This is a genomic window from Levilactobacillus tujiorum (genome assembly GCF_012641185.1).
Classification (GTDB): Bacteria; Bacillota; Bacilli; order Lactobacillales; family Lactobacillaceae; genus Levilactobacillus; species Levilactobacillus tujiorum.
This window is the reverse complement of the sequence record NZ_JAAXLK010000009.1, coordinates 57672-109455: the sequence shown is the minus strand read 5'-3', so window position 1 is coordinate 109455 and position 51784 is coordinate 57672. Positions and strand designations below refer to the sequence as shown.

41 protein-coding genes and 3 pseudogenes (1 of these 44 running past the window's edge) are annotated in these 51784 nt (G+C 49.5%); 31 read left to right on the top strand and 13 right to left on the bottom strand.

The features are described 5' to 3' along the window. Window positions 1-111: 111 nt before the first annotated feature. Together HF569_RS06140 and HF569_RS06135 are read left to right on the top strand one after the other, a co-directional pair. Window positions 112-888, top strand: a pseudogene (locus tag HF569_RS06140) (glycine betaine ABC transporter substrate-binding protein); the annotation flags it as partial. Window positions 889-1251: 363 nt separating this feature from the next. Continuing rightward, window positions 1252-2376 carry a vitamin B12 independent methionine synthase gene (locus HF569_RS06135; RefSeq protein ID WP_168901722.1) on the top strand — a complete coding sequence of 375 codons (1125 nt, stop codon included), beginning with the start codon at window positions 1252-1254 and terminating at the stop codon, window positions 2374-2376. Window positions 2377-3073: 697 nt separating this feature from the next. Here the strand turns inward: HF569_RS06135 and HF569_RS06130 are convergent. Then, window positions 3074-3628, bottom strand: coding sequence for an NADPH-dependent FMN reductase (locus tag HF569_RS06130; RefSeq protein ID WP_168849935.1), 555 nt, complete (start codon window positions 3626-3628; stop codon window positions 3074-3076). A gap of 75 nt (window positions 3629-3703) precedes the next feature. Between HF569_RS06130 and HF569_RS06125 the strand changes: the two genes are divergently transcribed. The 12 genes from HF569_RS06125 (at window position 3704) to HF569_RS06070 (ending at window position 20061) form a co-directional block, all read left to right on the top strand. After that, the gene (locus HF569_RS06125) at window positions 3704-4150 is read left to right on the top strand and encodes a MarR family winged helix-turn-helix transcriptional regulator (RefSeq protein ID WP_168901721.1); all 447 of its coding nucleotides are present in this window, start codon (window positions 3704-3706) and stop codon (window positions 4148-4150) included. Window positions 4151-4272: 122 nt separating this feature from the next. Continuing rightward, window positions 4273-4872, top strand: a complete 600-nt coding sequence (locus HF569_RS06120) for a PepSY domain-containing protein (RefSeq protein WP_168901720.1) — start codon at window positions 4273-4275, stop codon at window positions 4870-4872. A gap of 404 nt (window positions 4873-5276) precedes the next feature. Then, window positions 5277-6125: an aldo/keto reductase gene (locus HF569_RS06115; RefSeq protein WP_168901719.1), complete on the top strand. Its 849-nt coding sequence runs from the start codon at window positions 5277-5279 to the stop codon at window positions 6123-6125. Window positions 6126-6420: 295 nt separating this feature from the next. Then, on the top strand, window positions 6421-7368 hold the full coding sequence (locus HF569_RS06110; protein ID WP_232842579.1) for a phosphate/phosphite/phosphonate ABC transporter substrate-binding protein: 948 nt from the start codon (window positions 6421-6423) through the stop codon (window positions 7366-7368). Between the two features lie 80 nt (window positions 7369-7448). Further along, window positions 7449-8204 (top strand): phosphonate ABC transporter ATP-binding protein, encoded by a 756-nt coding sequence (phnC, locus tag HF569_RS06105; protein ID WP_168901718.1) that lies wholly within the window; start codon window positions 7449-7451, stop codon window positions 8202-8204. Window positions 8205-8219: 15 nt separating this feature from the next. Beyond that, complete coding sequence (gene phnE / locus HF569_RS06100) at window positions 8220-9011, top strand: phosphonate ABC transporter, permease protein PhnE (RefSeq protein WP_168901717.1); 792 nt, start codon at window positions 8220-8222, stop codon at window positions 9009-9011. Window positions 9012-9013: 2 nt separating this feature from the next. Continuing rightward, entirely contained in the window at window positions 9014-9826 is an 813-nt protein-coding gene (gene phnE, locus HF569_RS06095) for a phosphonate ABC transporter, permease protein PhnE (protein WP_168901725.1), read from the top strand. Beyond that, entirely contained in the window at window positions 9826-11385 is a 1560-nt protein-coding gene (locus tag HF569_RS06090) for a bifunctional metallophosphatase/5'-nucleotidase (protein WP_168901716.1), read from the top strand. The genes phnE (HF569_RS06095) and HF569_RS06090 overlap by 1 nt, the downstream gene beginning before the upstream one ends. 288 nt (window positions 11386-11673) lie before the next feature. Then, entirely contained in the window at window positions 11674-14427 is a 2754-nt protein-coding gene (locus tag HF569_RS06085) for an HAD-IC family P-type ATPase (protein ID WP_168901715.1), read from the top strand. A 532-nt stretch (window positions 14428-14959) separates the two neighbouring features. Then, window positions 14960-17146: a lectin-like domain-containing protein gene (locus tag HF569_RS06080; RefSeq protein WP_168901714.1), complete on the top strand. Its 2187-nt coding sequence runs from the start codon at window positions 14960-14962 to the stop codon at window positions 17144-17146. Window positions 17147-17566: 420 nt separating this feature from the next. Further along, complete coding sequence (locus HF569_RS06075) at window positions 17567-18985, top strand: C69 family dipeptidase (protein WP_168901713.1); 1419 nt, start codon at window positions 17567-17569, stop codon at window positions 18983-18985. Window positions 18986-19062: 77 nt separating this feature from the next. After that, window positions 19063-20061, top strand: a complete 999-nt coding sequence (locus HF569_RS06070) for a GW dipeptide domain-containing protein (RefSeq protein WP_168901712.1) — start codon at window positions 19063-19065, stop codon at window positions 20059-20061. Window positions 20062-20131: 70 nt separating this feature from the next. On the opposite strand, the gene HF569_RS06065 is transcribed toward HF569_RS06070, so the two are convergent. Next, a complete protein-coding gene (locus HF569_RS06065; protein WP_168901711.1) occupies window positions 20132-20701 on the bottom strand; it encodes a sugar O-acetyltransferase in 570 nt (189 codons plus the stop codon). A 529-nt stretch (window positions 20702-21230) separates the two neighbouring features. Here HF569_RS06065 and HF569_RS06060 point away from each other — a divergent pair. Both HF569_RS06060 and HF569_RS06055 read left to right on the top strand, forming a co-directional pair. After that, on the top strand, window positions 21231-22166 hold the full coding sequence (locus HF569_RS06060) for a DMT family transporter (protein ID WP_168901710.1): 936 nt from the start codon (window positions 21231-21233) through the stop codon (window positions 22164-22166). 245 nt (window positions 22167-22411) lie between these two features. Beyond that, the gene (locus HF569_RS06055; RefSeq protein ID WP_168901709.1) at window positions 22412-23059 is read left to right on the top strand and encodes a FusB/FusC family EF-G-binding protein; all 648 of its coding nucleotides are present in this window, start codon (window positions 22412-22414) and stop codon (window positions 23057-23059) included. Window positions 23060-23481: 422 nt separating this feature from the next. Here the strand turns inward: HF569_RS06055 and HF569_RS06050 are convergent, their stop codons facing one another. After that, entirely contained in the window at window positions 23482-25521 is a 2040-nt protein-coding gene (locus tag HF569_RS06050) for a heavy metal translocating P-type ATPase (RefSeq protein ID WP_408610787.1), read from the bottom strand. Between the two features lie 101 nt (window positions 25522-25622). Beyond that, the gene (locus HF569_RS06045) at window positions 25623-26063 is read right to left on the bottom strand and encodes a CopY/TcrY family copper transport repressor (protein ID WP_168901708.1); all 441 of its coding nucleotides are present in this window, start codon (window positions 26061-26063) and stop codon (window positions 25623-25625) included. A gap of 230 nt (window positions 26064-26293) precedes the next feature. On the opposite strand from HF569_RS06045, the gene HF569_RS06040 reads away from it, so the two are divergent. Continuing rightward, on the top strand, window positions 26294-27553 hold the full coding sequence (locus HF569_RS06040) for a D-alanyl-D-alanine carboxypeptidase family protein (RefSeq protein WP_168901707.1): 1260 nt from the start codon (window positions 26294-26296) through the stop codon (window positions 27551-27553). A gap of 46 nt (window positions 27554-27599) precedes the next feature. After that, a pseudogene (locus HF569_RS06035) lies at window positions 27600-27884 on the top strand (MFS transporter); the annotation flags it as partial. 428 nt (window positions 27885-28312) lie between these two features. Here HF569_RS06035 and HF569_RS06030 read toward each other — a convergent pair. Beyond that, window positions 28313-30889 carry an ABC transporter permease gene (locus HF569_RS06030; protein WP_232842578.1) on the bottom strand — a complete coding sequence of 859 codons (2577 nt, stop codon included), beginning with the start codon at window positions 30887-30889 and terminating at the stop codon, window positions 28313-28315. An 8-nt stretch (window positions 30890-30897) separates the two neighbouring features. Continuing rightward, window positions 30898-31599: an ABC transporter ATP-binding protein gene (locus HF569_RS06025; RefSeq protein ID WP_168901705.1), complete on the bottom strand. Its 702-nt coding sequence runs from the start codon at window positions 31597-31599 to the stop codon at window positions 30898-30900. 258 nt (window positions 31600-31857) lie between these two features. Between HF569_RS06025 and HF569_RS06020 the strand changes: the two are divergent. The 3 genes and pseudogenes from HF569_RS06020 to HF569_RS06010 all read left to right on the top strand — a co-directional run bounded on the left by HF569_RS06020 (window position 31858) and on the right by HF569_RS06010 (window position 34896). Then, window positions 31858-33505: pseudogene (locus tag HF569_RS06020) on the top strand (FAD-dependent oxidoreductase). Between the two features lie 85 nt (window positions 33506-33590). Then, complete coding sequence (locus HF569_RS06015; protein ID WP_168901704.1) at window positions 33591-33842, top strand: hypothetical protein; 252 nt, start codon at window positions 33591-33593, stop codon at window positions 33840-33842. A gap of 208 nt (window positions 33843-34050) precedes the next feature. After that, window positions 34051-34896 (top strand): aldo/keto reductase family protein, encoded by an 846-nt coding sequence (locus HF569_RS06010; protein ID WP_168901703.1) that lies wholly within the window; start codon window positions 34051-34053, stop codon window positions 34894-34896. A gap of 256 nt (window positions 34897-35152) precedes the next feature. Here HF569_RS06010 and HF569_RS06005 read toward each other — a convergent pair whose 3' ends face one another. Beyond that, the gene (locus tag HF569_RS06005; RefSeq protein WP_168901702.1) at window positions 35153-36034 is read right to left on the bottom strand and encodes a LysR family transcriptional regulator; all 882 of its coding nucleotides are present in this window, start codon (window positions 36032-36034) and stop codon (window positions 35153-35155) included. A 116-nt stretch (window positions 36035-36150) separates the two neighbouring features. On the opposite strand from HF569_RS06005, the gene HF569_RS06000 reads away from it, so the two are divergent. The 3 genes from HF569_RS06000 to HF569_RS05990 all read left to right on the top strand — a co-directional run bounded on the left by HF569_RS06000 (window position 36151) and on the right by HF569_RS05990 (window position 37711). Continuing rightward, window positions 36151-36528, top strand: coding sequence for a DUF2255 family protein (locus tag HF569_RS06000; RefSeq protein WP_168901701.1), 378 nt, complete (start codon window positions 36151-36153; stop codon window positions 36526-36528). Window positions 36529-36583: 55 nt separating this feature from the next. After that, window positions 36584-36955: a MerR family transcriptional regulator gene (locus HF569_RS05995; RefSeq protein ID WP_168901700.1), complete on the top strand. Its 372-nt coding sequence runs from the start codon at window positions 36584-36586 to the stop codon at window positions 36953-36955. A gap of 114 nt (window positions 36956-37069) precedes the next feature. After that, a complete protein-coding gene (locus HF569_RS05990; RefSeq protein ID WP_168901699.1) occupies window positions 37070-37711 on the top strand; it encodes an NAD(P)H-binding protein in 642 nt (213 codons plus the stop codon). A 116-nt stretch (window positions 37712-37827) separates the two neighbouring features. Here the strand turns inward: HF569_RS05990 and HF569_RS05985 are convergent, their stop codons facing one another. From HF569_RS05985 to HF569_RS05975, 3 genes are all read right to left on the bottom strand, one after another. Continuing rightward, the gene (locus HF569_RS05985) at window positions 37828-38010 is read right to left on the bottom strand and encodes a type II toxin-antitoxin system RelB/DinJ family antitoxin (protein WP_168901698.1); all 183 of its coding nucleotides are present in this window, start codon (window positions 38008-38010) and stop codon (window positions 37828-37830) included. A 123-nt stretch (window positions 38011-38133) separates the two neighbouring features. Further along, on the bottom strand, window positions 38134-38697 hold the full coding sequence (locus tag HF569_RS05980; protein ID WP_168901697.1) for a L,D-transpeptidase: 564 nt from the start codon (window positions 38695-38697) through the stop codon (window positions 38134-38136). Window positions 38698-39484: 787 nt separating this feature from the next. Continuing rightward, a complete protein-coding gene (locus HF569_RS05975) occupies window positions 39485-41209 on the bottom strand; it encodes a hypothetical protein (protein ID WP_168901696.1) in 1725 nt (574 codons plus the stop codon). 900 nt (window positions 41210-42109) lie between these two features. Between HF569_RS05975 and HF569_RS12405 the strand changes: the two genes are divergently transcribed. Both HF569_RS12405 and HF569_RS05965 read left to right on the top strand, forming a co-directional pair. Next, window positions 42110-42757 carry a helix-turn-helix transcriptional regulator gene (locus HF569_RS12405; protein WP_232842577.1) on the top strand — a complete coding sequence of 216 codons (648 nt, stop codon included), beginning with the start codon at window positions 42110-42112 and terminating at the stop codon, window positions 42755-42757. Window positions 42758-42847: 90 nt separating this feature from the next. After that, a complete protein-coding gene (locus tag HF569_RS05965) occupies window positions 42848-43450 on the top strand; it encodes a helix-turn-helix domain-containing protein (RefSeq protein ID WP_168901695.1) in 603 nt (200 codons plus the stop codon). A gap of 319 nt (window positions 43451-43769) precedes the next feature. On the opposite strand, the gene HF569_RS05960 is transcribed toward HF569_RS05965, so the two are convergent. The 3 genes from HF569_RS05960 to add form a co-directional block, all read right to left on the bottom strand. After that, window positions 43770-44624, bottom strand: coding sequence for a polysaccharide deacetylase family protein (locus tag HF569_RS05960; protein ID WP_168901694.1), 855 nt, complete (start codon window positions 44622-44624; stop codon window positions 43770-43772). Window positions 44625-44690: 66 nt separating this feature from the next. Further along, window positions 44691-45515 (bottom strand): site-specific integrase, encoded by an 825-nt coding sequence (locus HF569_RS05955; protein ID WP_168901693.1) that lies wholly within the window; start codon window positions 45513-45515, stop codon window positions 44691-44693. Window positions 45516-45593: 78 nt separating this feature from the next. After that, on the bottom strand, window positions 45594-46634 hold the full coding sequence (add, locus tag HF569_RS05950; protein WP_168901692.1) for an adenosine deaminase: 1041 nt from the start codon (window positions 46632-46634) through the stop codon (window positions 45594-45596). A gap of 459 nt (window positions 46635-47093) precedes the next feature. On the opposite strand from add, the gene HF569_RS05945 reads away from it, so the two are divergent. The 5 genes from HF569_RS05945 to HF569_RS05925 form a co-directional block, all read left to right on the top strand. Continuing rightward, window positions 47094-49031 carry an acyltransferase family protein gene (locus HF569_RS05945; RefSeq protein ID WP_168901691.1) on the top strand — a complete coding sequence of 646 codons (1938 nt, stop codon included), beginning with the start codon at window positions 47094-47096 and terminating at the stop codon, window positions 49029-49031. 293 nt (window positions 49032-49324) lie between these two features. Continuing rightward, complete coding sequence (locus tag HF569_RS05940) at window positions 49325-50083, top strand: hypothetical protein (RefSeq protein ID WP_168901690.1); 759 nt, start codon at window positions 49325-49327, stop codon at window positions 50081-50083. Window positions 50084-50240: 157 nt separating this feature from the next. Continuing rightward, a complete protein-coding gene (locus tag HF569_RS05935; RefSeq protein ID WP_168901689.1) occupies window positions 50241-50927 on the top strand; it encodes a hypothetical protein in 687 nt (228 codons plus the stop codon). A 102-nt stretch (window positions 50928-51029) separates the two neighbouring features. Beyond that, a complete protein-coding gene (locus tag HF569_RS05930) occupies window positions 51030-51338 on the top strand; it encodes a helix-turn-helix transcriptional regulator (RefSeq protein ID WP_332870964.1) in 309 nt (102 codons plus the stop codon). 186 nt (window positions 51339-51524) lie between these two features. Continuing rightward, window positions 51525-51784, top strand: partial view of an oleate hydratase gene (locus HF569_RS05925; RefSeq protein ID WP_168850002.1) — the start only. It continues 1435 nt past the right edge of the window; only the first 260 of its 1695 coding nucleotides appear in the window; the start codon lies at window positions 51525-51527; the stop codon falls past the right edge of the window.

The window sequence follows — 51784 nt, the reverse complement described above, 5'->3', positions numbered from 1 at the left end:
TGATACCATCAAAATTTAGAGTCTCAATACATAGTAAGCAAGATCAAAAGCCGTCAGTTTTTGAAAAACATGAAAACTGACGACTTTTTTGAAAGGTATGAATAATTCAGGCTGATTAACATGTATAAAGATCTGATTGAACACGATCATCCTAATATTAAGGTGACGACTAAGCCCAACTTTGGGGCCACGTCGTTTCTGTTTAAGGCGTTACAGTCTGGCTCGATTGATATTTATCCTGAGTTTACCGGGACGGTCTTGGAATCGTTGGTCACGGGCGAAAAGTCGGCGAGCCATAACCCGGCTAAGACGTATCAAGTGGCTAAAGATGCGCTCAAAAGCCAGCATCAGATGGCTTATTTGAAGCCCATGAAGTATCAAAATGGGTATGACTTGGCGGTCACGCAGAAGTTTGCCAAGCAGTATCACTTGAAGACCGTTTCGGACTTAGTTGCGGTTGAGGACAAGATCCATGCGGGATTCGATCCGGATTTCCACCAATTGAAAGATGGATATCCCGGATTGAAGCAGGCATACGGTTTTAAATTTGCCAGTGTCAAGACGATGGAACCCTCGATTCGTTACAAGGCGATTGCGAACGGCAAAGTTAACCTGGTTGACGGGTATACCACCGATGCGGAGGTGCAGGAATACCATCTCGTCGCGTTGAAGGACGATAAGCAGTTCTTCCCACCGTATCAGGGGGCGCCGTTGATGACGGAAAAGCTGTTGAAAGCTCATCCGGAACTCCGGACGACGCTGAACAAGTTGGCCGGGAAAGTCACGACGACTGACATGCAGAAGATGAACTACCAGGTGTCCGTTAAGCACGAAAAGGCCGCTACGGTGGCGCGGGATTATTTGAAGAGTCATGGCTTATTAGATTAGAGTTGCCCCTTGACAGGTTTTCTGGGGAGGATTACACTGGCTTTAATTTCTAATCGATTTGTCATAAAGCTAGGAGAAGAGTAATGGCCTAACCGTTGTGCAGTGAGCCCGGATAGTGAAAACGGGTCGAGGGTTAGCTGTGAAGATGAGCTCCTAATAGCTACTGAGTGGTTGACGCTGCTCGGTCGGTAGGAACCGTTAACTTTCCGGGTATCAACAGGTACCGTTGAGGCATGGCCCGTGAGGACTGTGTGAACTAGGGTGGTAAAACGAGCGATCGTCCCTTGAACTAAGCAATTGGTTCGAGGGATGATCGCTTTTAATTTACGATGACAGATCACTAAAATCTAGGAGGAATTTAACATGACCACAACGACTTTGAAGGCTTTTCCGTATCGTTACGATGTTGTCGGCAGTCTCTTGCGACCAGTAAACTTGAAGGATGCGCGGGCAAAATTTGCGGCCGGCGAAATTACGGCTGATGAGTTAAAGACGGTTCAACGTACTGAGACCAAGCGGGTCGTGCAGAAGCAAGTTGACCTGGGCTTAAAGGCGGTAACGGATGGTGAATTTAACCGTAGCTGGTGGCACTTGGACTTTCTGTGGGGACTGACGGGGGTCGGGCACTATGATTATCAGCAAAGTTATAAATTCCATGGCAGTAAGACGCGAACGGATAACGCTGATTTAATCGGCAAAGTGGCCTTTAACCCAGACCATCCCTTCTTTGAAAGCTTCCAATACTTACAGAGCTTAGTGCCCGCCGGTGTGGTGGTGAAGCAGACTATCCCGTCACCGACGATGTTGTTCCGGGACAATCGGAGTGATAACTGGCATCAATTCTATGACAGCTGGGATGCTTACTTAGACGATCTAGCCACGGCGTACCATGAAACGATTCAACATTTTTATGATCTAGGATGCCGCTACTTACAATTGGACGATACGACGTGGGCCTTCCTGATCAGCAAGCTGAACGCCACCGCTGATGATCAGGCCGCACATCAAAAATACGTGGGACTGGCTAACGATGCGGTACGGGTGATCAATCAGTTGCTGGAAGGGCTACCTGATGATTTAACGGTTACCACGCACATCTGCCGGGGAAACTTCAAGTCGACTTACCTCTTCTCCGGGAGTTACGACGATGTTGCGGATTACTTAGGTGAACTGCACTATGATGGCCTCTTCTTGGAATATGACAGTGATCGTGCCGGGAGCTTTGCGCCGTTGAAACGAATTTGGAATGGCGATACTGGCAAACGATTGGTGCTGGGATTAGTGACGTCGAAATTCCCAGAGCTAGAAGACGAGTCCGTGGTCAAGGCGCGGATTGCTGAAGCGGCCAAGCAGGTACCCCTGGCCAATCTAGCCTTGTCCACCCAGTGTGGGTTTGCCTCTACTGAGGAAGGCAATCAGCTGACTGAGGAGCAACAGTGGGCGAAGTTACAGCTGGTTAAGCGCATCGCGGATAGTGTTTGGGGCTAATGCCCGTCAGAAGTGAACAAGTACAACAAAAGCCCGATGAGTCGGGCTTTTGTTGTGCAGATAATCACTGCTTTATTAAAGGGTGAAAAGCAACATAGATCAGACTGCCGCCTTGCCGTTCGTCAAGCTTTGAGCTGGAACGCTGTGGTGAGGATGTACTAATCCCCCATAGGGCGGTCTCGAACCTCGCTTTGAGCCGAAAAAGCCGCGTCTCAAAGGCGCCATTTACCAAGAGAACTACGTGGTAAATCCCACGGCTGAGCTCAAATTTGACTCACTCACGGCTACGTGAAGGTCGCCAATCACGATTGTTTAATTGATAATCCGCCAGTTGTATTCAACGACGGCCGTAACCGGAGGAGGGTAGAGGTGGAGCCAGCTGTGTCGACGGTGTTAGCCGATTTTCGGCTTACAGCGTGGGACGCGTTTGGAAACTGACGGTTTTGGTCAGGTTTCAAACCGAGCCGGAGGACCGCTTCTCAGGCCGCAGGCAGTCTCCACAGCAGGCGGAACCTTTGCCAGCCGCAGGTGACTGGTTTAGGCTACTTTTCTTAGCTTGTAGACTCGGGCCTTTCGAGGCTTCAAGTTGTGTTCGCACCGATCCAGCCCATATCTGCCGGCCGGTAAGGCGCAGGGACCACTAGGTTGCCCAGCTTTAGGCCAAATGTGATTATTGCATTGCCTTATCTATCAAGCGTTATTTTGTTAGAACGTGACTGAACTCGGCTCCTAGCTGTTGCGCGTTGAAGGCGTAAGGTGCCAGCGCTGTGTCTGGATCGATGAATTGGCCGCGATCATCCAGGTCATCTTTGCGGAGGCTGATTTGAAGATTGTTGGTCAGTAACTGCATCTTTAATCCGCGAATGACAAGTGCCATTCCCTGAGCGGCTTGGAAGCCACCGTGACCACCGTAAGAGACCATGCTAACGGGCTTGTGGGCCCATTCCTTGTAGAGGTAGTCGAGGGCATTCTTTAAGGGTGCCGGGTAGCCCCAGTTGTATTGGGGGAAGAGGAGCACAAAGCCATCGTATTCTTGAACGAGTTGGCTCCAAACCTGGGTGTGCGCTTGATGGTAGATGCCAGTTGAGGGCTGTTCACTCTCGTCTAGGAAAGGCAAATCAATGGTGGCTAGGTCGATGAAGTCGATTTGCAGGTCAGGTTGCGCCATATTTTTTTGCAGCCATTCGGCGATGCTAGGGCTGATGCGTGAAGGCCGAGTTGACCCTAAAATAATCCCAATGTTTTTAGTCATGGAAAAGACTCCTTAATAATAATTTATTCGTGCATGATGCACACATCTTAGCATTAATCTGGTATACTGACAAGTATGGATAATGAAATTTTTGAAGCACTATTTGAAATTGTCACGTTTTTTAATCAGCCGCAACAGGACCGGCATTTACTCCAACAGGCCGATGTCCCGCTGGAACCAGCCGCTCTGCCGATTGTGGTCCGGGTAGGCCGTCAACCGGAAATTAGCATCGGTCAATTGGCTGATCAGATTGGGCGCAACCATTCGTCAATCAGTCGTCAGGTGGACAAGCTGATCACAGCGGGATGGCTCCAAGAAGCTGAACGCCGTGATCAACGCATCCGCCTGCTAACGTTGACCCCGCAAGGCCAACGTGGATTGATGCAGATTAAGCTCGCACGGGAGGCAGCATTTCGCGAAAAGTTGACGAGCTATTCCAATACGGATCGCGCTGAATTGGCAAGGGTTTTGCAGCAGTTGGCGGATACACTGACGGGTGACAAGAAGCCCTATCATGAATAACATTATGATGGGTGGGCAGGACCCAGCGTTGCGCGCCTAATTAAGTGGTCGCTGACTGAAGTTTATTAGCGTGAAAATAATGAGCGGAACTAACTGGACAACCGATAATGGAGGATCGAGGAATGAAAAGACTAGGAATTCTGTTTGTGAGTGTGTTCATTTTAGCTGGGTGTCAGGCTAGTAAGCCGAAACAGCAAGTTCACCAGTCAAATCAGACTGAGCAGCAGACGTCGCGCCCAACCGCCGCGTCACCTAAAACCATTAAGGTATCGGTAAAAACAGCCATCAGCCGGTTGCATCAGCAGTTTAATGATCAGATCTCACTCAGTGAATTGTCGTTGGAACGCGAGAATGGTCAGTACCGTTACGAGGTCGCGGGCTTAGACAACACGTATGACTATGAAGTCGTGGTGGATGCCCGTTCCGGTAAGGTGTTGCACCACGAAAAAGAGCGGTTGGATCACGACGAAACGGCTGACGTGGCACGTAAACACAAGGCAATTGATGTGCATCGACTCAAGGATTTGAAGCAAATTTCCGCGACGGCCACGCAAAAGGTGGGCGGTGGCTCCGCGGTGAAGTGGTCGTTAGAACGGGAGCATGATCAGGTTCAGTGGGAAGTCAAAGTCCGCGATGGCCAGCAAACCCAGGAAGTTGCCGTTAATGCTTATACGGGGAAAGTGATGACCGTTCAACCGGACGATGACGAAGATGATGACTAATAATTAGCGGCAGTAAATAGGAAAAAGATGAGAATTTAGTAAAAATTGCACAAAAAAATTAACCTCATTGAATCGAACTGGGATTTAGTCTGATTCAATGAGGTTAATATTTAATTTGGACAATTAATTGTTAAGGCATTTTCCGGGTACCTTAACCATAATTACCAAAAAAGCTTTAGTTTGTCGTCTGGTTGTTAAGCAATTGTTTTACGACTTCTTTATAATAACAGAGAAATCAAGGGTTTTGGGCGATTCTCTTGATTTGTAATATTACAAATTCATGGAACCGCAATTTTAACGACATCTGTTTGAAATACCGAACGTTTGCTAAAGCAAATTTGACCATGCCTATCGCGAGAAAGCGTATACTTATTCTAATGGCTGAATAAATTGGAGGGTCAAATATGTCAGTTTTAACGGATACGTTTGGTTTAGCAAATGGGACCCAGATTCCGCAAGTTGGTTTCGGAACTTGGCAAATCCCTGGTGGTGACACGGCTTACAATGCGGTCGCTCATGCGTTAAAGATGGGTTACCGCCACATTGATACGGCGAAAGCCTATGCTAACGAGTCTAGCGTGGGTAAGGCAATTCGCGATTCCGGGATTCCCCGCGAAGATATTTTTGTGACGACCAAGTTGCCAGCAGAAGTTAAAACCTACCAAGGGGCACTCGACGCGTTTGAGACGACCCTGAAGAATCTGGACGTGGGCTACGTGGACTTGTACTTAATTCATGCGCCGTGGCCATGGTCTGACATTGGTAAGGATTGTGATGCGGGTAACCTGGACGTTTGGCGAGCCATGGAAAAGATTTACGCCAGTGGTAAGGCCAAAGCCATTGGCGTTTCTAACTTCAATACCCATGACTTACAAAATATTCTGAATCATGCGCAAGTCGCACCGATGGTTGATCAAATTCAGTACTACGTGGGCTACACGGAACCGAAGATCACCAAATTTGCGCAAGACCACGGGATGTTAGTCGAAGCGTACTCGCCGTTAGCGACAGGCGATATGCTGGATAATCCGGATATTAAAGAAATGGCGAATAAATATCACGTTTCACCCGCCCAATTGGCACTACGGTTCGTTCTTGAAAATGGCGTACTACCGCTGCCTAAAGCAACTGGTCAGGCCCACATTGAAGCTAATGCGCAACTTGATTTCTCCATTGCCGCGGCGGACATGATGAAATTAAATGCAATGAGTGATACTGCCAAAAATCACGAACATAATGGGACACAAGGTTAATTAAATTTAAGCACTTAAGGCGCGACCGGTCACTAACGACTGGTCGCTTTTTTGTGGTTTTGGTTTGGTTAGTAATTGGTATGCGCATTAATTAGATTCGCTTGCAAGATACTTTTAACGAATAATAAATATATCGTTCAGGTTTTGCGGTTTACTTATTGAAAATAGGGATGAAAACCGATATAAAAATATTGATATACGACTGATTTTTCAGAAAATGATTGTAAAAGTTCACGTCTTTGCTAGAATGATAAGTGATCCAGAGGGATTATGACATCATTAAGGAGTGAGCTAGATGCACCTGAGCAAAAAGGTAAAGTGGCTTTTAGTTTTCACAGCACTATTGGTTTTACCAGCGACGTTAGCTGGTTGTGGGAAGACGACAGCGTCTACATCGGGATCTAAGGGCTATGCCCCCAAGAAGTTGACGGTGGAGTTTGTTCCATCGTCTAATGCGGGTACGATTGAGGCAAAGGCTAAACCGCTGGAGGGCTTGCTGAAGAAGCAATTAGGCATCCCCGTCAAGGTTAGTGTGTCGACCGACTACAATACCATTGTTGAGGCAATGGGGTCGAAGAAAGTCGATGTGGGCTTCCTGCCACCTGATGCCTATGTTCTGGCGCACAAGCAGTATCACGACAAAGTCTTACTCCAAGCCCAACGCTTTGGTGTTATTGAACCGGGAGACAAGGCGAGTGACAAACTGGTCAACTTCTATCGGTCCCAAATCTTGGTACGTAAGGATAGCGGCATCAAGTCGATTAAGGACCTGAAGGGTAAGAAGATTGCCGTTCAAGATACGACCTCGACTGCCGGCTGGATTTATCCTGCAGTGGAGATGTTAGATCACGGGGTCAACATCAATAAATCGGGGATTCAGACGGTCACGGTCAAGGGGCACGACCAAGGGGTACTTTCGGTTTACAACAAGAACACCGACGCCGCGTTTGTCTTCCAAGGCGCTCGTAACCTGGTGAAGAAGGACCAAAAGGATATCATGAGTCAGGTCGTCCCAATCTACACGACAGGCAAGATCCCTAACGATACCATTACCGTTCGTGGTGACATGACGGGTAAGTGGCAGAAGAAGATTGCCACGGCGTTTAAGCAGATTGCGAAGACCAAGGAAGGCCATGCGATCATTTCAAGTGTTTATTCACATGAAGGATACACGGATTCCCAAGACAGCAACTTTAACATTATTCGTCAATATGACAAGAAGGCCAAGGGTCTCGATAAATAAATGATTTGATGCAATGAGCTGAGCAGCAGGGGAGCGATGGACGTGACGCCCTTGCTGCTCTTTTTACTAGGGGGATCGACATGGTACAAGAGACACCAATTATTTCATTTAAGAATGTGAATAAGGTCTACGATAACGGGACGGTGGGCCTGAAAGATATCAATTTTGACATTCCGCGCGGTCAGTTTCTCGTGGTCGTTGGCCTGTCCGGGGCAGGAAAAAGTACGTTGCTGCGGACGATCAACCGCATGCATGAGATTACGTCCGGTGAGATTCGAGTTGAAGATGAAGCGATTGATCGGTATAAGGGCCGGTCGTTGCGGTTCCTACGCCGAAAGATTGGCATGATTTTCCAAAATTTCAACTTGGTGAATCGGTCAAGCGTGGAACGCAACGTCCTATCGGGTCGGGTGAGCTATTACCCAACTTGGAAGAGTCTCTTGGGCCTCTTTAGTGCCACGGATAAGCAAAATGCGGTTCAAGCGTTACAACGGGTCAGTCTAGCGGAGAAATTATACACGCGGGCAGATGAATTGTCGGGTGGTCAGCAGCAGCGGGTAGCCATTGCGCGGACACTCATGCAGAACCCCAAAATTATTTTGGCGGATGAACCCATCGCGTCTCTCGATCCATTGACGACCAAGACGGTCATGGATATTTTGAAACGCTTGAATCAAGAGGATGGCATTACGGTGATTGTGAACCTGCATTCCGTCGCCTTAGCTCGTGAATATGCCGACCGCATTGTGGGCTTACGGGCGGGTGAGGTGGTGTATGATGAGCCGATTGCGGCGGTGACGGCGACCGATCTTAACCGCGTCTATCAGGAAGTTTAAGGGGGGGAGATGAGGATGACAAGTCAAGCGCCACACCAACCTTGGCTGCAACGATGGCATGTGAAGCCGATTGGTTGGACAATCTTGTTGGTCGTATTGCTGGTGGCGTCGTCACGGATGACCGGCGTCGACGTGGGGATGTTTTTGAGCAATCTAGATCAATTTACAGCGTTACTAACGCGACTGTCGCAACCGGCTTGGGACTATTTGCCGGTGATTATGCGGCCACTCTACGAGACCATCCAAATGGCAATTTTAGGGACCACCATTGGCGCGGCCCTGGCCCTTCCCTTTGCGCTATTGGCAGCGGGAAACCTCGTCCACAATCGCTGGTTGCGGAGCGGTATTCGTTTTTGGTTAGACCTGGTCCGAACGTTACCTGACTTACTGTTAGCGGCCATCTTCGTCGCCATTTTTGGGATTGGATCGACTGCTGGGGTGGTGACCCTCGCCATCTTCTCATTCGGGATGGTCTCTAAGCTGTTTTACGAAGTGATTGAGACCATTGATATGGGGCCGCTGGAAGCCTTGGAGTCGGTCGGGGCCGGTAAACTAACCGTGATTTGGTATGCGGTCTTGCCACAGATCCTGAATCAATTCGTCAGTTACTTTCTCTATACTTTAGAGATTAACGTCCGCGCTTCAACGGTGCTAGGGTACTTGGGTGCGGGCGGAATCGGCGTCTTCTTACAACGATCTCTCAACGAATTTAATTATAGTCAAACCGCCGTGATTATTTTGGCCACGCTCGTCGTCGTAATGGTGATTGACGGGATTAGTAATCATTTAAGGAGGGTATTACTTTAATGATGCAAACGACAATTTCTAAGCAATCGCTACCGCTGGTGATTTGGCGGCGGTGGCACTGGCTGCTGTGGGTGGTAGCCGTTGCCGTGATTTATACGTGGGCGGTTACGGGCCTGCATTTCACCGGCCTACAGGAATCCGCTGCGTCGGTGTCGCAATCAATTGTGCACGGTTTGGTGCAGCCGGATTGGGCGTACGTGTATAACGGTAGTGGCGAAGACCTGGTATCGTTAGTCTTACAGACGTTAGCGATCGCCTTTCTGGGGACCTTTATTTCTGCATTAATCAGTGTGCCCTTTGCATTCTGGGCCGCACGGGGTGGTCGTGAATGGCTACACCTGCGCTCCGGCAGTGGCAAGATTATCCTCACGTTAATTCGGACATTTCCAGAGATTGTGTTAGCTATTATGTTTATCAAAGCGGTAGGCCCTGGGTCATATGCGGGGGTGCTGGCCGTGAGCATCCACTCGATTGGGATGCTCGGCAAGCTCTTTAGTGAAGCAATTGAAAATATGGATCGCGGTGCTGACGAGGCCATTATGAGTGCTGGTGGGAATAGCGGTCAGATCTTCGTGTTAGCGACGCTCCCCACAATTTTACCGGAGTTTATCTCGTATACCCTGTACCGCTTTGAAATTGCGGTTCGTTCAGCCTCGATTCTGGGGATGGTAGGTGCCGGCGGAATTGGGACGCCCATGATCTTTGCCATTCAAACGCGCAACTGGCCGCGAGTGGGTATCATTCTCTTAGGTATCGTTCTGATGGTGTTAGTTATTGATACGTTGTCAGAACAATTACGAAAGAGGTTAGTCTAATGGTAAAAATTAAAATCCTGTCGACTAGTGATATCCATGGCTACATTTATCCCACCAAATATCTAAGTACCGCTGACCAGCAACCTTTGGGACTCTTGAAGGCGGCGACGATCATTGATGATATTCAGCGTAGTTCGCTGCCGGATGAAGTCGTCGTGACGATTGAGAATGGGGACTGGATTCAGGGATCGCCATTTGCGACGTATTTGGCGAAACACCCTGCTGAGCCCAGTGAATACTTGACGCAGTTGACGACAACCTTACACTATGATGCCGGTGTATTGGGCAACCATGAGTTTAACTATGGCTTAGACTACTTGCGGATGGCGGAAAGCGATCGGGATTATCCGTTGCTGGGGGCCAACATTAATGGTGGGGAGACGCAAGGTATCATTGACGCCCCGTACACCATTCTGGAGCGACAAGGAATTCGAATTGCAATTTTAGGCCTCACGACGGCATATGTGCCGACGTGGGAAACGGCGGACCATTTGACCGGCCTAACCTTTGATTCGGCGGTAACCGCAGCTAAGAAATGGGTGCCGCGGTTACGACAGCAGGCTGACGTGGTGGTCGTGGCCTATCACGGGGGCTTCGAGGCCGACCCAGCCAGCGGCGTTTCGACTGAGCGTGCGACGGGGGAAAATGAAGGCTATCAATTACTAACAGCTGTTCCGGGGATTGATGCGCTGATTACGGGCCATCAACATCGGCAATTAGCGGACGTCTATCAGGGAATTCCGACCACGCAGCCCGGCGAAAAAGGCGTTGCTGTGGGGCTGATTGAACTCACGTTAGATAAGGACAAACGGGTGATTAATCGAGATGCCCGGTTGCTTTCTACGGCAGCGGCGCAACCGGCAAAGTGGTTGGCGTCGTTGACTGATACGACGGAAGCCCGGGTCCAGCAATGGCTCGATCAACCGATTGGACAATTGACCGGAGCGAGCCTGACCGTCACGGACCCCATGGTCGCCCGGCTTCAGGGCCATCCCTACCTGCAATTGGTCAATGACGTTGAGATGGCGGTGGGGCAGACTGACGTGGCAGTCACAAGTCTCTTCAATGATGGGGTGCGTGGCTTGAGCCAGCAGCCAACGGTGCGACAATTGTTGAATAGCTACGGTTATCCCAATACCCTAGTGGTTGAGCGCTTGTCTGGACAGAACATTCGCTTGGCCTTGGAGCGCTGTGCCAGCTTCTTTGATCGCCAGGCCGATGGCACAGTCACGGTCAATCCGGCATTTATGCAACCCAAGCAGCAGCTGTATAACTATGACCTATACAGTGGATTGGACTATACGTTTGATTTGCGACAGCCGGTGGGCCAACGGGTGGTGCGGCTCAATTATCATGGGATGCCAGTCCAACCCGATCAGCTGCTGGAAGTGGCAGTTAACCAGTACCGTGGCAATGGTGGCGGGGAGTATCCAATGTTTAACGCCAGTAAGATTGTCCGTGAAATCAACATTGATCTTCCGGAACTGATTATGGCGTATCTGGAAGCCCACCCGGCCATTGAGGGCCACCAGCCGACTAATTTTAAAGTGCTCGTCTAACTTAAAGAAACGCACCGCTGCTTCGGCTTGAAGTTCAGCGGTGCGTTTTGTGCTGTCGTCCCCAACTGATAGATAACATGTCGAGTGGTTGCTACCTTTAAAGAACAATGCCATATATTAAATTTACATTGCAATCGACTGAAAGAGATGCAATTTTCATGAAAACTTGGTAAAATAAATTAACCAAAAATTAGACTTGGAGGTGGACGCCTTGCACTACCGGAATATTGCATTGCCAATTCCTGACCGTTAAAATTTTGCACATCTAGAAAGGATGACTATTAATATATGGCACAAGATCCAGAAGCAACTGTCACACCAACAACTGAAGTAACAGAGAATCCAGAACCTGGGCCCAGTCAGCAGCCACCAATTTGGCAGCAAACGACTGAGTCCTTACTTGTCGATTACGCCACGGATAGAGATGAAGGGCTAAGTACCGGGGAGGCGCAACAACGCCTACGGACTAATGGCCCCAATGAACTGACGGCTAAGAAACAGTCGAACCTGATTCGCTTTTTGAAGCAATTCAACAACAGTATCATCTATATTCTGGCGGGCGCCGCCTTGCTCACCTTTTTCATGCACCATTACTCCGACTCGATCGTTATTGGGTTAGTGATCATCGCGAACGCTTTTATCGGTTACTTTCAGGAAAAATCCGCAGATAATGCCTTGGATCGAATCAAAGCATTGTTGGTTAATGAGGCCGTGGTCATTCGTGATGGCCAAAAGGTTACCCTCCCAGCACGTGAGCTGGTGACGGGGGATATTGTGCAACTAGAGGCTGGTGATACAGTGCCGGCGGACTTGCGGTTGATCGACGCGGATAATTTAAAGATTCAAGAATCGGCGTTAACCGGTGAGACCGATTCCGTCTTAAAGGGAGAAGATCCCTTACCAGAAGCGGAGTTACCGTTGGCTGAACGGGCCAACCAGGCCTTTGCCTCAACGGCGGTCACGAATGGTTCCGGGCGGGGAATTGTTACCGTAACGGGGACCGATACTGAGATTGGGCATATTCAACAGAACGTGGCGGAAGTGAAACAACAACGGACGCCATTGATGAAGAACCTGAATAGTCTTGGTTTGGGACTGTCGATCGCCATTCTAGTGGTGGCAGTGCTGTTATTTATCCTTGGGATGATCACGCACGTCTACAGTTTGCCAACCTTGCTGATTGCGGTCATTACGATGGTGGTCGGGTCCATGCCAGAAGGGCTGCCGGCTAGTACGTCAGTGGTCTTAGCCATGGGGACGCAAGCGATGACTAAGCAAAATGTGATCGTGAAGACGTTGCCCGCCGTGGAAACACTGGGTGCCGTGGATATCGTGAACACCGATAAGACCGGTACGCTGACGAAGAATGAAATGACGGTCACGGACGTTTTGACGGCGGCGGATACCTATACCGTTTCTGGTATCGGGTACGATGCGGCTGGTCAGATTGAAAACGACGACGGTCAAACGATTCCTTGGCAGCAGGATCGCGATCTAGAATGGTTGGTTCAAATTGCGGGGCAAACCTCTGATGCTGAATTCCACCAGGAGGATGGTCAGTGGGTCTTGACCGGTGAGCCAACCGATGGGGCGCTGACCGCGCTTTACCATAAGTTGGTCGGTCAAGATCCAGCGCCGCAAGAGATTGATTCACTACCGTTTGATTCTGCGATTCGTTACTCTGCGCGACTCGTCGACTTTGAAGGACAACGGGTGCTGCTAGTAAAGGGGGCACCGCAAACGCTGATGAAGCTGATGGCTGATCAAGGCCAGGCAGTTGATCAAGCGGCTTGGCAAAGTCGGTTGTCCCAGCTGACGCAGCAAGGAAAACGGGTGGTGGCTTTGGGTTATCAACCGGTCGCCGCTGATGTCACGGATGTTGCTGACGTTGTGATTGGTCAAGCGTTCCATTTGGCCGGGATGGCCGGAATCATTGACCCACCGCGTCCTGGTGTTGCGGATGCCGTTAAGCAGTTACGTTATGCCGGAATTAAAGTCAAGATGATCACCGGGGATGACCCGGAGACCGCGGCGGCGATCGCCCAACAGTTAAACTTATCTGAAAAGGCGCGGGCGATTACGGGCCCTGAACTGGCGCAATTGAGCGACGAAGAACTTGCCGCTAAGATTGACCAGTACACGGTATTTGCCCGGACCACGCCAGCGGACAAGTTACGAATTGTGAAGGCGCAACAGCAACGTGGTCACGTGGTTTCGATGACGGGTGATGGGGTCAATGATGCTCCAGCCTTGAAGCAAGCCGACATTGGGGTGGCCATGGGAATTCGGGGAACCGATGTTGCCAAGGATTCCGCCGATATGGTGTTGGCCGATGATGATTTCACGTCAATCTTGCGGGCGGTAAGAGAAGGCCGTCACGTCTTTGACAATATTCGTAAAACGATTCGTTTCCTGTTACCTACGAGTTTTGCCGAAGGGTTGATCGTGGTACTCAGTATCCTGATGGATCAGCCGTTACCCCTGTTCCCAACGCAGTTATTGTGGATCAACATGGTGTCGGCCTTGACCATCCAGTTCGCGTTCATCTTTGAACCGGCTGAGAGTGGTATCATGAAAAGAGGACCACGAGACGTCACGCGGGGTATTCTTTCTAAGCTAGATATCTTTGAAGTGACTTACGTGTCGTTACTGATTTCTGGATTGGGAATGTTTGCGTACGACTTATTGACCAATCAAGGACTGAACGCCGTGATTGGCAGTACGATGACGCTAAACGTGATTATATTCGGGAAGGTCTTCTACCTGTTCAACCTGCAAAATGACCATCCGGTGTTGTCAAAGTACTTCTTTAGAAATAAGATGAGCTTTGTCATTGTGGCAATCCTGTTGGTTCTACAAGCCGGAATTATTTACTGGCCGGCGATGCAAAGTGTGTTCCACACAACCTCCGTAAACTTCTACTACGGTTGGTGGATTCCAATTGTGGCTGGGTTTGTGGTCCTTGTGGTGACTGAAATTGCGAAGGCCATTCGGCACCGCATTGATAATCAAACGGTGGCTCGCGAACAGCGAAACTTCTAAAATTTCATATTCTTAACAATAGCCTCTTCAGGATTAGTCCTGGGGAGGTTATTTTAATTAGGAGCCATTTCAATGTGGGGAGGTATTCACGGCGCTAAATCCGGCTAAATTGGTCGTACTCTGACTGGGGAATTTTACTACGATAATAGCTGAGAGGTGTGGACACTCAGCGTTTTTAACCCAACTGATAACAGCTGCTGAAGAACACCATGTTAGCCGTGAGTGAATCAAATTTGAGCTCAGCCGTGGGATTTACCAAATGGTTCTTTTGGTAAATGGCGACTTTGAGACGTGATCTTTCGGCTCAAAGCGAGGTTCGAGACCGCGCTGTGGCTCGAGCCGTCCTCCCCACAGCGATCCAGCTCAAATTTGACGAACGGTAAGGCGAAAAAACGTCCATGAGAAACCGCTTTTATAATAGTTGTTGTATATAACTATTTATATGTAAAATTTCCATTGACTAGTAATAGTTTACATCTGTATAATTCTAGCTGTAAGGTTGCTATTGGACAAGTTTTGGGAGGGACAGTGGATGAAATGGTGGATTGCTGGGATTATTTGTGGCCTGAGTTTGCTGATGATGGGGGCTCAGGCCCAAACCGCAGCTGCAATGACGCTTGATGCGGATGGCGTTAATGCGGTGAATACGGCACCTCCAGGGGTGTCGCTAGATGGTATGTTTACTATGGGCGATGGTGATAATTTTACGAAGATTATTGATTCCAAGACGGTACCGAAGTCGATTGCGTTGATTACGCGTGATAGCACTGATTCTCGCGATGTCCAATCTGGTGCGGTATGGTCGACGGCAACGTGGTCTCCCCAAAACAAGAACCCGCTTGAAACGCCCCGCATGGATAACCGGTTCAACCTCATGCAGGATGAAAACATCTCATTATGGTTGTATTTTGGCAATAAACATGCGGCCGCGGCAGAAGGGATGGCCTTCGTGTTCCAAAATGAGGGTTCGGACGTGGTCGGTTCAGGATATCAATCGCTTGGTGTCTGGGGTAATGATCGAAATGCACTGAACGGAACGATCGCATTTTCGGCAGTTCAGAAGAGTTGGGCGTTAGAGTTCGATACCCATCCCAATATTTCAACAATTCCTGGCGCAGGGGATGGCTTTGATACCGATGGGGTGGTTAGAGACGGTATGCATATCGCCAGTGGCTATCCTGCTGACAAGTCCAGCTATACGAATCATGGGGAATACAGTTCGGTTAACCACGTTCAACCTAAGCGGGTTGCGGATATGGCAGATGGACAGTGGCACCATTTGGGACTTCATTGGAACGTTGAGCATAAAACCATGAGCTACGTTTTTAATGACCGGGATCCCAAGACGAATGAACCTCGGACTAGCATGGATATTGTGGCGGACACGATTCCCATTGATTTAGACGAGTTAGGGGTAAGTGCGGCGCAAAAATATGCCTACTGGGGTGTTACCGGGTCGACAGGGAACGGAAAGGTTAGTGAAAATGGTTTAGTGGTAGTTGATGGTGCCGACAGTTTAGGACGGATCGATGCCCACGCCAAACTATTAGACAGTCATAACCGTGAAATTTCAGCGGGTACGACGATCAGCCCCGGTGAAAAGGTAACGTATCAATATACGTTCGATTACGATACTAAGAACAGTCGCTCCGAGGTCAAACCGTTGAATATGACGATTCCGCTTCCGGCCCAGCTCCAGTGGTTGAGTGGTGGGGTCAGTTATAACGGTGACTCGATCAGTGAACCCTTTACGCAAGCAGAACTCGCTCAACCGGAGATCAAGAAGACTTGGCAGAAGAATATGAATCAAGATAATTCGAAAGTCACGGTATCCGTCACGGGGGTCGCGCCTAAGGTTAGTCACAAGACCTTGGTCAGCGATACCGATAGCTTCTTCTACGGGACCAGTTTCCAGACGAAGTTGCCATTACCGAGCTACTATATTCGTGGGGATGTTGCGCTGAAGCTGGCTAACTTGGGCGCCTCAACCTATCAGCTGGCGCATAACGACACGGCGACGATTAAAGGGCGCCTAACGAATAACGGTGAGGCATTTACTAGTGACGAATTGGCTGATTACAAACTGGTCGCCAAGATTGACGGTAAGCCAGTTTCGATGGCGGAGTTGGCGGGAACCCAGGTCGCTGGTGAACCGAGTGGGACCTTTCAGCTGACGGTAAAACCCAGTCAATTGGTCGAAGGAGAAAATACGTTGACCTTACAGGCCACGGATCAAGCTGGTCAGTTGACCTCGAATAAGGTCACGATCCAGTTAGTGCGGGCACCGGGATCGGTTTATTTTACGCAGTTACCTAAGGATGCAACATTTAGGAAAACGCGGTTGACCGGAGGCGTCCTGCAAATTAAGCGCAATAATGGCTGGCAGTTGGGCGTCAGAGACGATCGGGCGGTTGGTCAAAGCTGGCGGGTAGATGTGGCCCTTGAGCAACCATTTATCAATAGTAAGAGTGGCGCACAGCTACGCGGTAATTTACTCTTTTCACAGAAAAGCACGCGTGCCAGTAACCGTAGTCGTGCGATTGTTGACGCCAATGGAGTGCCAGTGGTTCCTAAACATGTGACGCAAGTACCGGACGAGGAAACGGATATTGCGGGGCAGTGGGACGATCAATCGGGACCATCACTCGAAGTGGCGGGGGATGCAGTCGCGGGAGACTATGCTGGTCAACTGGTTTGGAAGCTGATTGATGCGCCTTAGAGGGCCTGAGACGAGGTAATTGCACTAAAGTTGTCAGAGAATCACACGTTTTACAGATTTAAAGTAAGCAGCACGACTAGGGCTTTGAATCTTAACGGAGCGATCGACAAAAGCGTTGCGGGTGCCGAGCCTAGTAGTAGGCTCATCCGGATCGACATAACAGTGGAGCCTGAGACAGGTTTGTTTCAGGCTCTTTGACGTGGACCGCACCTACCATTCAGCGGGCTGGGAAAAATTAGCGAGGGTTTTTGATCGTAATTACCCAGGGAAGTGCGTATAATAACCGATAATTCAAGGTATAACACTTAAATCATATAATGGTGTTGATCATAATTTGATGGCAGTGATAATTATTTTGCAAAAAGCCTAGCCCTTAGCACCTGATAATTCTATACTGGTAAGCAAAGGAGGCGGAACACTGTGAAGAAAAGTTCCGATTGTACCGAGATTTTAGTGGGTAAAGCCGCCAGTATGGATGGTTCCACGATTGTTGCGCGTAACGAGGATGGCTATGGGCCAATTAACCCCATCAAGTTTGTGGTGCATCCCGCCACGGACCAAAAACAGGCTGAATTTACGTCAGTTGTGACTGGCGTTAACGTCTCCCTGCCGGACCACGCTTACCGCTACACGGGCACTCCGCAGGCTGATCAAAGTGACGGCCAATACGAAGAAGCTGGGATTAATGAATTTAACGTGGGGATGAGTGCGACTGAGACCACGGCGACCAATGCGCGCGTGCTCGGCTACGACCCACTGGTTAATGATGGGATCAATGAAGAGGCCATGATCACGCTGGTCTTACCTTACGTCAAGACTGCCAAGGAAGGGGCCCAACGGTTGGGTGCCTTGTTGGAAAAGTATGGGACGGGCGAAAGCAACAGTATTGCCTTTAATGACCGTGATGAAATCTGGTATTTGGAAACGGCCGGTGGACACCACTGGGCAGCTATGCGCTTGCCAGAAGATAGTTACGCGATTGCCCCTAACCAGACGTTAATGCAAGAGATTAACTTGAACGATCATGATAACTTCTTAGTGGCGACGGACCTGGTTGACTTTGTGGCTAAGTATCACTTGAATCCGACGCCCGGCACCTTTAACTTCCGTGAGATCTTTGGGACTCACGGTGAAGATGACGCGTACTACAACACGCCACGGACTTGGTACGGGCAGAAACTCTTTAACCCAGAAATTACGGATCAGCAGCCGACCGATCAGGACATGCCATTTACCCGGCAACCTAGCAAGAAGATTGCCATTGAAGATGTAGAATTCTTCTTGTCTTCTCACTACAACGGGACGCCGTACGATCCATTTGGCACGTTTGCGTCGGGATCGGCCGATGATCAGAAGAAGTACCGGCCAATCGCAATGGACCGCAACCAGTGTTCCTCAATTCTACAGATTAGAAATGATGTTGATCCTGATCATGCGGCTATTCAGTGGATTGCCATGGGCTTCTTCGCCTATGCACCTTACGTGCCGTTCTTCACCAACATCAAGGACACGCCGGAAGACTATAAGAACACGACTACCGAGGTTTCCGTGGACAACGTTTACTGGTTAAACAAGACCTTGTCCGTGTTGATTGAACCTCACTTCCATGAGTTTGTGGAAACGGTGAATGCCTTTCGTGAGGGGTGTCAATCCTATGGCCGCGCACGTGTAGCCGCCACGGATGCTGCTATCAAGGGTGATGCGCCGGACTTCCTCACGACGAGCAATGCCGAAACCGCGGGGGAAGTTTCCCGGCGGACGCACGCTTTGTTCAATGATTTGGTCAAACAGGGCTTGTTGTTATCCAAGACGGCTTGGGAAAAGGGTCAGAATTTGTAAGACAGACGGTTCGTCCAGACCGCGGTTAATTTGAAGAAAGAGTAAGTTGAGGACAGAAAAAACGAGGAGGGTCAATCATGAAATGGATCAAGCTTGCCGTAGCTGGTGGCCTGGGCTTGGCTTTGTGGGGTGGCGTTACGACCGCCCACGCAGCTAAGCGGGTGACACTGCCAGCGTATCCGCAACAACGGATTTTTACGTTTAAGGCTAAGGGAACGAAGGTTTACAGTTATCCCCGGGCTGCTTATGCTCATAGCAAGGTTTTGGGGACCGCACAGAGCAAGCAGAAATTGTGGACGGTCGACAAGGTGGTTAAGATTAAGGGTCGGCGTTACGTGCGGCTGAATCTGACCACCCGGACGCCGTTGCAGCACGGGACGGTGATTGCTTCGCGTAAGGCGGTCAATACCAAATTGGTTGGCGGCTACGTGGCCCTTAGCCAGTTAAAGGCGCATCCGCAAATTAGTCGACTAAAGACGCTAAAGAAGACGGCCTATTGGACCACTACTACGACTCACGATTTTTGGAATATGCCTGCGGGAACGCTAGGAACGACGGCAGCGGTGCATTACGGCACCACGTATGGTTACAGGACCCTGTACGCGATCCAGTCGCTGACGACTAAAACTAAGAAGCAGTATCTGTACTTGGAAACGGCGACGGGTAAAGCGATTGGTTGGTTGCCGGCCAATGCTGTGGTGAAGGGAACTTACCCTAACATCGTCAAGCGCGAGCTCACACGCGGTGGGCTGACGGCAAACAAGACGGTAGCCACCCTAGATTCTGGCGCGCACATCAAGATTGGGATTGCGATGCGTGGCGGTCAGATTCAGCGTGTGGTCCTGCTAAAACAAAATGCACAAACGCTGATTTACGATTATCAGGATGGTCAAGCGGTGCGCAAGACCACGCGCAGCGCTACGGGTAAACAACTAAGTAGCCAGTCCATCACACCAGTTAAAACGTTGAAATTTAAGCTAGTCGCAGAATTCGATATTCACGGGGCAACTTATGCCGGTACGATCACGCCGGCGGGGAAGATTGAGATCCCCGTTCACTCGGCTTGGATTGCCTAAGCCTGGCTAAAATAAAGGATCAGTTGGAAATTTCCGACTGATCCTTTTGTTTTTTCAGATGATTTTTCAGTTAGTCGGTGACAGGAACATTCTTGCGGATAACGCGTGCTGGATTTCCGGCAAGCACCACGTTATCACCGAAGGACTTGGTAACCGTGGAATTAGCGCCGACTACGACGTTGTTTCCTAGGGTCACCCCGGGCAGGATGACGGCGCCACCGCCGATCCAAACGTGATCGCCAATGGTCACGGGCTTACCCAGACCGGTAAACGCGTCACGGGCTGCCGGATCAAGTGGATGGTAGGCCGAGTAGATCTGAACGTGGGGTGCCATCATGCAGTGGTCACCAATGGTTACTGGTGCCACGTCTAAGATGACATTGTCATAGTTACAGATGAAGTAGTCGCCAACATGGATGTTGTAGCCAAAGTCACAACGAAAGTTAGGCTGTACCCAGGGGCTCTTGCCGACTGAGCCAAAGAGCTGGCGGATGACGTGTTCTTTTTCAGTTGAAGCGGTGTCGTCCAGTTCGTTCATGATCTTGCAGAGCCGTCGCGCCTTGGTCTCTTCTGCCGCAAGTTCTGGGTCCATGATATTGTAAGGTTCACCAGCGAGAAATTTTTCTTTTTCCGTTTTCATGATGATGGGTCCCTCCGAGTCTTTTTGCCCATTGTAGCACAGAAAAACGGATTTGTACGGACTAATTGTAAGCGCAAACATTTATCTGTAACGAAATCGCATCACGGTGCGATCACTATGGGGCGTAAAAGTTCGTGCGTAAATCAATGTTGGGTTTTAATTTACTCGCTAAGCTAACCGAATGATGTGGCGAGGTTTCCGGAAGGCAATGGCCTAAAATAACTACCAAAGCTACGGGAAGACGATTCCCGAGGTTTGTTCTCAGCTTAAAATTAAGGACGGATAATGTCAGGCGACTACCATCATTTTCGCTAGTGACTGTTCGTTGCTGGGCGTAATGGGCTTTCGTGTAAGCGGAAGCCTATTTGCGTGGCTTAAATTAAAGCGATTACAAAAATTAATCCTATCAATAATGGATAAAATTGAAAAGTAACTTTGCTATAATAATCAGTGCTGAGTAATTTTAAGTGATAAGAGGGACTGAGAAAATGAAGAGTTTAAGTTTGGCAATTCAAGGGGAGGGACTACGATGACGCAACAGCACCGTTTACGCGGTATCTTTTTGGCTAGTGTGGCCGCTATGCTGTGGGGAATCTCGGGTGTAGCCGCCAGTTCACTATTTACCCTTAATTCGCGGGTCACTGCGCTGTGGTTATCGGAGATCAGAATGATTAGTGCCGGGTTAATTCTTCTCATCATCGCGCGCATTGTGGGAGCCCAGCCGTTAAAGATTTGGCGCCAAAAACCAACGGCTATCCGGATTGTCAGCTATGGTTTGTTGGGAATGATTCCGGTTCAACTGTGCTATTTTGAAGCGGTAAAATACGGCAATGCACCGATTGCTACTATTATTCAATTTTTAGGACCGTTCATCATTAGCTTGTATTTCCTGTTCTTTAAACGGATCACCCCGACACGTCCCGAGGCCGTGGGGATGATTATGGCCTTCTTTGGCACGCTGCTGATTGTGACGCACGGGCACTTGAATAGTTTAGCTATTTCCCCAGTCGTTCTCTTCTGGGGAGGCTTATCGGCGATTGGTGTGGCAACGAACACGCTGATACCGCGGCCCTTGTTGCCTAAGTTTGGCGCACTGTCAGTGACCGGCTGGGGACTGTTGGTGGCCGGTATTTTCTTAAATATTTTTGGGCCCTTTTGGCAAGTAACGGTTCACGTTGACGGGCCGGAAATTGGGCTATTGATATACATCATTATTTTTGGAACGGTTATTCCGTTTCTGATGTTTGCGCACGCTTTAGCGGATATTTTGCCGACGACGGCGAGTCTATTGGATGCGTTCGAACCGCTGGCGGCCACCGTCTTTTCCGTCACCTTTTTGAATGTTCAACTGACTAGTTACGATTTCTTTGGTGGCGCGCTGATCATTCTGGCGGTCATGGTGCTCTCGTTGAACGGGCACAAGATGCTTCACTTTTTACGGCATTTGGGGATGAGCGAAAATTGAGTGAACGCTTGACTAGTTGCCAGCGATAAAGCGGCATGGTTTAATGATTGATCATTTTTAGCTTGCGCTCCGTAAATTGTTTCGCTATACTGGTATGCAATCCAGCCATTTGACTGGATGCAAGGAGATGATTGACGATGATGGCGTCGTTATTTGTACAGAAGAGTGTTGGCTGTTAGCGACACTTTTCTGCAAAACCCTTTCAGAGAAGTGTCTGGTTTAAATCTGAAAGGAAGAAACAATTTATGGAACCAACAATCACCGCTTACGAATATAGTGACATCACGCAACAGGTCAATGCTTTAGTCAGTGCTTATCTGTCTGTGAACGATAAACGCATGCGTCGCGTGGTGCGCGATACCACGATTGAAAGGATTTCTGCTTATTTACCAGCAGACAATCCAATTGTTGAGGAATTCTTGTTACGGTTACAACCTGATCGGCTCACCCGTGAGGCTGCGGCCAAGCTCTTGCCAACCCTCGAGCCGTTAGTCGTGCCGTTTCCTAGCTTGAGTCAAAAGCAACTCAGCAAGCTGTTTCGTAAAGTGAAGAAGTTGAAGCAACCTGAGTGGGCGGATTTGGATTTACACGAATTAACCTACCTGGGTTGGAATGATGGCGGTAACCAGAAAAAATATCTGGTCGCACCGTATCATGATCGGTTGATTGGCATTCAGGGCGACATGGGGCCGAAGACGGTCAAGGGCGTTTGTGCAATTTGCCAAACGATTGGCAACGTCTCACTGTTCGTGTCGACGACCAAGCGGTCCGGGCTGGGGACGTTTACCCGTAATGGAAATTACATCTGCCGCGACAGTGCGCAGTGTAACCGTCAACTGACGGACCCGCAACCACTCGCTGATTTTATCGAGACCGTCCATGCTAAACGTTAGAATACAAAAAGTACCACGCCGATTACTCATTGGCGTGGTACTTTTACATTCTTAAGTTGTGGTGGTCTTTCCGCCTTGTCGTTCGCCAACTTTGAGCTGGATCGCTGTGGGAAGGACGGTTCGAGCCGAAAAATACGTCTCAGAGGCGCCATTTACCAAGAAAGTCACTTGGCAAATCCCACGGCTGAGCTCAAATTTGGCTCACTCACGGCTACAGTGGTGTTTAGGACTAGACACAGTTGTGCTCAATCGCATGGAAAATGCTAAGTAGTCACATTTTCTCAACTACTGTCATGGTAGAACACAACCAGAGCCGGAGTGCGATCAGTTTAGTCTAAGTTAATGGTACGAGTACCAATATTGGTAACTGGGTAGGCATTTTACCTTCCACTCCTTAGCTCTAAAGGGGAAGGATCAGCGAATTAGGCAACGTTCTTAATTTTAAGCGTCATCGCGTTAATCGCCACAATCACCGTACTGAGGGACATGACGATCGCTCCTACCATGGGATCGAGCATGAAGCCAATTGGTGCGAGAACCCCAGCGGCTAAAGGAATCGCGATTAAGTTGTAGCCAGCTCCCCACCAGAGGTTTTCGGTCATCTTACGGTGGGTTGCTCGAGCCAAGTCTAAGAACTGAATGACATCGGCAGGATCGCTAGAAACCAGGATGATGTCGGCCGATTCGATCGCAACATCCGTACCAGAACCAATGGCCATCCCAATGTCGGCCCGGGCCAAGCTAGGGGCATCGTTGACCCCATCCCCAATGAAGAGGACCTTGCCCGTCTTTTGGTATTGTTGGACCAAACGTTCCTTGTCTTCAGGTAGTAAGCGTGCTTGAACGTCGTCAATTCCGACCGCTGCGGCAACCTTAGCGGCAGTTTCTTGGTTATCACCCGTCAACATAACTGGCGTGATGCCTTGCTTCTTCAAGGAAGCGACTAATTTGGCCGCGGCTGGCTTAATCTGATCACCCTGAGCAACAAGACCCAGCACCTGATCGTCAGCGACGAGGTAACTGATAGAGTTCCCTTCACCAGCCAGGCGCGTGAATTGATCGTGATCGTAAGCTAACTGATGTTGGTCGAGATAATTAACGGAAACGACGCCATAGGTTGTACCGGCGATGGTTCCAAATTGTCCCAGACCAGTCTCTTGGTGAGTATCTTCTGCTGGCGTTAACGATAACTGTTGGGCCTTAGCAGCCGTGAGAATACCCGTTGCCAGTGGGTGACTCGAACCATTCTCTAAGCTAGCCATCAAGCCGAGCACGTCAGCTTCAGTATGAGTGGCGTCTAAGCTGACCAAGTGGTTAACTTTAAATTCACCCATGGTCAACGTCCCCGTCTTGTCCATGAGGGCGTACTTCAATTGGTTGACCTGTTCCATGGCCGTACGGTTACGGATTAACAGGCCATTTTGAGCAGCCAAAGCCGTACTCCGGGAGACAACTAATGGGACTGCCAAGCCTAAAGCGTGCGGGCAGGCAATGACGAAGACGGCGACGGCAACTGGCAATGCGACAGCTAAATTAGCCACGGTTAACCAGACGATGAAGGCTAGAATACCAGTGAAGAGGGCGGCATAGAACAGCCAGCCGGCCACGCGATCAGCCAAGTTTTCTGACTTGGATTTAGCGTTCTTGGCATCCTTGATGAGGGCCATGACTTGGGCTAAATAACCAGAATCACCGGTCCCCGTTACTTTAGCGGTAAAGGTGCCGGTTCCATTGACAGATCCACCGATCACAGCGTCACCAGCGGACTTACGAACTGCCTTGGATTCACCAGTCACCAGCGATTCGTTAATGTCGGAACTCCCGCTAACAATCGTTGCATCGGCAGGAATCTGTTCTCCAGCGCGGATGGATACGGTCTGGCCAACTTGTAGGTCGCTCAATTTAACGTCCGTGACTTGACCTTGGTCGTCGACGACGTGGGCTTCTTGAGGCAGTAATTGACCCAACGCATCCACGGCAGAACCGGCATTCATGACGGTATTCATTTCAATCCAGTGCCCCAACAGCATGATAACAATCAGCGTCGACAATTCCCAGAAGAAATTATTGACGGTGGGGGTGACGTGGAATAAATTGTTGGCGATAACGGCGTAAATACTGTAAATGTAGGCCACGCCCACCCCCATGCTAATCAGCGTCATCATGGCTGGTTGCTTCATTTGAATTTCAGCTTTGGCACCGCTGAAGAATGGGGCACCGCCGTAGATGAAGAGAATCGTTCCTAGAATGGCGACAATCCAGTCGCTCCCAGGGAAGACGAGTTGGAAAGGCAACGTCATTCCCATCATTGGTGACATCAGAATAACGGGAATCGTGAGAATTAAGGACACCCAGAATTTACGTTTCAGGTTGCCCATATGCATCATGTGGCCGTCCCCCATATCCATGTCCATATCATTCATATCCATATGGCTCATGTCGTGGTGGTCCATATGACTCATATTCATTTCATCGTGGGACATTTGACTGTGATCCATTCCTTTCATATCGTGTTGCATGTTCATGTGAGTCATGCCTAAGTGGCGTTCAGATTCTTTCATAATTAGCAACTCCCTTCGTAACCCTCAGGCAGGCAGTCACAGGCGACTGTGGCTGGTGCTGTGGGTAATTTTGCTTGTAAATGATCAATTAATTCTTGGATGTCAGCTTGACTGAGCTCGGTTTGGTCGAGGGCGTGGACGAAAGCTTGGCCCCGACACATCGCACACATCTGGTCGAGCTGATCGGTCAGAGCGTTATCCATGGCCGTCTGCTCGGCAATGAGCGGTGTATAGATAAATTGGCGGCCACTCTTAGTGGTGGCTAGGGCACCTTTCTTAACGAGGCGGCCAATCAAGGTCTTAATGGTGGCCGCCTTCCAATCATGTTGTTGACCGACGACGTCAATAATCGTATGACTGTCGGCTTTTTCCAGGGTCCAGACAACCCGCATGACACACCACTCGGCGTTGGTAATGGTTTCGGTGATATCAGTAGTTGGCATGTTGCGTCACTCCTTTTCGTTTACAACTGTAATTTAATTGATGAATAGAGTTTACATCTGTAATCGTAAGCTGTCAAGAAAAAGTTATCCTACGCGTTTAAAAGACAGTCCGGTTACAAATTCAATAATAAGAAATTAAAATTTACGCAAGATTCACCCGAACCATAGTTTTGGCTGGTACACTTTGTATAATTGAAAGATAATTAGTAATGAAGGGAGCTTGTGTGCTCGTGGTTCTTTTAAAACATTGGCTACGCACCATTGCTATGGTCGGGATCATTGCGGCCATCCTTGCACCGGGGACAGCCCAGGCGGCGACTAAGACCGTCAGTAAGGTACCAGCCCGCGCGGCTTACGTGATGGACGCTAATAGCGGTCAGGTACTTTATCAGCAAAATGCTGACAAACGATATCCAATTGCATCACTATCCAAACTATTAACGGTTTATTTAACCGTCAACGCCATCAATGAAGGTAAGATTAGTTGGGATGATGAAGTGACCATGCCACAGAATTTGATTAAATTAAGTCATAGTTATGCGTACTCGTCCTTACGAATGAAAGCAGGCGAGAAATTTACGGTGCGGCAACTCGTGACCGCAGCGATGGTCGCCTCATCTAATAGTGCGGCGACTGAATTAGGCGAGATTGTTGCTGGCAGTAATGCTAAATTCATCGCGTTGATGAACCAGCAGAGTGAGGAGTGGGGCTTGGAAGCTCATTTCATCAGTTCTTCGGGGCTCGATAATTCCGATCTGAAGGACTACAATCTCGTGTTGCCGGATACGGGAAAAGATGAACAGAACCTGGTCTCAGCTAAGGCAATCACCAAGGTTGCCCAGCAACTGCTGAAGGCTGATCCACAGATTACAGACATTGCCAGCAAGACGGAAGCCAGCATCAACGGCACTAAAATCTTTAATGAAAATAGTTGTCTACCGGGGAAGCCGCAGTATAAGAAAGAAAGCGGCATTGACGGCCTCAAGACGGGGTATACCGAGAATGCCAAGCTGTGTTTTACGGCGACCTACACGGTGGATGGTCAACGGATGGTAGCGACGATCGTGGGTGGCGACACCACTTTTTCAGCGATGAATAAGCTGATTAAGGAGTTAAAGCAGAAATATCGGTTGGAAACCACCCCGCTGACGGAGCAACGGATCTCGTTAGCAAATGGTCTAGCTACTACGGTGGCAGCCACGCCAGTTACCTCGCAGGCCGGGGTCTGGTATCAGGAACAGGCGGCTAACCTGACGACTAAGGTCAGCACCAAGCTTACGCCCACGCAATTGAGTACGGGGATGGTGGACGCCGGTGATCCAGTGGCCGAAGCAGTCGTCACCGATACGCAGACGGGCGCGCGCCAACAAGTGATGTACCGAGCTCAACGGACGACGACGCTGTTTGCGGATCGGGTCGTTTTCGCGGCCAAGCACAACGTGGATCGCTTGTTAGTGGCGTTGCGTCAACCCGTTAAAAGTTTGTTTTAAAGGCTAAACTAACTCTTTAGCCTCGTTCAGAAACTGGATGATGTGGACGTTTACCCGTAAGATTGCCCAAGCGATCGCCGGTGGTTTCGGTGGGTTCATGTTGACCTTCATCGGTTACAAGTCTTCCACTGGTGGTGGTGCTGAACAGACCTCCACGGTTATCAACCACATTTACACCTTGGCAACTGGTGTGCCAACCTTCTGTCTGTTATTGGCCGGCTTGGTCTTACTGTTCTTCTACCCATTGAGTAAGAAGCGCGTGAACGCCAACGCTGCCAAATTAGCTGAAATTCACTCTGAAAACGCTGAAGAAGAGGAAGAAGCTAAGTAAACTGACACTGAAAAATTGAATCTACGTTCAAAGGAGCCGCTGCGGCCATCCAATTGGATGATTGCAGCGGCTCCTTTATGTTGTCGTTAGGTACGGTGGCTTCGCGATGCCACCTGCACGGCTAAATTAGTCGTATTGGTAGTTCTAGCTAAAGGTAGTCTTTGAACGCCAAGCTACCCTTAAACACCTGGATTAACAATAACAGTGTCTATTCAGTCGTGGAGTGGCAACTCTTCTGTAGCCGTTAGTGAGTCAAATTTGAGCTCAGCCGTGGGATTTACCAAGCGTTTCTCTTGGTAAATGGCGTCTTTGAGACGTGATTTTTCGGCTCAAAGCGAGGTTCGAGACCGCTCTATGGCTCGAGCCGTCCTGCCCACAGCGTTCCAGCTCAAATTTGGCGAACGGTAAGGCGGCCAGTTTCCGCTCCACTAATCCACGGACTTCAAAGCGTCCAACATGTTGATCCGCTTGAGCTTGCGGTGCATCAGCCACATGACCAGTAAGCTGAATGCTAAGGTCAGTAACGCCGAGTAAACGTAGCTGATGGGGTGGATCTCTGGCGAGAACATCAGGTTATCCGTTTCCGCTGTATTGAGAATATAGCTGTGGAGCCAATCGCCCATGAAGCAGCCCAAAACGATCCCCATCGCGGTGAGAATCAGGTTTTCGCGGAAGATGTACAGGGTCACTTCACCATCGTAAAAGCCGAGCACCTTGATCGTGGACAACTCGCGAATCCGTTCTGAGACGTTGATATTCGTTAGATTGTAGAGCACCACTAAAGCCAATGCGCCCGCGGCAATGACGAAGATAATGACCACCAAGTCCATGGTATCCAGCATTTGGAAGTTAGTCTGCTTCTCAGTACTCAGCAAGGTCACGTTCAGGATGCCCGCTGTTTTGAGCAGGTTGCTGGCAAATTGATCCTGCGCGCGTTGGCCGTGACGCTTGAACTGAACGAGATTGCTATTGTAGACCGCGGCATGACCGAAGGCTTGACGATAATACTGTGGCGACAGGTAGATAAAGTGATTGACGTAGTTCTCTGAGACGGCGGCGATTCGCACGGATTTGGTGGGATGGTTGCCGAGCTTAACGGGCAGGCGATCCCCGACTTGAACGTGATAGAGCTTCGCTAATTTCTCGTCAATGACGGCTCCGCGCTGGTTAAGCGTGTAAGACTGGTGGGTCTGGCGATTTCGAAGCACGACGAAGTGGTGAAGACGTTGTGGCTGCTGCGGGACACTGAGTGTGGCGGTCTGATTAGCCACGCCACTGCGTTCGACCGTTACCTGGGTTTGGTTAAGGAGCAGATCTTTTTGATACAGTGGTTGTTGCCGTAGAGCGTGCCGTTGTGCGCCGGTCTGGTGACCATCTCGAACGACGACTGCATCGTAATGCCAAAGCGCATCGAATTGTTTGAGACTGATATCGCCGATGGAGTCTTTGAGGCCAAAGCCAGTAATCATCATCGCCATGCAGCCAGCGATTCCGAGGACGGTCATCAGCAGGCGCTGTTTATAACGGAAAAGATTCCGTAAGGTAACCTTGTGATTAAAACTTAAACGTTGCCAGAGACTGTGCCAGTGTTCTAACCAGAGAGTTTTACCGGCCTTGGGCGCTTTAGGCTGCATGAGAGTAGCGGGACTGCTAGCGAGGTCGACGCGCAAAACGATGGCGGCGCTCCCCATGGTGCAGGCTAACGCGATGACTAACGCAATGAGAATATCCGTCCCGATATATTGCACGTTGATGGGTGGAAGATTGTACATGCTACCGTAGGCTTGTGCGATGAAGCGCGGGAAGAAATTGACGCCGAAGCCGACACCGAGGATGGTGCCCAGCAGACTAGCTAATCCGCCGTAGAGTAGAAATTCACTACCGATGGCGGCATTACTGTAACCTAGGGCTTTCAGTGTTCCCATTTGAATGCGTAGCTCCGTGACCATCCGTGTCATGGTGGTGAGGCAGATGAGCGCAGCAATCGCGATGAAGAAGAGCGGGAAGACGGTGGATAGGGCAACGATCCGTTGCGTATTCTCGTGATACTCACTGTACCCTGGATTAGCAGCCCGGCCAGTGTACAGGTAGGTTGGCGGCGCAATTGCGGCAATTTTGTGTTTGGCCTCGTTGAGTTGTGCTTGGGCCTTACGTAAGGTAGGTGAATCGGCGGGGAGCTGTTGAGCGAGTTGCTGCAGTTGCGCGACTCGGGGAGCGAGCTTAGACCGAGCCTGCTGTTGGAGTTGCTGCTGACGCTGGGCGGCGCGTGGGTGCAGCCAGCGTTTGAGTCGGGCCGTATTGCTGCGATTGAGGCGTCGGTATTTTGTAGAGTAAGGGGCGACGTTGGCTAAATTGTGAAATTGAACGTCGATGCGGCTGTAGACGGACTGTTTGAGTGTTCCCGGTCTAACCAGCGCAAAGTAATCGAGCGTCCCCTTACCCACGTTGGTTACGCCGCGAGTACGTTGCTCGATGTAACGGGGGGAGTTGACAAAGCCCACCACGGTGAACGTCCGTCGATTGAAGGCTCGATTGCCCTTAGCCGTGGTAGCGACCCGGTAGGTTTCTCCTAACTTGAGGTGCGGTTGGAGTGTTCGGGCTTGCTGATCGAGCACAATCTCATTGGCCTTATGGGGCAGACGCCCGTTGACTACCGTGAGGCGATTAAGCCGTTGCTGAGTAGGCAATTCGGCTACGCGAACGGTCTGATTGTTGTTCAATTGATTGATATCGAGATATTTAGTGGCCTGGTAACTGAGCTGGTCACGGTGACGGTGAAGAATCGCGAGGTCTTGGTTCGTCAGGCCTGCTGTGGACTGAATGCTATTCGTTGCTAATTTTTGCTGAGCGTAGTAGTCCTTAGCGGCTTGAAGCATGTCGGGCCCCGTCGCCCGGATACCTGTGTAGAAGGCGACCCCGAGAAAAATGATCAACATGATCGACAGGAAGCGTGCCTGGGAGCGTCGAATTTCACGCAAAATAGCTTTAAAGTAACTGGTTGTCATGGGTGCACCTACCATTCGATGGCGTCAATTGGCGTAGGATTAGGGTTATGCCGAGCTGATTGGATCTGGGCATCGTTGATGTGAATAATTTGGTCGCCCATCTTCGCGATCGCGCTGTTGTGGGTGACAATAATCACGGTCATATTAGTCTGCCGCGCCCCGTCTTGAATGACTTGCAGAACCTGTTTACCCGTCTGGTAGTCTAATGCCCCGGTGGGTTCATCACACAGGAGTAATTTGGGATTCTTCGCGATTGCCCGCGCAATGGCCACCCGCTGTTGCTCACCACCAGAGAGTTGTGCCGGGAAGTTGTTGGCACGCTCAGTGAGACCCACGAGGGCCAGCGTGGCGCTAACGTCATGGGCGTCGGCAGTGATCTGAGACGCCAGTTCGACGTTCTCCCGGGCGGTCAGATTCGGCACCAGATTGTAGAATTGAAAGACGAAGCCGACGTCTTGCCGGCGATAGGTGGTGAGCTGTTTAGCATTGAGCTGGGCGATGTCCTGACCGTCAATCAGAACCTGACCACTGGTGGGACTGTCCATGCCACCCAAAATATTGAGTAACGTGGACTTACCGGCACCGCTGGGGCCCAGGATAGTGACGATTTCACCTTGGGCCACGCTAAAGGAAATATCGCGGTTGGCGGTGGTCACGTGATTACCTTGCATAAATTCTCGAGTTTCATGGTTAACTTCGATGTAAGCCATGGCTGATTCTCCTTTGAGATTGACTGCTGCGGAAAGTAGAGGGGCGTTGCGCCGGTTACTTCCGCAGACAGTTTTAGTTTGGTGATGGTTTCAAATAAAATTTAATTTTAGGGCTATCTCCATAATTGTAGGCGGAAACTTAAGCCGACGCAACGGTAACCGATTTCAAAACCCTTGTAAATTTGGCGAATTCCAGTATACTAGGCGCTGAGATGCCCAGTGGGGTATATCAGATGAGCAGAAAGGATGTTTTTGCAGATGAAAGTTGTCATTGTTGGTGGCGTCGCCGGTGGAATGTCAGCCGCAACCCGGCTGCGGCGGTTGGATGAGCACGCGGAAATTGTGGTTCTGGAGAAGGGACCCTATGTGTCCTTTGCCAATTGCGGGCTCCCCTTCTATCTGTCTGGAGAAATTAGTGACCGTGCGCAACTGATGGTTCAGACACCAGAGAAGTTACAGCAGCGCTTCAACCTCGACGTGCGTCCTAATCATGAAGTCGTTCAAATCTTAACCGCCAGTCATGAAGTGGTGGTTCGGCATGCTGGCCAGTTGGTGCGCGAGTCCTATGACAAGTTGATTCTGTCCCCCCGGTGCACAACCAATTATGCCAGATTTGCCGGGGATTGCGGCGGCCGATAATGTGTATGCGTTACGCAATATTCCGGATCTTGACCAACTTATGGCTGGCTTGCAAACGAAGACGGTTAAGCAGGTCTTAGTCGTTGGTGGGGGCTTTATCGGTCTGGAAGTCGCCGAGAATCTGAAGTTAAGCGGCTTAGCCGTGACAGTCGTGGAACAAGCCCCACACGTCTTGCCACCGCTAGACACTGAAATGGCGGCGTTTGTCCAGACAGAACTTGAGCGAAACGGCGTCAAAGTGGTCACCGGTCACGGGTTAGCCAGTCTGGAAGATCACGGCCAAACGGCTATTTTAACGGATGGCACGCGCCTACAGACCGACCTCACGCTGATGGCAGTGGGAGTTCGGCCAGCCAGTCAGTTGGCCCAAGCAGCCGGCTTGCAGTTGGGATTGCACGGGGGCATTGTCGTTAACGAGCACTATCAGACCAGTGACCCCGATATTTATGCGGTGGGGGATGCCATCGTGGTGAAGCAACAACTAAATGGACAGGACGCGCTGATCTCGTTGGCGTCACCAGCCAATCGCCAAGGTCGGCAGGTAGCTGATAACTTAGCAGGTCTGAATCATCCGAATCGGGGGAGCCTGGGGACCGCTATTGTGCGGGTCTTCCAGCTCGCTGCCGCAGCGACGGGGTTCAGTGAATATCAGGCCAATCAATTGGGACTAGATTATCAGGTGGTTCACGTTCGCGGCGAGAGTCACGCGAGTTATTTTCCCGGTGGGACGCCCATGACGTTGAAATTAGTCTTTAATCCGAAATCGGGCCAGATCTACGGGGCTCAAGGCGTCGGGGAACAGGGCGTGGATAAGCGAATCGACATTTTGGCGACGGCCATTAAAGGTGGCCTTACCATTGATGATTTGCCGGAACTGGAATTGACTTATGCGCCGCCATTTGGCTCGGCCAAGGACCCGGTCAACATGCTGGGTTATGCCGCAATGAACGTTGCCGAAGGAATTAGCCAGACGATTCAGTGGCATGAACTGCCAGCGGCTCTGGCGGCAGGACGGCAATTGTTGGATGTGCGGGATGCTGATGAGCTACGCGCCGGCAGATTCAAGGGTAGTCTGAATATTCCACTGAATCAGTTGCGAGATCGCCTGGGTGAGCTGGATGTACAGCAGCCTTATGTGGTCAGCTGTTTCAGTGGGCAACGCAGTTATATTGCGGAAAGACTCTTACGACAACATGGCTTCAACGTGGTCAATCTGGACGGGGCGTTTGCGCTCTATCAGGCCGTTCGACCAGAAGATCTGGTCTAGCGTAAAGTTTAGATTGCCGGATTAACGCCTACCCGATATAATTAAGCAGTGAAATTAAGATAACGCATTATTCGGGAGGATGTTTATGCAGAGACTACGCAAGGCAGTTTTGTTGATTGCCGTTACCTTCACCTTGGGCGGCCTGGCCGAACCCTTGGCGACACCAGCAACCACGGCGGAAGCTAAAAGTACTAAGGTTTGGATCGCACCTAATCACGGGAAGAAGTACCATTACGCCAAGCGGTGTCGGGGGTTGAACCATGCCGGGAAGCTGAAACACGTCACCCTAAAATGGGCCAAGCACCATCACTACAAACTTTGTGGCTGGGAAAAGTAGCTGCAGCTAGCGTTTCAACGGGGTCTGGAAGCTTATTCCAGACCTTTTTTTCGTACGTTCACACGGTCTAATCTGGCACTAGCACGTCTGAGTGGAATTAGCAGTTGGCGACCGTCGATTGGGCGAAAAAAGTCAAGACTAATGAGTTGCCTTAGAGTAGGACTAAGGGTCTAAGTTGGTGGTATCACTGATTAATGGAGGACTGAAAATGCCAACAATTACGGATACTTTTGACTTAAATAACGGCTTGAAGATGCCTAAGGTTGGGTTCGGGACCTGGCAAACGCGGCCCGGTAAGGAAACCTACGATGCAGTCAGCAATGCCTTGAAGGCGGGGTATCGGTTCATTGATACCGCTAAGGCCTATAACAATGAGCAGAGCGTCGGCGAAGCCTTGCGCGACAGCGAGGTTGCTCGGGAGGATGTCTTCGTGCAGACCAAGCTGCCAGCCGAATCCAAGTCTTACGATGCCGCGCTGGCGGACTTTGACAGTAGTTTGGCGGCGTTAGATCTTGACTATGTGGATTCTTACATCATCCACGCGCCGTGGCCGTGGGCGCAGATGGGGTCTAACCACGATGCAGAAAATCGGGACGTTTGGCGGGCCATGCAGGATATCTATCGCAGCGGTCGGGCCAAGTCGATCGGTGTGTCGAACTTTAATTCGCATGACCTTGAGAACCTGTTGACGTGGGATGGTCTGACGGTGAAGCCAGCTGTCGATCAGATTCAGTACTACGTGGGCCATACGCAGGAGACGATCGTGAAGACGGCGGCAGCCAATCAGATTACGGTTCAGGCTTACTCACCACTGGCTACTGGTGGGTTGGTGGATAGTCCCGAACTGGAGCGACTGGCGGACAAGTATGGTGTGTCAATTCCACAGTTAGCTCTGCGCTACATCGTGCAAAAGGGCGTGGCACCACTCCCTAAGGGACGGTCGATGGCACACGTTCGGGCCAACACCGAACTCGATTTTGAGATTGACGATAAGGATATGGCCTTCTTGAACCGGTTGTCCGATCCGAATGGTTGGCATCCAGTGGGGGACTAAGTCAATTTGAAGGAAATTGTGAATAGCTAGAAAAGAGGCTGGAGAATTTTCCAGCCTTTTTTGGTAAAAAGATTGCCAAATCGTGCAACAATTTCAGTGATTTTTACATTAGTAGTTAATAGAGGCTGCGATTGGGTCTAACCGAGAGAAGTCGGGTGGTCGGCGGCTTTTAGACTGTTTAGCGAGGTGACCGTTATTGTAGAAAATAGCCACCACCGGATTTTTAAACCGGATAGTGGCTGTTGGGCGTAATTATTTAATTTTCGGTAGGTGTCAATTCCGTTCGAACCTGAGTCAATAAGGCCTGAGCGGCGGCTGATAGGCGTTGCCCCTTGAGCCAAACAAAGCTTGATCCCGAGGAAGTGCGTGGTGCGAGCGGGACGAAAGTGAGATCGGATTGATTGGTGTTGATGATGCCGTCAAGACCGAGCGCGTTGCCGACACCAGCAGAAACTAACAGCGAGGCATTATAAAGTAAATTGTAAGTAGCGACCACATCTAGTTCCGATTGTGTCAGGCCGAAGACGTCATGGATTCGGGCGCTGCCGCCCTGTTGCGGTAGGATTAGGCGAGAATTGGTTACGTCCTCAAGACTGACCGTCTCCTGTCGGGCTAACGGTGAGCTATTTTGAACTAGTAGTCCCCAGCGACTCTCACCGGGTAAACGTAAGAAATCATAGTCCGACTTATCCAAGGGTTCCATGACCACGCCAAAATCGAAAACACCGGAAGACAGGTGTTGGTGTACGTCTGAAGCGTCGGTGCTGACGAGGTTGACTTGAATGTGGGGATGGCGCTGGTTGAGGTGGCCAATTGCCTGGGCGACGGTCAACATACTGCGGGCTTCTGCGCTCCCGATGAACACGGCGCCGCTGATGTCTTTTTCCTGATGAATATTAGCGAGCGTCTTATCAGTTAATGACAGGATTTGGCGTGCTTGATTGGCAAAGTATTCACCGTCTGGTGTGAGCTGGATGGTCCGATTACCACGTTCAAACAGCGTGGTGTCTAGTTCAGTTTCTAGTTCTTTCAGTTGGCGGGAAACGGTTGGCTGTGAAACGTGTAGCCGTGCCGAGGCTTGACTAATGTTTTTTTCTTGGACCACCATCAAAAAGTAACGGAGAACACGTAGTTCCATCATTTTCATCTCCTATAACTGAATTGTATAGATATCAATTTAATCTAAGCATTAGACATAGAGAAAGTCAAGTCATAAGATGAGGTTAAAGTGATGGGTTGGGAGGTGTTGTTAGCATGAAACAATGGACAGTCCAGTGTCTGAAGCGGTTTGCTGCTGCCGATGACTTGCGCATTGCCCCATTTTATAGCGATGGTCGAACTTACGGCACGCCAACGTGGATTTGGTCGGTCGTGGTTGGTCAGCACCTCTTTGTACGGGCTTGGAACGGGCAGCGTTCAGCGTGGTACCAATCGGCAGTCAGCCAACGTGGTGGGCGGATTCATTTGGCGGGAGAAAACTTCAAAGTCAGTCTCAGCCCGGTAGCCGCTGATGCTAGGCTCACAGGGGAAATTGACGACGCCTATCGGCAAAAATACCAAGACAGTGCCTACCTGTTGCCCATGTTGCAGGCGGGGCCCCAGTCGGCGACCATTGAAATTTTACCGGTCTAGTAGTTAAATATTGGTCGTTACGCGGATGTTAACGATGAGAATGGAGGTACGCGGCGTGAAAATCAATGAAGTCGCTAAGCAGTTGCAGACGAGCACCTGGACATTGCGTTACTATGAACAGATCGGTGTGATGGCTCCCGTAGCGCGAATCAATGGCATTCGTGATTACTCGGTAGCCGACGTGAATCGGTTGCGTGAAGTCTTGGAGCTGCGCCAATGTGGCGTCAAGCTTGCTGAAATTAAGCAATTGATCAAGCTGGAGGTGGTTACCCAGACGACACAGGTACAGCGTCAGTTGTTGCAAGGACGAGCGGTGGAACTGCGATCGGAAATTCGGCAGTTGCAAGGTTCTCTGAGTCACTTGGAAGCGAAGATTGCAACGCTGCCGCCTGATGAAAGAGAATTGATTAGTGGTGGAAATCATTAAGATCATCGTGGCCTACAATAGATGAAGGATCACTACTAGCTTGATAGCGAACCACGTGAGAGGTCTCACGGAGCAGACAATTCTCATGGTAAATAATGATGGAGGAACGGAATAATGACAAAAATTATGATTTTAGGGGCTCACGGTGCAATGGCCCAATTGCTAACCGATCGCTTGTTGGCAGAAACAACGGTCTCACTCACACTTTTCTTACGCAATGCCGATCGCTTGAATCGCTATGCGACGAATGATCGGGTGACGTTGGTAGATGGTGATATCAAGGATACCGCAGCGGTGGCTAAGGCCATGGCGGATGCCGATATCGTTTACTCTAACTTGGGTGGCCCGGATCTGGCCGACCAGACGCAGAGTGTCTTGACAGCCATGCACCAGACCGGTAAAAAACGGCTGATTTACATCAGTGCGCTGGGTGCACACCATGAGGTTCCTGGCAAGTTCGGTGAATGGAACGAACACGCGATTGCGGCCTTTCTTCCCGGCTTCCGGCAGACGGCGAAGCTAGTGGCCGATTCGGGGATCACGTATACCGAGATTCGCCCAGCCTGGTTAACTGATCGTGATGAGATCGACTATGAAGAAACGCAGTTGGGCGAGGACTTCAAGGGGACTGAGGTCTCGCGGCAGAGTGTGGCTGACTTTGCCCTGAAGGTCATCACCCATCCCGAAACGTATCGCGATGCCAGTGTTGGTCTGGACAAGGCCGGTACCGATGGCGATCAACCGAGCTGGATTTAGGAGGCAATGAGATGACCTTATTTAATCGTTGTTTTCTTTCCCATAGTTTCTCCCATCATCGGCGATACCAATTTGCTGGTTAAACTTTACAATGTAATGTCTTGAGGGTTGTCATTTCAAATATCAGGGAATTCAGGATCGCTAGTTGGTGTGAATGGCAATTTATTTGTTTTACTAATCTCCACTAAAAACATATTAATAGCTGTGCTTAAATCGAGTCCCATACCTGAGATAACTTTTGCGGCATGCTCTTTAATCTCTTTGTTCAAACGGATCGTTAAGGTTGTATTTTTTGACATTGTGATCACTTCTAAGAACAATGCAACGCATAAATGGGGCTTTAACTGTCATTTCGCTTGATAAATTTCATGATAAAAACCGGCACCACCCAAATTCATGAGTGATGCCGGTTCTTTTAACCGTTAGCGAATGACAACTTTCATCTTGTAAGGCACGTGATTGTAAATCCAATGGGCATCAGCGACACTCAGTCTCACGCAACCATGACTGGCGCGTTTGCCGAGCTTCTTGGCTTCGCTGCGGACGTACTTGCCATGCTTGTTGACAGGGACGGAATGGAAAAGGTAGATTCCCCAGCCTTTGAAGGACGTCCAGTAGTTGGCGCCTTCCTTGGAGCTGGCGTTGTAGAAGTGCGTGCCACGGTTTTGGATGTGGAAGGTTCCCTTAGGCGTTGGGGAGGATTTCTTCCCAGTTGAGCATTTCATGGTGTAGAGCACTTTCTTCTTGCTAGCCATGATGTACACGCGCTGCTTGGCAATGGAAACCTTGATGAAGGCGTGCTTGTGCTTCTTGAGATTGGGGTAAGCCTTGGTCTCAGAAGGTAACTTCCAAGCTGGTGTTTTGGCTTTCTTGGTGGTTTTGGCGATGATACTTGTGGGCTGAGAGATAGCAGTGGTAGTGGTGAACCCAATGATCAACCCCAGCACGGCTAACAAGCTGGTCATCAGTATCTTTGATTTATGCATGGAACTCCTCCTTGTAGAATACATGATCAATTTTATGAGTGAGGTGGTGGACTGTCAATGGCAGGAACAAATGGTGACGGGGATTATTTTGATGTATTGTTAGAGGTTTGCGATTTAGTCACGTTCAGCTCTCATATAATATAGTGCAGATACAACTTGACTAACTCTAACTGGAAGATATAGCATGAACTCAATAACTGACCTGTTCTAAAGTTCGAAGTGGTGGTCTTTAAAGCCTCTAGTAAGGGATTTAAGTACGGGCGAATCTTTCACTTTAAAGGTGGTTACTATAAGTCGTGATCTTATCAATGAAAAATTATAGTCTTATTTTCCTCAGTATCTTTTTACCGCTATTTTTTGGTCTTAGTCTACGCGGGTCACTAGTGGTTAGGCTCTTGATTACAGCGATAATATTGGTAATATCGCTATTGTCAGTTGCCTACGCCATCAAATATCCTAAGAGAATATGGACCGGAAAATATGGCGTCTACGCAAGCATTATTCTTGGGATCATAGGGTGGGGCGTCCTCCTTTTCTTTTGGTCAGTGTCGACCCTTTTAACCGGATGGCTGTACTGGATTTGGTGGGTGGCAAGCGCACTTTGCTGTGGTATCGTCATGTGCTTTGTTGCTATTGTACATGATGTGTTTATCGATTGGCGTCACGCAAATAAGTGACCAGTTTATGGTGAAACGTAAAAACGGTGTCCCCCCTACATTGGAGAGACACCGTTTTTAAAAGACATCGTTACAGGTACGTCAGATAGAGCCAGTACCTAAGCGTAAGCCTACTTAAACGTCTGGTTAACGTAAGACTCAACCGTCCCAGTCTTGGCCGATTCATTGACACGGCCCGTCAGTTTAACCTGATCGCCGGTCTTCATCAAGACAGCCTTCGGGTAGTCGGCCGTCCCAACCGTCCAGAGGGTATCATTTCCCTTAACGGCAAATAGGACGTTTTGGTTGTCACCATTAGGAATGACGACGACCCGTTCCACGGTCCCTTTGAGCTTAATGGTCTTAGAGTTCGTGGTGGAACTAGCCGTTGACCCAACCGTGGCTAGTTGTACCCGGTATTGGTCGAGGGCTTGAGTAGCCGTCGTGGCGTAAGCTTTCACACTTTGATCGGCGGCCTTGATGTAGGCGTAGCTTCGGAAGGCCCCGGTGGAGTCTAGCAATGAGACGACCCAAGTTGGCGTGCCGTCAATGTTATACATGATCGGCATCGTTGCGGACCATTTCTGCGCGACGTATTCCTTTTCGGCAATCTTCTTGGCACCGTCACTGTCCATCACCCCGATGTTTTTCCCGGTGTAGTAGGTCAGTGTTCCCGTCCGGGCGTTAATCATGGAGTAACCCATGGTCGAGTCCGCACTGGTCTTAGGTGACGTGAAGTCGTTGAAGTAGGAAATATTGCCGTGCTTATCCACGACCGGTGTAACGCCATCTTCGGTCCCGTTGCTGTTAGGGTCCTTGACGCCGGTCTTATTGAAGTGGGCGTTGAAATAGCCGTTACCGTACCAGCCGAAGATTTCGTTCATTTCGGCCGCGGTTGAGGAAGCGATGGATTCGTTGATGAACTTCGGTGCACCAGCCGCCGTGTAGAGCTGGGTATCCCCGGTCTTGGCGTTTAATACGACCACGTGCAGACTCTTGTAGTTGATTCGGCTAGAGACGCCGCGCGCCTTGTAGACAGTTTGGATGAAGTAAGGTTCACCACTGTCTTTGATTTCGAGTTGTGGTTGGCCTTCTTGAACCCAGCCAGGGAACCGGTTGTAGATCACCCGTTGTGCGTCTTCAAAGAGATAGGCGCTAGGCGTATATCTCATCGATTGCTTGATAAAATGAGGTTCGGCGTTCACGTTGGTGGCATCGATCATGAAGTAACCGGGGGACTGTCTAGCCCGTTGCCAGCGCCAGAAGCCATCGAACTCGACGGGGGCAATGTAGACGGTCTTGCCTTTCACCACTTGTGTCTGTAATGCCCCTAGCTTGTAGTAAGACGTGTTGGGCACGGCACTCATGGCCTTGTTCATCTTATTCCGAACGGTCTTGGGTGCGATCGCAATTGGCGTAGCGTTTTTATCCAGCAACGGCGCAGTCTTCATCGTTTTGATTTTTAACGAGTTGTAGACCGGTTTGACGCCGAACTTAGTCTGGGCTGCACCGAATAAACTAACCACAAACAGCAGGGCCAGTAAACCGGCGGCTACGTTCAGGCCTTTGTTGCGACTGCGAACGTGGGGGCGTTTGTCACCAGACCCCGTCTCAACTTCAACGTTGGGACTGCTGAGGGCGAGAAACGGCAGGTACAACACGCCGCTGATCACGTTCATAATGATCAGACTGAAGAGTGCCTTGCTAGGAAGAATGACGAAGACAACACCAATGGCGATGATGTAGTACACGATATAGATACCGGCCAGCATGCGCAGGTGTTGTGGTCGTTGAACAACCCCCATGATCGCCATGATAAAGGCGGACAGGGTACAGAAGAAAGCAACTAGTAACATGAGATAAACCCTTTCCAATTATGTCTAGAGAAGAAGCCAAATTGAGGGATGCGACTAATGATAAAATCGATTAACGTCGCCCATCAATATATGTAAAAAATAGTAACCTTCTCTAGTTTACCCTATTTATGCAGGTGGCTAAAGGGAAAAGGAGAACGAATGTGGACTATTTATGTTTCTCGGGGAGGTTTAACCAGAAAACGATAGCGTCGAGGACGATATTAAAGATGATCAACCAAAATATAAAAGTGGGGGTGACTTGGTCGATATTTAAAATGACAGTAATGGCGGATAAGATAAAAATAATGATGAATTGCGGCCAGCTGCCAGAGATGAATTTGTTAAGTCGTTGATGTGTCTGGGCAAGTCTTGAGATGATGTACCTCATTGCTAGGGCGAGTAACATTAAGCTGATGGTTGGCCATAAGGTCAAATGAAGCATCGGACAGTACCTCCCAGAAAAATAGGATAGTGAGCTGGTGTTTATAAAGTTATCAGTCCAGTATACGGTGGTTCAGGTGATCCGATTTAGAATGTTGGACCTCTTAAATGGCTAGTAATTGTAGGAGAAAACCAGGCGAAGGTTTTTGCGAGTTATTACTAAAATCTAGTCTTTTGCTGGTTTAGTGTTAAAGCAAGCATACCTTGAAAAGCCATGGGGGTCAAACAACTCTACCCACAAAGAGTTTTGTACAAAAGTGTTGATATCAGGACAGTGAGCTGGAAAAACTGTGGGGTTATTAGCTTGGTAATTATTAAGATTGAACGAGTAGTTTGGCGAAACCATCGGCGACATAATTGAGCAAACTAATCCCGTCAAATCAACATTGCAAGCAATCTCAGCACGACAAATTTGGCCCCATTTGCTATGCTGATACTATCAGGAGTGGGAGGCACACAATGACATTAGGAGAAAATCTAAAGCAAGCGAGAACGGACCATCAGCTAACGCAGCAGGCGGTGGCGGAACAGGTCAATGTCTCGCGCCAGACGATTTCAAGTTGGGAGACGGGGAAAAGCTATCCGGATATTGACAGCTTAGTGACGCTTAGCAATCTGTATGGGTTATCCTTGGATATCTTAATTAAGGAAGACACTGGCATGTTGGACTATTTGCGGAAGTCTGAAGTCATGGAAAATTTACGACCGATCCGTCAAGTAATGCTCGGGTTAAACTTCTTGTTTCTAATTCTGTTGACGTTCTTTTTACAGACCAATGCCGGTGAGTGGATCTTAATTGTGGCTGTTTTGACTAATCAGGCAGGTTTTCTCTATCTACAAAAATTCGAAGGACGGCTCAGCACACAGCCGGTTTGGGAACGGCGGTGGCGTCAAGGCTGGTTACCAACTTTGGTGGGCAATATCTTGGTGACGCTCACCTTACTGGGAACTCAGTGGTGGTCGGTGTCACCAACTGTGGAAAATAATTTAGTCCTACTCACGCAGGTGGGCTGGGTGACATTATTATTTCTGTGGTTGGGACGGGTGCTAGGGCGACTCAGATCGCAGGAAGAACAGCTGACTAAAACCAACCACAAAGTGGACTAAAAGCGCGGCAAATCAACATTGCTTAGAACGTTTGCTAGGCAGATTTGAAGATATTTGCTATGCTATGGGCATCATTGGAGGAGGCCCATCATGGAATTCGGGGAGCGATTGAAACAAACACGTCAACAGCAAAATTTAACACAGTCAGCAGTTGCAGAGGTCTTGCACGTCTCACGGCAGACCGTATCGAGCTGGGAAACGGGGAATAGTTATCCCAGTATTGATAGCCTGATTGAGTTAAGTGATTTTTACCATTTGTCACTCGATACATTGCTCAAAGAAGATAAAGGCATGACGGATACGTTGCGCAAGCCGGAAGTTTTAAAAGAGATTCAGCCGACCATTCGTAACCTGTCGTGGATTAATTTTATGGCGGCGCCGGCTTGCATTTTTGCTGATCATCTCAATTTAGCAGTGACCGTTTTGCTCGTCGTGGCGATTATCAATAATAAGATGTTAAGCCGACTAGATAACTTTGCCGATAAGTTAGGTCAAGCCGATCAGTATACCCGCTGGCGGCAAACGTGTTGGCGGGAATACTTGATTGCAGGTGCTACCACTATCGGATTAATTTGGGTGTGGGTTAACCATCAGACCGGATGGATCGAAGACTTTGCCATCGTGGCGGTAGTTAGCTGGCTGGTGATTTTTCAAGCTGAAGTTGGGCACTTCAGGGCGCCGGAGCACGCTTAAACTCTGACACAGCAAAAAAGGCCGCCACAACTGGCCGGCCGTACTCGTAGGTTATCTGGATTACCGTTTAAACATAAAGATTCCACGCACAATCTCTGCGCCGATTAAAACAATCATGAATGACCAGGTCACTAGTGTTGCGACGCTCCCCATTGTCAAGACCTCCTTGTGGACCGAACCTATCTCGTTACCTATATTGTACGCTGAACGTTGATACAGCACAATAGGAACCGCTTACATTTGTATCATAAATTGCTAATATTTGTTGATAAACAAAAAGACTGGGCACCGCTTGTCCCAGCCTTACAATGATTTAAAATTAGCGATTCGTCACCGCAATCAGATCCGCAAAGGTGGCCGTCGTCATTCCCGGCGTAATCCGGAGCCGTGACAGATTGTAGCGGCCTTGCTTCATGGTGGCGAAGCCTTCCTGAGTGGTCAACGCAATCTTATAACCGCTTTGCTTGGCTAAACGATGCGTTGTGGCGTTGGCCCGACCGGCCGGATAACAGAGCATGTCAGTCTGCTGATCAAGCTTTTGATCCAGCCATTTCTTGGAGTTGACCAGTTCCTTCTTCTGTTGCGCCGCTGAGAGTTCATCGAGATTCAGGTGCTGCACGGTATGACTTGCAAAGTCGACTCGTCCCGTAGCCTTCATCCGTTTCATCTCAGCTAGTGAAAGGTGATTATGCTTGTACGTGAAGCCCGTGATGGCGTTGATGGTCGCGTGTAGTTTGTACGCCTGCAGTGCTGGCAGACCATTCGTCAGGTTGTCCTTGTAGGCGTCATCCAGGGTAATCCAGACGACCTTCTTCTGTGGAATTGAATTCGTCGTGAGCGCCCGGATGGCTTCGGTCGTGGTGAGGGTACGGTAGTGATGCTGCTTCAGGTAAGCCATCTCACTGGCAAATTGCTTCTTCGGCACGCGCAACTGATTGCCACTAGAAATGCTGTGATACATCAGAATGGGCAACTTTAACGGTTGTTTGAGCTTAATCCACGGCTTGGCTTTCGGCTGTGTAACGGGCTTGGATGAGGTATCTTGGCGCTGGACTCGGTGCGTTTGAGTGGGTTGCTTAACCTTACTTGTCCGTGATTGACTCCATAAGAAGCCGCCCCCTAAGATAGCAATTAGCAGTAGGCAGCCCCCAAATAATCCCCATTTTCTGTTCATCATGATTCCCCCAAGTTTGTTCGTTTACTGATTAGTATAGGGGGTTCAGTGCTCTGAGGCACGTAATTAGTCTGCGTGGCGGGCCAAACGGCGATAATAGTCAATGGAATCGGGTTCAAGGTGCAGTGCCGCAATCGCTTCACGGTCGGATAACTGGGGATGGCGGCGCAGATAGTTCACGAGATAACCTTGGTAGAGCACCGTGGGACTCAGCGAAAATCCTACGAGCGCCTGGTCAGGCCGCAGGTACTTATGCAGTCCGGGCAAGGTGAGGTGGGGATCGGCGGCCGCGCGTTGCTTGAGCAGCCAGTCTTGGGACTGAAATCGCTGTTGCAGGGGAGCCAGGAAAGCGTGTAGCTCGGTTAAAAATTGCTGGGCCGCCGCATTCCAGGCGTGAGTATCCAGCGTTGCCGTGAAGTTAGGCGCTAGAAAAGCCTGTACCGGGTAGCCGTGGGCGATGAGCAAAAGGGTCAGGCGGGTGTAGACGTGTAGTCGCGGATCGGCAAGTAGACTGTCTAATTGATCGACCCACTGGTAATTGACGGGTTGAGCGGCCTGTTTCGGCTTACTTTTGAGATCCAGCGTGGGGAGATAGGGCGTCCAACTGTGTGAGAAGAGAAATTTGAAATAGACGTTGAGGTGGGACAGCACTTTATTGTAGGTCTGATTCTGAATCTGCCGGGCATCGACCAACATGCCTAAATACTGTTCAACGTCGGGTGTTTGGAGTTGATTTACCCGGTGCTCTCGCTGATAAGTGGGGTTGAAGTTTTCAAGGTATTTAAAGAAGTCGGTCAACGTCGCGTTATACTCGTCCTGGGTGGCCTGTGCCATGGCCCGCTGTTGCAGGACGCGGTTGAAGGCATCTTGGTAAGGATAATCTTGGGACATGGGAACACTTCCTTTTGCTAAAAATTACGTTAACTTAGCCAGTGCACCACGACCGTAAAGTCATGGTACACGCCGGGGTTAAACGCGGCTGGTGTTGCGGGCGGCTAGGACTTTGGCCCGCAACGTTTCTTTTTGATCGTCGTCAATGAAGGCGGCGTCGATGGCATTGAGGGTGAGGCGTTCCAGGAGGGACCAGTCCAAGCCAAAGTGTTTCCGCAACGTGATGAACTCATCGGTCAACGTCACGTTAGAGACGGTCCGGTCATCCGTGTTGACGGTGACCTTTAGCCCGGCACTGAGAAATTCCGCTAATGGGAAGTCGTCCCAGGACTGAACCGCCTTGGTCTGAATATTACTCGTTGGGCAGATTTCAATCGTTGCGCCAGCTTCCTTGGTCTGGGCAATCGCTGCGGGAAAGCCACTCATGTGGACGCCGTGGCCGATTCGCTTAGCGCCCAAGGTGAGGGCTACTACGACGTTATCGACCGGTCCCGCTTCGCCGGCGTGAATTGTAAATGGTAATCCCGTCGCTTGACCAGCACGAACAGCATCAGCTAAGTCGAGGGTTGGATGGTGATATTCATCGCCCGCAAAGTCGAGACCCACCACGCCCTGATCCTTGAACTCAGCGGCGGTCTGGAAGACGGTGATACATTCGTCTAACGGCCGATCCCGCATGGCACAGATGATGGCGTTGACCGGGATGCCAAATTCCTGTGAGCCCGCGTGTAAGCCGTCCAACGTGGCAGCGATGGCTTCACGAATGGACAGCCCCTTTTCGGTGAAGATGGCGGGGGCAAAACGTGTTTCTAAGTAAATGAGGCCATCTGCCGCCGCAGTCTGAACCATGTTGTAACCGGCAATGCGCAATTGTTCCGGCGTTTGCATGAGATCGGTGACTATTTGGAATCGCTTTAAATAGTCGATTAGACTGACGGTGTCGATGGGCGCGGACACTAATTTTCGCAGCGCCGCATCGCTAGCCGGCAATTCGGCACCAGTCACGGCCGCCATCTTCCGTAAGGCTGGCAGTGAGATTGACCCATCAAGGTGACAGTGCAGCTCAACTTTAGGGTAACGACGAACAGCGTCTTCGGTAAAAGGGTTAACTTGAGTCATGGCAAGGTCCTCCTTTGGAATATGTAGCTTCCTTTGATTATACCATGATAGCGCTTAACTAATCGACCGCTTCGCTGAGATTTCTGGCAGGGAGTTTGTGAAATCACCTGGATTGTTTTTCAGTCCAACTGTTTGCGATTATGAATGGCAAGTCACTGAACGAACAGGCAAGGGTTTAGTTGACCATTATCCAGAAAATGGGGTACTGGGAGATGACGATTAAATGGCAAATTTTACAATTTTGAAATTTAGGTAAAATGCATTGTTAATTGGCCGTAAACATTATAGAATTGATTTAATTCAGTGGCGGCGAGCACGGTCGCTGATCATTGGAAGCTAATGAAACAAACCGATTCTAATATTTATGGTTAACTCATTTAATAACGTAAAAATTTAAATAACTAGTGACTAATTAGTTTGGGGGAGCAACAGCAGCGTAGGAGAGAAGGAGTAATTGCGATGAATCATTTCAACACGGAACTGACGCGCATGGGGCTGCGCCGGCAACGGCAGAGTAAGCGGCGTTACATCACCGGATTCGACGGGATTCGGACGCTTGCTGTTTTAGGCGTTATTATTTATCATTTGGCGCCATCGACGCTTCAAGGTGGGTATCTCGGAGTCCCCATTTTCTTTGTGGTGTCAGGATATTTAATTACATATTTGTTGATTCAAGAGTTTGATACGACTAAGAAGATTGATATTTGGGGCTTTTATGGTCGCCGGGTAAAGCGTTTATATCCGGCACTAGTCACCATGATTTTGGGCACCACGGCGTATATCACGCTATTTCAACGGAGTTTGTTGGTTAACATTCGGGGAACGGTACTGACAAACCTGATTTACGGTTACAACTGGTTTGAAATTGGTCATGGGCAGTCGTACTTTGATCGTTTCAGTGGGGAGTCGCCCTTTACTCACCTGTGGTCACTGTCCATTGAAGGTCAATTTTATTTAGTCTGGCCATTAGTCGTCCTGGGCTTGTTGCTCTTTGTACGGAAGAAGACGCAACGGTTAGCCATTTTGATGGTGGTCGCTATCGTATCTGCCGTCTTGATGGCGGCGCTGTACAGTCCTAACAATCCTAACCGAGTTTACTACGGGACGGATACCCGGATGTTTGCGATCTTAATTGGTGCGGGGATGGCATTTGTTTGGCCCGCTCATAAATTAAACGCCACCGTTGGCCGTAATCAACGGTTAACGCTGGACATCTTAGGTGGGGCATCACTGATCGCGTTGGTCTACCTTTTCTTCACGATGAATGGTCAAGCGGCTAGCACCTATCGCGGCGGTATGTTCTGGTTTACGGTGTTGTCCGGCGTCTTGGTCGGCACGGTTGCCCATCCAGGAAGCGACATGAATCGGCTGCTTTCCAACCCCGTCTTCAGTTACGTGGGGAAACGGAGCTATGGCATCTACCTCTACCAATTTCCAGTGATGATCTTCTATGAAGCTAAGATTAATATTGGAAATCACCCACTGTTCCATGCTCTAGTGGAAGTTGCCTTAATTATGTTGGTCACGGAAATGAGCTACCGGTGGATTGAGAACCCGATGCGGCATTACCACTATGGTCAGCTGACCAGCGATATCAGTCGTTATCTGAAGCAACCGGGCGCTCACCGGTTTGCCAACACGTTTGCGGTAGCCGCGGCCTTGCTATTTGGATTAACCGCAGTAGGGTTCGTGCAACAACCCGCTGCCGCTAAACCAACGGCGCTACAGAAGACCATTACGGCTCGGCAAGCGGCGACTAAGAAGAAGAACGCAGCGGCAGTGAAGAAGCAAAAGGCCCTCGAGGCGGCTTCATCTAAGAAGAAACATGATAAAGCCGTGGCGTTCTCTAAGTTGTCGGAGGCCGATAAGAAGTTGGCTAAGTACTACTATCTGACGCCGGAAGAGGTGCTCGGGAGTAAGCAAACGCCGTTGACGGCGATTGGCGACTCAGTCCTACTGGATGATTCCGGGGACTTGCAAGATGTCTTTCCAGGCGCAATCGTTAATGGTAAGGTTGGGCGACAAGCGTCGGATATGAAAGATATCATTAACAGCATGGCGCAGCAAGGCCAATTGGCGAAGAACGTCTTGGTCAATATTGGGACGAATGGCTACGTGACGCCAGAACAGGCGGATGATATTGTCCATGCGATTGGACCGAACCACCAGATTTTCTGGGTAACGGCCCACGTGCCAACGCGTGAATGGCAGAACTCTGTGAACAATCGGATTCATAAGACGGCGGACAAGTATCAGAATGTCCACGTTATCGATTGGTACACGGCGGCCAAAAATGAGCCGAAATGGTTCGTCAGTGATCACGTCCACCCGAATGATTACGGGAACCGGCACTACACGTCACTGATTGCAAAGGCTATTGTTAAAGCGAATAACTAAGTAGTAGAAACGTCTCAGGTTGATTGAGTTGACCTGGGGCGTTTTTTATTGTTGGTGGTAGCAAACGACCCGGCAAATGGTTATAAACGTGACTGATTAGGCATTTTGCACCTTTGGCCGGAAGCACTATTTCGGGGGCCGGGAGGTTAGTTCCCTTAATTTACCGTTGGTTCGACATTTCGGCGGATTTTTTTGTTAAAACGGGGGCTTATTTCAGCTCACTGAAAAAGACCATGTTAAGATACCAATTGAGTTCAGGGATGAATTCGAAAATTTACTGGGGGGTAATTGTTATGATGAAAAAAGTTGCAATGATCGCAGCAGCAGCGGCTATGGTATTACCATTGGGGATGGGCGCCATTGCTCCCGCAAACGATGGGCTGACTGCTTTTGCGGCTGCTAAACCAGCGGCCAAAAAAGCCACCCACACCTTAATCAGTGCTAAAGCAATGAAGAAAGCAGCTTACCACGTCAAGACGACTAACGTCGCACTGTACAGCGCAAAGTTTGCAGCGGACCAACCTAAAGTGACGATGGCTAAGAAGGGCGTTCTGGGTGGTAGCCAAACTTACTACGCAACCAAGAAGATTGTCGTTAAAATCAAGGCTACCAAGACAGCTAAGGCCAAGAAGGTCACCTACGCCTACATCAAGACCGCTAACGGGAAGATTAAGGGTTGGGTCGCCTTCTCCAAGCTGACCGCTGGACGCTTTAAGGCCGCTGATGGCAAGGCTGACATTAACAAAGCAGCCGACAAGATTGCCGGTAAGACCTACACGCTGATTAGTGCCAAGAACCTGAAGAAAACAGCCTTCCACTTCAAGGACAACCACCCAGCCTTCTACTCAGGCAAATTTGCCGCTGACCAAGCTAAGGTGACGTTAACCAAGAAGGGCCTTCTACCAGAAAGCACAACCTTCTACGCAACCAAGACGATCACCATTAAGAAGGCTAACAAGCACGTAAAGTACGATTACGTGAAGGGCGGCCAAGCTAAGGGCTGGGTCTTGGCATCACAATTGACTGCTGGCCAGTTCAAAGCAGCTGATTAAGTAAGATACTCCAGTATAATTTGAAAAAGCGGATGGCATGCGGGCCATCCGCTTTTTTTTGTGGAAAATTGGAATAGTTGCGGTAAGATGGCATTAACTTAAAAGACCCTATGTGGAGAATGGTTGTTAAACCAGCTGACGGAAAGAGGTGGGGAGGATGCAGGGACGTCGGATAGCTGTGGGAGTCGTGGGGATTGTGTTTACTGTTCTTTTTGCGAGTGTCATTCTGACGGTTGTTGAATTTTTTATGGAAAATGATGTGAGTCATTGGGATTTTAGTCTTGTGTTTTATTTGGGACTCATCGGTGTGGGGATGCTGTTGGCTATTGCCTCGTTGGTGATGAACAAGTTTTTCAGTCGACACTTAATCATGAGTGGTTTAATTGTGATGTTGTTTCTGGGTGTTAAGATACTGCCCGTCCATTTGTATAATTATCGAAAAATCTTTTACCCGATAAGTTATGCTGAATTGAATAAGATTTCTCAACTTAAGTTAGCTAGGGATGATGAATACATCGTTTATGTCTATCGCACTGGTAGTGGGGCTAAAACCAAATTGAAATTTTTGGATAGATGGCACGAAGGAACGATGGATGAGGTTAATTTAACATTGCTAAAAAAAGAAGTAACGCCTAAAGCTTATTCATCAGTTGTAAAGCGATTAGGAGTTAGTCGTGTTCCAGCTCTTATTTATTCATACAGGGGGACGGCTCAAAAGGATCGTCCCTTCTCTGTTACCTTCAATGGTATAGACAATCGGAAGATGTTTGCAAAGCTGACGGTATACTTAGATGGTGATAAGGAAAAGATAACGGGACCAGGAATCGTGTATAAACAACAGTAGAATGTCAAAAAGCCAACCCACAACTGGATTGGCTTTTTGACTGCTGTCTTGAATTCCAAATAGTGTGGTTGGTGACCTTACTTCTTGTAACCGAAATTAGGAATCTCATGCCACCGTCACTATCAGGAGAAACTTCGCCTTATAGAAATTGCTGCAGCGGCCCAGACAGCGCCAACTTATTTGTCACGGCAATTCAAGCAGGTGACTGGAGAGACACTCATAGCCTTTATTAACCGGTATCGGATTAAGATGGCCCAACAATATCTGCGGCATCGACCGGATTCAGTGACTGACGTGGCCTTCCGTGTAGACTTTAATGATGTGACATATTTCAAGCGCGTATTCAAAAGCTACACGGGGATGACGCCCCTAGCTTATTTACGAGGGAGCACGCCCACAATTCAACCGTAGAAGATAGTTAGACTGTCACCGGGGAAATTACAATTATGACACGCCCTGTTGTAATGGCCGACAGATTAAGGTTTCCTTGCGTTTCTTAGAAGTTGCTAATTAGTTCATGTAAACGCTTTACAATGCATGACAAAGCAAGCATAATGAAGGCGTAAAGGGCTCAAAGAATCTACGGAGGTGTTTTTGATGGTTAAAACAAAAGCAGTAATGATCGGTGCTGGCCTTTCTAATATGGCCGCGGCGGTTTACCTGATTCAAGAAGGCCATTGGCGTGGTGAAAATATTACTTTTTACGGCGCTGATATGCACGGGGCCAACGATGGTGGCGAAACCAAAGATTTCAGTGATGAATACTGGAATAAGGAACACCCGTTGGACAACCGCACGGGCTACGTTGCTCGTGGTGGCCGGATGCTGAATTACCGAACGTACGTTGATTTAATGGA

What these genes read in the sequence shown, in the direction of transcription:
- HF569_RS06000 (WP_168901701.1), top strand. Translation starts at nt 36,151, where the DNA reads ATGAAACAATGGACAGTCCAGTGTCTGAAGCGGTTTGCTGCTGCCGAT.
- HF569_RS05965 (WP_168901695.1), top strand. Translation starts at nt 42,848, where the DNA reads ATGGAATTCGGGGAGCGATTGAAACAAACACGTCAACAGCAAAATTTA.
- HF569_RS06015 (WP_168901704.1), top strand. Translation starts at nt 33,591, where the DNA reads ATGCAGAGACTACGCAAGGCAGTTTTGTTGATTGCCGTTACCTTCACC.
- HF569_RS06135 (WP_168901722.1), top strand. Translation starts at nt 1,252, where the DNA reads ATGACCACAACGACTTTGAAGGCTTTTCCGTATCGTTACGATGTTGTC.
- phnC (WP_168901718.1), top strand. Translation starts at nt 7,449, where the DNA reads ATGGTACAAGAGACACCAATTATTTCATTTAAGAATGTGAATAAGGTC.
- HF569_RS06055 (WP_168901709.1), top strand. Translation starts at nt 22,412, where the DNA reads ATGGAACCAACAATCACCGCTTACGAATATAGTGACATCACGCAACAG.
- HF569_RS06010 (WP_168901703.1), top strand. Translation starts at nt 34,051, where the DNA reads ATGCCAACAATTACGGATACTTTTGACTTAAATAACGGCTTGAAGATG.
- HF569_RS06110 (WP_232842579.1), top strand. Translation starts at nt 6,421, where the DNA reads ATGCACCTGAGCAAAAAGGTAAAGTGGCTTTTAGTTTTCACAGCACTA.
- HF569_RS06090 (WP_168901716.1), top strand. Translation starts at nt 9,826, where the DNA reads ATGGTAAAAATTAAAATCCTGTCGACTAGTGATATCCATGGCTACATT.
- HF569_RS05940 (WP_168901690.1), top strand. Translation starts at nt 49,325, where the DNA reads ATGATGAAAAAAGTTGCAATGATCGCAGCAGCAGCGGCTATGGTATTA.
- HF569_RS06125 (WP_168901721.1), top strand. Translation starts at nt 3,704, where the DNA reads ATGGATAATGAAATTTTTGAAGCACTATTTGAAATTGTCACGTTTTTT.
- HF569_RS06025 (WP_168901705.1), bottom strand. Translation starts at nt 31,599, where the DNA reads ATGGCTTACATCGAAGTTAACCATGAAACTCGAGAATTTATGCAAGGT.
- HF569_RS05955 (WP_168901693.1), bottom strand. Translation starts at nt 45,515, where the DNA reads ATGTCCCAAGATTATCCTTACCAAGATGCCTTCAACCGCGTCCTGCAA.
- HF569_RS06030 (WP_232842578.1), bottom strand. Translation starts at nt 30,889, where the DNA reads ATGACAACCAGTTACTTTAAAGCTATTTTGCGTGAAATTCGACGCTCC.
- HF569_RS06070 (WP_168901712.1), top strand. Translation starts at nt 19,063, where the DNA reads ATGAAATGGATCAAGCTTGCCGTAGCTGGTGGCCTGGGCTTGGCTTTG.
- HF569_RS12405 (WP_232842577.1), top strand. Translation starts at nt 42,110, where the DNA reads ATGACATTAGGAGAAAATCTAAAGCAAGCGAGAACGGACCATCAGCTA.
- add (WP_168901692.1), bottom strand. Translation starts at nt 46,634, where the DNA reads ATGACTCAAGTTAACCCTTTTACCGAAGACGCTGTTCGTCGTTACCCT.
- HF569_RS06085 (WP_168901715.1), top strand. Translation starts at nt 11,674, where the DNA reads ATGGCACAAGATCCAGAAGCAACTGTCACACCAACAACTGAAGTAACA.
- HF569_RS06130 (WP_168849935.1), bottom strand. Translation starts at nt 3,628, where the DNA reads ATGACTAAAAACATTGGGATTATTTTAGGGTCAACTCGGCCTTCACGC.
- phnE (WP_168901725.1), top strand. Translation starts at nt 9,014, where the DNA reads ATGCAAACGACAATTTCTAAGCAATCGCTACCGCTGGTGATTTGGCGG.
- HF569_RS05945 (WP_168901691.1), top strand. Translation starts at nt 47,094, where the DNA reads ATGAATCATTTCAACACGGAACTGACGCGCATGGGGCTGCGCCGGCAA.
- HF569_RS06115 (WP_168901719.1), top strand. Translation starts at nt 5,277, where the DNA reads ATGTCAGTTTTAACGGATACGTTTGGTTTAGCAAATGGGACCCAGATT.
- HF569_RS05960 (WP_168901694.1), bottom strand. Translation starts at nt 44,624, where the DNA reads ATGAACAGAAAATGGGGATTATTTGGGGGCTGCCTACTGCTAATTGCT.
- HF569_RS06005 (WP_168901702.1), bottom strand. Translation starts at nt 36,034, where the DNA reads ATGGAACTACGTGTTCTCCGTTACTTTTTGATGGTGGTCCAAGAAAAA.
- phnE (WP_168901717.1), top strand. Translation starts at nt 8,220, where the DNA reads ATGACAAGTCAAGCGCCACACCAACCTTGGCTGCAACGATGGCATGTG.
- HF569_RS05935 (WP_168901689.1), top strand. Translation starts at nt 50,241, where the DNA reads ATGCAGGGACGTCGGATAGCTGTGGGAGTCGTGGGGATTGTGTTTACT.
- HF569_RS05990 (WP_168901699.1), top strand. Translation starts at nt 37,070, where the DNA reads ATGACAAAAATTATGATTTTAGGGGCTCACGGTGCAATGGCCCAATTG.
- HF569_RS05975 (WP_168901696.1), bottom strand. Translation starts at nt 41,209, where the DNA reads ATGTTACTAGTTGCTTTCTTCTGTACCCTGTCCGCCTTTATCATGGCG.
- HF569_RS05985 (WP_168901698.1), bottom strand. Translation starts at nt 38,010, where the DNA reads ATGTCAAAAAATACAACCTTAACGATCCGTTTGAACAAAGAGATTAAA.
- HF569_RS06060 (WP_168901710.1), top strand. Translation starts at nt 21,231, where the DNA reads ATGACGCAACAGCACCGTTTACGCGGTATCTTTTTGGCTAGTGTGGCC.
- HF569_RS06050 (WP_408610787.1), bottom strand. Translation starts at nt 25,521, where the DNA reads ATGAGTCATATGGACCACCACGACATGAGCCATATGGATATGAATGAT.
- HF569_RS05980 (WP_168901697.1), bottom strand. Translation starts at nt 38,697, where the DNA reads ATGCATAAATCAAAGATACTGATGACCAGCTTGTTAGCCGTGCTGGGG.
- HF569_RS06045 (WP_168901708.1), bottom strand. Translation starts at nt 26,063, where the DNA reads ATGCCAACTACTGATATCACCGAAACCATTACCAACGCCGAGTGGTGT.
- HF569_RS06080 (WP_168901714.1), top strand. Translation starts at nt 14,960, where the DNA reads ATGAAATGGTGGATTGCTGGGATTATTTGTGGCCTGAGTTTGCTGATG.
- HF569_RS06065 (WP_168901711.1), bottom strand. Translation starts at nt 20,701, where the DNA reads ATGAAAACGGAAAAAGAAAAATTTCTCGCTGGTGAACCTTACAATATC.
- HF569_RS06120 (WP_168901720.1), top strand. Translation starts at nt 4,273, where the DNA reads ATGAAAAGACTAGGAATTCTGTTTGTGAGTGTGTTCATTTTAGCTGGG.